Below are 55,239 nucleotides of genomic sequence, written 5' to 3'. Positions count from 1 at the left end.
GCAATGTTACGGCTGCAAATGTAAGAGCTGCCGAACGCAGCATCCAGGCTCGGTGACGCGGGAATTGCCGCCTCAAGGCAAAGGCGAACGCGATGCCGGTCGTCGCCAGCCACAAGACTGCGAGAATCGCAAAGCCTGTTGCAGCGAAGGTCCCTGCAGTCGTGTGAAAGGCCAGCTGAAGTCCCGCAATCCCCGAGATCAGGATCGACACGACATACCCTCGCCCCAGCCAGCGATGCAGTTTCGGCCTGCTGGCTCTCAGCCTTGTCATGAATTGAAACGGCATCAAGGCAAGTGCGATCGGTGCAACACCGATATGGGCGTAAAGCATCAGCGCATTTCCGTCGAGGTTATGCGCCACGAATTCCATTGAAGCAGATACCCCCAGCGCCAAAAACCTCAATGAAGCCACGGCGACCAGAGCGGCGCTCACGGCTGCCGTCCAAAAAGCAACGTTTGCTGCAAACCTAGAAACCATCGACATACCGATCCTCCAATATAACTTGACAGTGTCAAGATAGAGTGAAACTTGACACTGTCAAGCGAATGACCGATGAAGACCGCATGACAGTTACTCCTCCTCGTCGCAAAAGAGACGGCAGTCTTCGAAAAGCCCTGGTTGATGCAGGTGTGGCGCTTTTGCGAGAACGTGGTCCGGACAAGCTCTCGTTGCGTGAATGCGCCGCCAAGGCGGGTGTGTCACACGCTGCGCCCGGTTATCACTTCAAGAACATCACAGGTTTGTCGACGGCGATTGCAGGGCGCGGCTTCGCCCTGTTTTGCCAGGCGATGGAACAACGCCTCGATGCATCTCCTCCTGCGGCAACAGAAAGACTGAGCGCGATCTGTCAGGGGTACCTGGATTTCGCCACCGGCCACCCGGAGCTGTTCCTGTTCATTTTTTCGGGACAGAAGTTCAATGAGGATGACGAGGAATTCGCGGTGCACGCCTCAAGGGCCTACGCCATCCTGCGCGAAACATGCGCCCCGCTGATCCCTGAAGGGACTGACCCGGAAGAAATCGAGATACTCGTGTGGTCGCTGGTGCATGGCTATGCCCACCTTGCCATGACACGAAAGAAGGAGAACCCGGGCCTCGGGCGCGGCTGGCCGGAACTCGGCACGCTGGTCACGCATCTTCAGAAGGCCCTGCCGGATCCAGGCTGATATCAGCGGATCAAAGCAGGCAGAGTTCCGTAAGATCCCGCCGCATGTCCTCCGGCATGGCGTGTGCCGCGCCACCAGCCTTCAGGTCCGCCGGCGCGTCCTGCACCTTCAGATATCGCCAGCCCTGAAACGGCCGCTTGGGCTGGTACTGCGTCAGGATCAGTCTCGGCTCCATCACCAGATCGCAGCGTTTGACGCCCGCCTGATCCGTAAACGGCCTGATGTCGATCAGGTGCTGACGCACCTGGATCTTGCCCTTGATCACCCAATAGAGAGACCCACCGTCCAGAAGCTCGTCCTTGCGGGTTGGCACCATGCGCGTCGTATGGATCGTTTCCGCCGGAAGTCCCGATTTGCGGGCGTTCTCCATACGAAAATCGATCCAGGCCTGAAGAGACTCGACGCTGTCTGCGCCGACGCACAGTTTTACCAGATGCAAGGTCATGCTTCTGACGTATCAGGCTTCCCGCCAAGGTCAAGATTGTGGCGAGAAACGGCGGTGGATTGTCCAATTTCACAGGCAGCTTCAGCTTGCGCCGATGGCAAGAACGGGGTTCTCTTTGCCTATGGAAGTATTTGTAACGGGTGGAACCGGCGAGATCGGTTCTGCCGTGGTAAAGCGGCTGGTTCAGGATGGTGCCAGGGTAATCGGTCTGGCCCGCTCTGACGCGTCCTCGGCAAAGCTGCGTGCGTCCGGTGCAAGCGCCTACCCGGGCGACCTGCGAGCACCGGAAAGCTGGGTATCACGGGCGGCCTCATGCGATGCCGTCATCCATCTTGGTGCAACTTTTTCCGAAGACATGGGCCGTGTTGACCGCCAGAGCATGCTTGCGCTGAAGCAGGCATCAAGGCACCGCAAGCAGCCGCTCAAGATTATCTACACCGGAGGCATTTGGCTCTTTCCCGCAACGGCAGGCAACAGCCTGTTGACCGAGAAAACCCAGTTCGCGCCCCTACCCGCGTTTCGCTTCATGACCGAGACGATCAGGACCCTGTCACACGGAACGGATCTCAATCTGACTGTCATTCATCCGGCCCTCGCCTGCGGCCAGACGACCGGGCCGATTGCCGAGATGACGGCCGCGCTGAAAGAAGGCAGGCCGTTTGAAACCCGCGCGACGTCGCAAACCAAATGGGCGCTTGTTGAAATCAACGACCTTGCCGCGCTTTATGCTCTTGCCCTCAAGAACGCACGGTTCCGGATGTCCCTGATCGCGAGCTGCATTCCCGGCATCTCGGTCGGTCATCTGGCATCTCACATTTCAGCCCGCCACGGACTGCCGCTGGAAATCATGACAGTTCCGGCCCCTGAGGCAACCGAACCACTTACCGACTGGGCCGCCGGTTTTGCCTTGTCGCAGTCCGTCGACATCAGCCATGCCCAAAGGGCAACTGGCTGGCAACCGGAACATTCGACAATAGAGGACCTCGTGGTGTCCTTGTCAAAATAGACGATAACCTTGAGTTTTGAGCAGCTTAGCGCCCCGATTCCGGTATTGGACAAAGACTTTCTAAAGTTTTGAAGGTGTATGATCCGGACAAAAGCTCAATACAGGGTCCGGGCGTGTTACGTACACTCACATCGTTGCTGGTCTTTCTCGTTTCCGTTTTGCCACTTCAGGCGGAAAGCATCCCCGTTGGCATATTCAAGGTGGTAAACACAGAAGGGTTCGTTCAAAGCAACGGGGAGCGCATCGCGCTGGCAACCGACATGAACGAAGGCACGGCCCTAATCGAAAGGGATGCCACCAACCGTCTTGATGTCGAGATCAACGGCGCCAAACTCACCCTGTTTCCGCTGGAACAAGGCCTGGCCGCGCTGACCTGGGACGCCAATGGAACGTCCCTGCTTCATGGCATCGACATTCAGGCATTGTTCGGGAAAGACAATCCGGAAGATGTTCCGGCCTGGGGCGCGGAACTGGACTGGCCAGGATCCGGCACCGTTCAACTTGTACTGCTGCCTCTGGGTGAAAGAGCCTATACCGCATTCCTCATCAGCCATCCCGGCAACAGGACAGTGGTGCGGCAAATGGAATTCAGGCAGTCCTACGGGCCATCGGACAGACCCGAGATTTCGTTCTCAACCAGTTCTGCCGGAAACTGACACGCCCGAAGTTCGAGCGACGCCTTCTCAGCTCGGAGAATACCGAGCTCGCATAAAATGTCCGCTAAAACGACAAAAGGCGCAGCCTCACGCTGCGCCTTTGTTTTCCTTGCGTCCCGCTGGCTTATTTGGCGGCGGCGACGGCTTGTTGTGCACTTTCAACATCGTTGAACAGAAGTACCATCGTCAATGCTAGGCCCACTGCAGCGACAGTCCAGAGAGTGACGCTCCAACAAGATTTCTGCACGTTTTCGTCCATAAAAACCCTACATATTGTTGTGCGGCGCCGGGTCCCACCGACCTCAAATATGGCGCCATTGAGGCGAGGAGGTAAACGATCCATTACCATTTCGCAAGCGCAAAAAAAGAGCAGCTGATCCCGCATTTTTGCATTCCTCGTTTCGCATCAGAAAATTCAGCCACTTAGTCCTCTCGGTGCTGCCTGTTAGGGACCAGGAAAAAGTCTGGTAAGACAGACCATGGCCGGATTCGGCCACCGGAGAATCAAAAGGGATCAGGATGCACGCGCTCTCGAATATGGACCTGGCAGCAGCCGCCTGGTTTCTGTTTGCCTGGCTCGGTTTCAATTTGCTGATCGATGTCAGTCCGCTGCGTAAAAAGACATTGTCCAGCGCTATGGAAACCTACAGACGCGGCTGGATGCGTGCCATGAGCCTGCGGGAAGTCCGCATCATGGACACGTCTATCATGTCCGGTCTGCAACAAGGCACTGCGTTCTTCGCGTCAACGTCCCTACTGGCGATCGGCGGCGGCTTTGCGCTGCTGGATGCAACGGAACGCATCGTTCAGGTCGCCGGTGACCTGTCCATCCCGGTGGCCGACAGCCGCGCGCTCTGGGAAATCAAGGTGCTCGCCCTGATGCTGATCTTTGCCTATGGATTTTTCAAATTCGGCTGGGCATACCGGCTCTTCAATTATGCCAGCATCGTCATGGGCGCAGTCCCGCAACAAGGTCAGGCACCTGACGAAGTGATCGCGAAAATGGCTGCGCAGGCGGGGGAGCTGGGCGTTCTCGCAGGCCGCCATTTCAATCGCGGCCAGCGAGCGCTGTTCTTTTCGATCGGCTTCCTTGGGTGGTTCGCCGGGCCTTATGTATTTGCCGCAACCACCCTCGCCGTTCTCCTGGTCCTGCTACGTCGTCAGTTCGTTTCCAAGGCCAGAGCCGCCGTGCTCTTGGGGCAATATCCGAACTTGGGATCCGCGGACAAATCCGGCGAATACACCGATACGGGTTCATCAAACCCCTTCACCTGATAGCGGCCAAAAAGGCCCGACCGGCACCCCATGATATCGGCCAGGGCATCCGAGACCAGAAGCTGGCGCTGCAGATCCTTTGCTAGCTCTGCAATACGGGCCGCAAGATTGACCACTGGGCCGACGACCGTGAAGTCCAGCCGCGTTTCACTGCCGACATTGCCGTAGAAGACATCGCCCGCGTGAAGGGCAATTCCAACGCTCAGGTCAGGTGTGACCGAACAGGTTCGGGCCGTGTTGATCGCCTCGATCCGCGTCAGCGTTTCACGTGCTGCCATCAGCGCACGCACCGAGGCGTCCCTGGCTTCCTCTTCGGTTTCATACGGAAAGATCGCCATCACTTCATCGCCAATGAACTTCAGCACCTCGCCACCGTGGGCTTCGACAGCTGCTGTCATCGCTCCGAAATACTTGTTCAGAAACAATACGATCTTGTCCGCCGGAAGTGTGTTGGAAAGACGCGTGAACCCACGGATGTCGGCGAAGCTGACAACCGCCTTGATCCACTCGCCTTCTCCACGCCGCGTGGTGCCGTCCAGAACCTTCGATCCTGCCCGCGGGCCGACATAGGTGTCCAGAACGGTTTCTGCGGTGCGACGCAGTGTTTTTAATTCACACACGAGGGCAAGCGGCTGGATCAGCGATTCAAAAACGCCGATATGCGACCCTGAAAACCCGCCAGGTGTCTTGGTGGCGAAACTCGCAACCTTCACCGAGCCGTCGGAGAACCGCATGGGCAAAGCGATATAGTCGGTATAGCCTTCCTGGCGCAGCTCTGCGGTAATCGGAAATTCGTCGGCGACAGCCGGCTTCTTGCCGATTTCCACTCGAACGGCCTTCTGCGTTTCATGCACACGCTTGATCGGACTTTTCTGGTACTCGTCCTGCGATTTGTTCTCCGCAGTGTGAAGACGCAATTCCGGTGCCTGGCCGTTGACCCAGATCGAGCTTTCCGCGCGCACGTTCGGATGCACCACCCAGATCCCTGTGGTGACACGATCGACCGGAACTTTTCCGGCGCGCAGACGTTTCGCCATCTCAGTGACGATTTCCAGCGTCCCCTTCAATTGGGGCGCATCGCTGTAGAGCCATTGTACGACGTCTGCCGCAACGATCGGCGCTTCGAGGACCATCAGCCCACGTCCTTTCAAATCCCTGATTGAGCCCAGTATATGGGAACACGCTCCGCACAGTAAAAGAGGTTCGATTTCAAAAGTCGCTGACAGTCGAAAGGGTTTTGCAAATTCATGGACCAGGGAAGAATTCCGTGCTCCTGCCAAGCATCCAGTAGACAGCCAGACCAACCCATTCCCGGTAGGCGATATCAAAGCGCCGCAGGCCTTTTGAAGCACCGTCGAAGCCGAGCGACTTGTCCTGCGGTCCACGCGTACGATAGTCGACCGGATATGCCGTCACCCCGGTCCAACCGGCCTTTTCAAACACTCCCATGGCGCGCGGCATGTGATAGGCCGAAGTGACAAGAAGCCACTGCTGTCCGGGCTGTGGTTGCACAATATCCTTTGCGTAGACTGCGTTTTGCCAGGTGTTCTGGGACTTGTCTTCCAGAATGACGCGATCGGCAGAGATGCCGAAATCTCGAAACAGTCGCGCAGCCCCTTCGGCTTCTGTTGCCTGGTCCGACACGATCATGCCCTGCCCACCGGTGTGGATGATCTTCGCCTCCGGCAGCGCTTTGGCCAGCCGCGCAGTGATGGTGATGCGCTCGGCGGACATTGTCAGGGCGGTGTCGCCCCGCACGCCGGTCACCACCGTGTCCACGGCACCACCCAGAACGATGATCCCGTCATAATTCTCCAAAGTGCCGGGACGCTGAAAACGGTCCTCGAGGGGCACAATCAACCAGTTGGCTGCCGGTGAGAAAGCGCAAACCACCAATCCAAGAAAACCGGCAAAAGTCAGAAACCGTCCACTGCGCCGCCACTTTGACGTAAGGCTGAGCACCAATCCCAAAGCCATCAGAACAACGAGAAAATTGGATGGCAGGATCAGAAATCCGCCGATCTTGGATAGGTAAACATACATCTGAAAAATCCGAATCGTTGCGGGCCCGATGCGTGACAAAGATACGGTGAAACCGACAATATTGAGACTTGAAGCTGAAGTGAGCACACATCCTGACAGCTTTGAGCCAAAATGGTTTTCACGGTCTTGGTCCGGATTTTCCAGTCGTTCTCCCGATCGACAATTTCGACAATATTCGAGAAACAGACGTCCGCCCACGCATTGTCACAAATCTCCAGGTTGCATCATTATTGTCTCTTTATTTCAACGATTTAATTGATTCGAAAGAAAATTCACCCAACGTTAGATTGCAACCCTAGGAGGATCGATCATGAGCCTGCCGATTGAAGTGGACCAGCAGCAGCCGGAAATCACCAAGGCTCAGATCCCTCTGGAGACAACCGACTTCTTCAATCAGATCATTCGAGAGCTTAGCGGAGCACTGCAGGAAATTGTCGGAGTGAACGAGGCGGAGGGGTTCATCGCACTGGTAGCCAACCGCATCGGTGAAAAGATCAATTCCGATTACAAGTCTGCCCTGCATCTTGAACAGATCCCTAGGCCTTTGCTCGCAGACGTCCTGGCTGACCTGAAACGACGGATCGGCGGCCAGTTCAGTGTCGAATATGAAGACGACAAGGTCTTGATCCTCAAGAACGCCCGCTGCCCGTTCGGAGATCGCGTCAAGGACCGCCCGTCCCTCTGCATGATGACGACAAACGTCTTCGGAAGAATTGCTGCAGATTGCCATGGCTACGCCAGGGTCCAGATCGACAGGTCAATTGCCCGCGGTGATACTGACTGTCGTGTTGTCGTCCATCTGGCTCCGACCGTAGAGAACGACGTCAACGGCAAAGAATTCTACAGGGTTCGATAGCCGTGCCCAGGTCCACTGCCATCATATCGGCCCTTGTGCAGACCATGCCCCAGCCTATTCTGCTGCTGGACGATTATGGCCGTGTGGTTCTCGCAAATAAGGCAGCCAAATCTCTTGCCGGAATTGGCGTGGGTGAACAACTTTCGGACAAGGTCAGGGATACAGCGCAGGTGGATGACTACCTGTCGATGTGCAGGTCTTCAACCACTCCCGTTCCGGTGCGCCTGAAACTTCTGTCCGGATATGAAAGCGTTGCCTTTGGCCACAGATTGTCTGTGCCGGGCACCGGAATTGATGGAGCCGTTCTTGTCCGCTTCGACGAGAACATGAACCTTTCCAGCAAGTTTGCCGCGCTCAATGCCGATATTTCGTCGCTCAACAACAAGATCTTGCATTTCGGCCAGGAGCGGACCGAACTTGAAAACCTGGCACTCACGGATCCGCTTACCGGTATCGCCAACCGCCGCGGGTTCGACCAGGAACTGGACAAGGAATACAACCGATCTGCTCGCTATGACCACGACTTCTGCATCTCCCTGATCGACCTGGACCATTTCAAGTCGATCAACGATGCCCATGGCCACCAGCTTGGAGATGAAATCCTCGTTCATTTTGCGCAAAGGTGTCTGGAACATCTTCGCCAGACGGATGTCGTTTGCCGTGTGGGTGGTGAAGAATTCGCGCTGATCCTGCCGGAAACAAATCTGGAGCAAGCAACGATTGTCGTCAGCCGCATGCTTGATCTGTTGAACGCGACACCAATGTTCGCGCGCGGCAAGAGATACGCCTATACCGCAAGCGCGGGCCTGGCGGAAAAAAGGTCAGAAGACACCCCTTCCTCGCTTTATGAACGGGCTGACAGAAATCTTTATTTGGCAAAGGAAACCGGCAGAGCCCGCCTCATCGCCGGGGAGGCCGTCCCCACGGCAGCGGCCATCGAGACCGGAAAATCCGGCGAATGCCGGAAGTCAGGGCTCATCGATTCGCAGCATTTCTGAAATTGATCCGAACTTTGGTTATTGCTGACAGGCTTCGATTTGGTCAGGCTTTTCGCCGATCCGACCACCGCGCGCATTCCTTAGTTGCCTCACTATTTTTAACAATGTGGACGCCGATGCCTCCGCGGGGCCTGACTGACCGCTGATTACGGGTCCTGTAACGCGCCTGTCACATTTTACCGACATCTTCCTGCTCAAACCGTTGAAAACGGCGACTTTGGGGCTGTTTTCACCGCACCAATTCGCCATTAGCGGGCACTGGTGATTTTGACAAAGGGTTTATCCGTGATCGGAGTCACAGGGCTGGCACGCTTTCTGAGTCATCTTGGCGACATCGAAATGAAGGATCAATGAGGGTTAGCCAGATGACACTCTATATGAAACTAGGCGGTCGCACGGCGATCATGCGGGCAATGCCTCGCCTCAAAGCGAGACTGGAACAGGACCCGTGTTTCGACGTGACCAGCTTTCTGCCGGAATTCGAACACTCGGACGATCTGACCGAGTTCCTGATCTTCCTTGCCGGTGGAGCGCCATTTTACGACGGCAAGCCCGTCTGTGAACTGCTGGCGCCGATCTGCACCTGCAACAACATCTACGAACGCTTCGTGGATCACCTTGTCGCAGTCATCTTCGACGGCGCCCCTGCCCCCGGAGACGAAGAGCACCTGCGTGAGCTCATGTCCCGACTTCGGCCGCATGTGCTCAACCCCAAGCCGGTTGCACCGGTAATGGTCTATTCCGTCGAACCCGAACCGATCTGCCTCTGATCGGTTCGGATAGAAAAAACGCCGGCATTTGCCGGCGTTTCTACGTTTGCAGTCAGGTCAGTCGGGATCAACCCAGTTCGTCCACGCTCGTGACGATCTTGCCGACCAGACCGTAGTCGATACCCTCTTCCGGGCTCATCCAGTAGTCGCGATCGGTGTCTTTTTCGATCCGTTCGATCGGCTGGCCTGTCGCCGCCGCGAAGATCTTGTTCAGTCGATCGCGCATCTTGATGATTTCCTTGGCCTGGATCTCGATATCCGTAGCCATGCCGCCGGCACCACCGGACGGTTGATGAAGCAGGAAGCGAGTGTTCGGCGTGCAGAAACGCTTGTCCTTGGGAACCGACACGTAGATCAGCGCACCGGCGCTGGCCACCCAGCCCATGCCGAGGATACGGACCTCGGGTGCAATGAACTTGATGGTGTCGTGAATCATGTCACCGGATTCGACATGACCGCCCGGAGACGAAACAATGACCGTGATCGGGTCGTTGGAAACCTGCGCCAGCGCCAGAAGCCGGGCGCACACGTCGCGGGCCATGTCCTGTGTCACCGGACCGGTGATCAGAACTGTGCGCGCTTCGAACAGATGCTTGTCGACCTGGATCGACGGCTGGCTCTTGGGCTTATCCTCGTCTTCATCGTCGAGGCGTGCAGGCACCGTGGTCGAATAGTTTTTCATGCGCAGGATTAAGCTCCCTTTGCTGTTGGGCCGGCCTGGCCGGCATTTTCGATGGGCTGACGGAATGTTTCGCCGCCCCGCGTTGGTCCATGTGTAAGCGAAGTCAGTTGCACTCGCAAATCATCAGACCCTGATTAGCGTGAAAAGAGTTATCAGATCGGCAACAGGTGACATTGCCCTCTCTCAATCACCCGGTCCTGTCGTCTCGCCGAAGCGCTTTTCCTGTCGCCCGACAAGCAGATACCAAACCAGCATGGCTGCGAAAGGCAGGGACGGCCAGACGAACCACAATGTGGACAAGCCAGAAGTCAGCAGGTTGATCACGAAAAACAGGCCGATCATGAAAACGCAGCTTCGCACCCGCTTTGGCTGAGCTCTCAACCAACGGCGCGCCTGTTCAAACCCGGAGGCAACCGCCTGGGTGTCTCGTTCCCATTCCGGTCTTGGAATTTCGGTCTGGCGTCGCTCTGCAGTTCCGTTCGTCTCCTGCCCGGAACGTTTTTCCTCCGGCGCATTGCGACCGCCAATACGCACGCAATAGGTTTCAACGGGATCGGTAACGTTCTTGACGTGCTGAGGGCCTAGCGGCTCAAAGCCCAGCGCCATCTTGGTCTTGACCTGGTCATAGACCGATTGGGAGAGCATGATTCCACCCCTCGGCGCGATTTCCTGCAAACGGGCAGCAACATTCACACCGTCGCCGTAGATATCCTCGCCCTCGACCATGATGTCGCCGAGATTGATACCGATGCGAAACTCCATCCTGTTCAGGTCCGGAAGGTCCGCATTGCGAACGGAAAGCTCGTTCTGAATGTCGACGGCGCATTGAACGGCCTCCATCACCGAGGCGAACTCGATGATGACAGCATCACCCCATGTGTTGACGATACGTCCATTGTGACGCTCAGTCAGCGCAGACATCACCAACCGATAGGCCTTGAGCCGGTCCAGCGTTCCGTCTTCATCCCGCTCCATGAGCTTGGAATATTGCGCAACGTCTGCGCACATAACTGCCGCCAGACGCCGCTTGACCCGTTGCATGCTCTTACCCCGCTTGCTCCCGCTTAGGAATGGGAAGGCAAACCGGAAATTGCAAGGGAAAATCCACCGAATTCGCCACCCAGCCCGAAGTTCGGCCAACCCGGAAAAGCACTGTCAGATGTCTCCGGCGAGTTTGCGCAGTGCTGCCAGGGCATCATCGGCGCGCTCTTCAGGCACAAAAACGTGATCGTGAAAATAGGCTGCGACCACATTTGCCGAAATCCCCTCAGCGGCCAATGCAGCCGAGATCGACGCCGTCAGACCTACGGCTTCAAGTGAGGAATGCACCGTCAGGGTTATCCGGCGAAACCATTCGGCCTCGGCCAAACCCAGTTCGCGCGCACGCTCCACCGGCAGGATGGCTGTCAGGCCTTCCGTTTCCGCGAAAAGCCCGATCGGGTCGTATTCCACCAGGTCCGTCATGGATTTCGAAGCGAAGGTGCAGAACACATAAGGCTCCGGATCCAGCATCGGACGCATCTGGGAGATCAATGTGGCAAGTTCGGTTTCACCGGTCATTCGGATAATCCATTCAAAGAAGTTTGCGCATCAGCGGCCGCCGCGGGCTTCTGCGTGCGATTTCGACAAACCCGGCTCTACGGAAGACGTCTGCTATACCCACGAAGCCTTCTCCCCATTGAAGGGGCTTTTCCGATTCCATTGGACAGGCATCCAGTTGCTGCGCTCCTTGCGCTTTGGCGTGGTCGATGCCTGCATTGAGCAACACGGACATCAACCCGGTTTTGCGATGTCCGTTTCTGATAAAGAAACAGGTGACGGCATATGTGGCCGCCAGCGCTTGTTCGCTGTCATCCGGCAGCGGCTGGGTGGTTTTTCCAAGCTGAAAACGCAGATACTGCATGCGCGGACCGAGTGCGATCCATCCCACGGTGAGATCGCCGCGATAGGCCAGAAGCCCTGGCACCGGACCCGCGTCCACTTTCTGCTGGAATGCATCGCGCCGTTCATCACGGGTCATCGCTTTCCAGTCTCTGCCCCGCAAAAACGGCCACATGCACCAGCAACCGCCAGACGCCCCCCTCTCCGGTCCGAACAGATCCACCAGATCTGCCCAGCGCTCCGGGGTTGCAATCTGAATGTGGACGGGATCGTTATGTGTCATATCCACTCCTCCGGATTGCAAAGTTGCACGGAAAGAACGGGGACGGCAATCCCGGTGAAAGTGTCTGTTCCACAAAAGCAAAACGCCGCTCAACAGGCGGCGTTTCGGATTCTCATTCTTCGCTCAAGCCTTGTTGGGCAATCAAGACAACGAGCTGCGTGAATGCTCCAATTCAGGCAGCGGCTTCCAACCCGGCAATGTCGATCTTTCTCATCTTCATCAGGGCAGCACTGACACGGCCGGCACGCTCCGGATTGCCTGCATGCATCAGCCGAGGCAACGCCTTCGGCACGATCTGCCAATGAACACCGTAGCGGTCTTTCAACCAGCCGCACTGCCCTTCTTCCCCGCCATCGGCAAGAAGCGCCTGCCAAAGCCGGTCCGTTTCTGCCTGATCTTCCGTCAGTATGGAAATCGAGGTCAGATAACTCGGCTGCATATCCGGGTTGCCGTTCAGTATCATGAAAGGTGAGCCCACCAGGGTGAACTCGGCAACAAGCACAGGTCCATTCGGATCCGGCCGGAAGACCGAGCCCATCACGCTATCCGGCAACAGGGACGTGTAGTATTTGGCCGCTTCCTCGCCCTTTTCACTGAAGAACAGGCAAGTGCGTACCTTGGCGGAAAACGCAGGAGTTGTTTGCAAGCCCTCAATGGCAATCGACCTAGCAAGCTCATCAAGCTGAGTGGAAGCGGCCTTCCAGCCTTCCTCAAAACCCATTTCCAGGTGCTTGTTCCTATCTGCTTCCGAAGTGTGGCGAGCCCCCCATGTGAAGCGCGTACCAACACCCGGTACATCTGCCAGCTCCACATACCCGGTCATGAACGCGTTTTCTCGCGGCACATATCCTTCCGAATAGGCATCCGTGAACGTTAGCTTCTCACCGTCGACAACTTCCAGAAACATTCCGACGTTCTCGAACAGCTCCCCATCCGGACCGGCCATCACTGTATTGAAACGCCCTCCCGGACGGACGTCCATATCGGCCTTCGGTACGAACCAGGGCTTCGGGCAAAACCACTGCTTCAAAAATTCAGGATTGGTCCAGCATTGCCAGACGGCCTCACGCGGCGCGGCAATGACGCGGCTGAGTTCCAGTGTCAGACCTTCCTTGCGAATTTCGACTTCACTCATAGCGCTCTCCCGTTTCTAGACCGGCCGAACAACAGTTCGACGTAACGTTTCAGATGATCGATGCTGTCAGTTGCTATCGACGGCGCATTGCCTGCCTTTGCCAGCACGAATGCCCCCTGGATCACGACCTGTGTGTGAAGTGCCAGGCTTTCCGCACCACCTGGAATTTCAACGCCCCGGGCTTCAGCTGCTTCTGCGATATCGGAAACCAGCGTTGCGGCGTGCCCCGTTATGCTGCGGTTGCAGGCATCGCGGATGGAGGGGTTCGTGTCATAGACTTCCTGGACCATGGTCCCGACCAGACAGGTGAATTCAGTCACGTCGCCCTGCACCAGCGCCTTGCGGAAATCGAGATAGCCGAGCACCCGGTCCAGCGGATCTTCGGGCTCGTGATACGCCGCCTTCTCGAACAGAGCCCCGGTCGTTTCAGACCAATAGTCAGCAGCGGCTACTGCCAGATCATCCTTCGAACGAAAGTGGTGGAAGAAGGCCCCCTTGGTCACGCCCGCCTCCCGGCACAGATCATCGACGGTGGTGGCCGTGTAGCCCTTCATGCGGATCACACGCAGTGCCGAATCCAGCAGCTTGATCCGCGCGTCCGGCCGTTTGGTCTTTTGAGGTTTCTCTGTCATAAACCACTCATACCAACCAGTTGGTATGTTGTCAATCGACTTGCTCTACGACCGTGCTGCAACTCCCTGTCACCGGCTAGCAAGGATGCGCCAAACGCGTTTGAGCGAGCGAGCGGGGTTTCTGAAATTGAGGCATTGAAAAACGAAAGGGTTCCCTGCCAACACCTGAATTGAGCGGACGAAGAACGCTTGGTGATCGCAACACACCGGGATTTAAGCCCAGGCCATGCCTTACCAGGGGATCGGCCTGCCGTTTTGATCGAAAAATCCACCGGTGTCGGCAGGCTTAAGACTGGTCAGCACATCGACAAGACGCTCTGCTGCAACAGCCGGTTCCTGCACGTCGAGCCCGGTTTTCGCAAAGTTCTCGGTCAAGGGTGTTTTCACCGTGCCGGGATGAAGCGCAACACAGACAGCAGAGGGATTTTTGCGTGCCAGCTCGATAGACGCCGTACGGACCAGTTGATTGAGCCCAGCCTTCGCGGCCCGGTAAGCAAACCATCCGCCAAGACCGTTGTCGCCGATCGAACCGACCCGGGCCGAAAGCGTCGCAAAGACACTTCTTCCCTCTTTCGGGAGCAGCGGCAAAAAGTGTTTCATCAGCAGTGCCGGTCCAATGGCGTTGATCGCATATGAACGGGCAAGGATTTCAGGATCGAGTTCGCGCAGGCTCTTTTCCGGACGGGCACTGCCCAAGGTGAGAGCTCCGGTGGCATCGAACAGCAATCGAACATCCCCCTCTTCCTCCCTTATCCAGTCGGCACAGGCCTGGATCATGCGTTCGTCGAGCAGGTCGAGAGGTGGTGACGACGTTCGATGAAGGGCGATAACCTTGTCGTAGCCGCTGCCCGCTTCAAGGTGGTCTCTCATGGCTGAGCCAATTCCGCCGCTGGCCCCAAAGATTACCGCAATTGACGTCATTCACTGCCTCACTTTTGTCGTGACAGCGATACGCAGAAAAAGCCGGATCGGTTCGCTAGCAGGATTGGTCTCAGGTGCTGCCGACCGTCGCTTCCCAGGGCCCATCAACAAATTCGGCTTCGTCATCCCCTGGCCAGGGAGGCATGGAGATACAGATGAACTGCAGAACGCTTTCACCGGTGTTGCGGTACTGAAAAGCAGTTCCAGCCGGGATATCGATGGAGACACCGGCTTCCAGGTCGACAACGCCCTGGCTGGAATCGTTGGACCTCCAGATCTGTCCATGGCCGGAAAGCACATGCCAGAACTCATGCACGGTCCTGTGCCGTGTTGCGCGGTTGGTCTGGCCGACAGGAACAGTCGAATGGATCATGTTTCCTGTCGGCCCATCCATGATGAAACGGATATCGGCCCCCGCCGGAGATTGCGCGTCGGGCTTTTCGGGAAGCCGGGTCTGTTTCATGCCATTCTCCGAGTTCGGTGATCAGGCCGTCTTGTTAAAGATCTCACGACCGATCAGCATTCGCCGAATTTCGGAAGTTCCCGCACCAATCTCGTACAGCTTGGCGTCACGCAGCAAACGCCCGGTCGGATAGTCGTTGATGTAGCCATTGCCACCAAGCAGCTGGATTGCATCAAGTGCCAGTTTGGTTGCGTTTTCGGCAGCGTAGAGGATTGCACCAGCGGCGTCTTCGCGCGTGGTCTCGCCCCGGTCGCACGCCTTGGCAACCGCATAGACATAGGACTTGGTGGCGTTCATGGTCACATACATGTCGGCAACCTTGCCCTGAACAAGCTGGAACGTGCCGATCGGCTGGCCGAACTGCTCGCGCTCGTGGACATAGGGAATGACCACGTCCATGGCTGCCTGCATGATGCCGACGGCCCCTGCAGCCAGAACGGCGCGCTCGTAGTCCAGACCCGACATCAACACGTTGACGCCCTTGCCAACCTGGCCGAGGACGTTTTCTTCCGGTACTTCGCAATCCTGGAACACCAGTTCACCGGTTTCGGACCCGCGCATGCCGAGCTTGTCGAGTTTCTGCGCGACGGAAAAACCTGCGAAGCTCTTCTCGACCAGAAATGCGGTAATGCCCTTCGGCCCGGCTTCCGGATCGGTCTTGGCATAGATGATCATCGTATCGGCGGAAGGACCGTTGGTGATCCACATCTTGGAGCCGTTGAGGACGTACCGATCGCCCTTCTTTTCCGCCTTCAGTTTCATGGAAACGACGTCTGAGCCAGCGCCCGGCTCCGACATGGCCAGCGCACCCAGATGTTCACCGGTCACAAGCTTGTTCAGATAGCGCTTCTTCTGGTCGTCACTTCCCCAGCGGCGAAGCTGGTTGACACACAGGTTTGAATGGGCGCCATAGCTGAGGCCGATGGAGGCGGACGCCCGGCTGACCTCTTCCATGGCAATGCAGTGCTCCAGGTAGCCCAGACCCGAACCGCCCCATTCTTCCTCCACTGTGATCCCGTGAAGGCCAAGGTCTCCCATTTCCGGCCAGAGCTCCCGCGGGAACCAGTCCTCGCGGTCGATCTTTTCTGCCAGTGGCGCAATCCGGTCCTGACTGTAGGACCGAACGGTGTCGCGCAGCATGTCGGCGGTTTCGCCGAGATCGAAATTGAAACCCGGAAAATCGTTACGGATCATCTTGATTACCTCCCAGAGTTCTTAAGGCCTGTCGTATCGGACAAAATCGCTCAAAACGCCGATCCGGTCGTAAAGCTGCCGGGCGCGCGTATTGTGATCATGTGTGTGCCAGTAGACTTTGCCGCTGGCAGACGGTTCTTCGGTCGCGGCCCTGTAGACCGCCTCGATCAGCTTGCGGCCGGCTCCGCCACCACGAAGCTTCTCGCTGACATACAGATCTTCCAGATAGCAGGTGGACGAACTGGCCCAGGTGCTATCGTGAAAAAGGTAATGGACCAGTCCAACCAGCTCATTCTCCTGAACTGCCACGAACGCGCGGTGGCCTGCATCGGAATGCAGTCGCTCAAAGAGGGTTTCCGTCACTGCCGGCGCCAGATCCTGCTCGTAGAATGCAAGATAGGCCTTCCAGAGTTCGAGCCAGCCCGGCTTGTCGGATCGTTCCAGCGGCCTGATGGTGATATCGGTCATTCTTCAGTCCTTGACGCCGGCAACGCTCATGAGCGTGAACAGCCCCGTTGCGACATGCACCTGTTCGCCGTCATCCAGTCCGTAGACATCTGCCTTGGCTATGGTCAGCGTTCGTCCCGGTTTGACAACCCGTCCACGCGCAAGAAGCACCGACTGTTTCGCCGGATTGAGCAGGTTGATCTTGTATTCGCTGGTCAACACCCCGAAGCCGGCAGAAAACAGCGTCAGAGCTGCATAGCCTGCCGCACTGTCCGCAATGGAAGACGTCGCACCGGCATGAAAAAAGCCGTGTTGCTGTGTCAGTTCCGGAAGCATCGTCAATTCCAGATCGACCGCGCCGGGCGAGACGTGAACCATCTTCGCCCCCAGATAGGTCATGAATTTCTGCGCGGCAAAACTGGCCCGGACACGGGGTTCCCAGTTTTCGTCTCGAGGCGAAAGATCCATCATTTGTCCTCCGAGGTCGTAACGGCGCCAGACAGTTGGTTCGGGCCTGTTTCAAGCTCGACCATGCGGGCTTTTGCACCGGCCTCGACATCGTCGAGTTCAACCAGGGTCAATTCGATATCGCGCTGTTTTTCGAGAAGTTCTGCCCGGCGTGCGGCGATCCTGTCGAGGAGGAGCCGCAGCTGGCCGGTTTCACCGGGCGCACTGCCGTACATCTCGATCATTTCCTTGATTTCGTTCAGGGAAAATCCGAGACGCTTGCCGCGAAGGATCAATTTGATGCGGGTACGATCACCAGGTGTGTAAAGGCGTTGACGACCCCGGCGCGTCGGCGACACCAGCCCCTGCGCTTCGTAGAACCGCAGGGTTCGGGTGGTAATGTCGAACTCCTGCGTCAGCTGGGTGATGGTGTAATAACGCTGCATGCCCGCTCCTTGTTGGAGCGCACAGTTCCGTCTTTTTACGTTAAAGTCAACACGTCTATTTTAAAGCTTATATTTCATGAACTTGAGCAATCAGGATTTCAGATTATCCAAGCTCTTATCTGGATGAAGGACATTCAGATCGACATCGCCGGAAATGCCTTTGATCGTGCCCCGGTCATGGTACTGCCAGAGCGACCAGTCTGACACATAGCCGGGAGAATGCCAGATCGACTGCGTCCAGAGACGGCGGTTCAGCCCCTTGCCCTTCAGATAGTCCAGATAGAAGTCCTCCGGCACATAAAGGATGACCTGCTTGCCGCGCCCCTGCTCGACCAGAGCAACGAAATCACTGATTTCCTGCAGCACTTCCTCGGCCGGCGGACGGCGCGCGCAGTTCCCGGTGAATTCCAGATCCACCACCGGCGCCAGCATGTCGCTGTCCTGAGGCAGAACCGACAGGAAGTTATGCGCCTGCTCGCGGCCGGATTTGCACAAACTGAAGAAATGATAGGCACCACGCGCCAGACCAGCGCCTCCTGCTCCGGCCCAGTTGCGGGCAAAGGCACGGTCCTTGAAGTCTCCGCCTTCAGTTGCCTTCATGTAGACGAAGGCAATATCGTCCGCCGCCACCTGCGCCCAGTCGATATCACCCTGGTGGTGCGAAATATCGATGCCGCGGATCGTGTATTGGTTCCGGTCAGGCTCCCAGTTCATGAAGAAAAACGCCGCTCCGACAATCGAAATCACCCCGCCGACGGCAACGTAGAACAATGTCCGCAGGACCGCTTGCAAGAAATTCATTGCGCCACCCGTTATGACTTTCAAACGCCGTCACCCTGCCGCAAAACTGTTAAGAATCACGATAGGTAATTCGGCCAGAGCGGGGCTGCCGCCAGCTCCAGGACATTGCCGTCCGGGTCGTTGAAATAAAGGCTGGTGCCTCCTGCCGGCCATACGACCTCGCTGACAATTTCCACTCCCATCTCGCCCAGGTGAGCCCGCCAGGGTTCCAGTTGGTCGGACCCAATGCGAAACGCGAAATGACTGTGCCCCGACGTATCGTGCCCGGGAACGATACCTCCCGGCGTCTCAACGTCTTCCCCGGTATGGCCGCGATGAAACACCAGAAGGGCCTGCGCGGGGCCGGCATCATAGGCAAACAGCCTTTCTCCAGCGACCATGCGCTTCAATCCCAGGATTTCGGAGTAAAAGGAGTGAGCCGTCTCCATGTCGTCGACATAAACGGCGGTTTCCAGGATGCCATCAAGCTTCGGCCGCATGTTCTTAATTCTCCGCGTGAGACAGGTCGGCCTTTCTTAACACCCATCCGCCGGGAATTTCAGGTTACCCGGCAAGGTTTTCTTTCAAATCGCCATCGCCAATTGGAATTGTCGTGTGACGGCTGCATTCCGCACAGAGGTGATCGCCCGTTATTGCGTCAAATCGGGAAGTTCCGTGCGTGCATGACCGGCTTGAATTCCGTTACGGTATATTCCGCAACGCCCGACAACTTGAACGGGTCCTTGTTGATCGCCAGATCGACTTCGACACGGTCTGCTGCGCGCGCCAGGATCACACCACCGGTTCGCGGCTGTTTTGGACCGGACGCCAGGAACAGACCGGCCTCATACTGATCCCGCAGGAAGGACCTGTGTTCTTCCGCCAGAGCGTCTATTTCCCGCAGATCAGCAGTGTAGTGAAGATCGATAACAAAGAGGCTCACGAAAGCTCCTTTCCACCAACAGAAAGCCCAAAAAGAGGTCCGGCTCGACCACAAAAGGTCGAACCGGACAATCTGTGTCAGACGACAGTCAGCTTGACGTCAATGTTGTTCCGGGTGGCGTTTGAATAGGGGCAAACCTGGTGTGCCATGGCAACGAGGTCTTCAGCTACAGCCTTGTCCAAACCCGGCAGGGACACTTCCAGCGCGACCGCCAGACCGAACCCGCCTTCAGAACGCGGACCGATGCCAACCGTCGAGGTGATGGACGTATCAGCCGGGACTGCAATCTTTTCCTGCCCGCCGACGAATTTCATCGCGCCAATAAAGCAGGCTGCATATCCGGCTGCGAACAGCTCTTCCGGGTTATTGCCTTCGCCGCCTGCGCCGCCGAGTTCTTTCGGCGTCGCCAGCTTGACCTTGAAGGATCCGCTCAACGTTTCCGCCGCACCATCGCGGCCGCCGGTGGCCTTTGCCTTGGTTTCATATTTCACATCAACAGCCATCTTCAGGCTCCTTCTCTCAAATAGCAAGTCATTCAGCCATATATATCTCATACGTTTTAATCGTACACGATATAAATTACCCACATATACACACGCTTCCAATTCGTCAACAGTTGCGACCATATCGCGCGCGATTTATAAGGGGCGAATGAGCGAGACCACAAACCAGATGTCCCTGCTGGACGCGATTGGATTTTCCGCGCCGGAAGCGACTGAAAAACAAAAAAAAGACAAGCCGGCAAAAGCCGAAAAGTCTGAGAAGAAACAGCGCAAGAAGGCCGCTGCCAAGCCTGAGGCGGAAACGACTTCCGGCGCTGAAAGCGATGACACACGCGAAGCGGAAATTGACGTTGCCGTCGCCGAGACGCCTGCCAGCCAAGAGATAGCTGATACCGGGGAGACGCCTGACGTTTCTGCGGAAACGCAGGCTGGCGAAGATCCCGGCACCGAGCAGGCCGCATCTGCATCCGCTGCCAATGACCTTGCCAGCGACCAGGACGACGACAGTCAGAAAATCCATGATGGCAGCTTGCCGCTCGACCGGCACTTGTGTTTTGCGCTGTATTCCGCCAACCACGCGATGCACGGCGTCTACAAGGCGTTGCTCAAGGAAGTCGGGCTCACCTACCCGCAGTTCCTGGCCATGACGGTGCTCTGGGAAACCAACAACGTTCCGGTTGGTACCATTACGTCCAAGCTGCAGCTCGACACCAACACGCTGACGCCACTGTTAAAGCGGCTTGAAGCCATGGGGCTGGTAACGCGCACGCGCAACATCAAGGACGAGCGCCAGGTTATCCTGAAACTGACCCGCAAGGGCCGCGCCTTGCAGAAGAAAACGGAACATTTCAGCACCTGCATCATGTCTTCGACCGGACTGAAACTGGAAGAAGTCATCGACCTTCAGGCAAAGGTCATGACGCTTCGGGACAATTTGCGTAAAGCTGGCCTGGAGTGATACCTGGCATTGAGCAGCGGGCAAAATGAGTAGCCATCAAACAGGCTCCGGGAAGTTGCTGCACCAGCACAAATCTCGGGGCCTTTTGTTCTGGCAATAACGGGTCTGCGTAACCTTTTGCAGCGTAACTCAAGTCTTTGTCGGCTGGCATTCCCCTCCATGACGTTGTGTTCGTCGAATTCGACAACAAAACATTCGACAGGAAGCGGCCTTAGTCCAGACATGACCTGCCCGCCGAACCTTTGAACCAGGGCTATTCCACTCCTTGTCAGGTGTGTTTGCCTTTAGTGACCCACATTCACGACCTCCGCGGCATCATTTTTCCGTCAGCAATGCCTGCCGCAGCGTCCTCGTCAGGACAGCTTCCGCCTCGCCCTCATCCCAGCCGCAGTCCTGTGTCAACAGACCCCAGGCCTGCACACTGAACGACGCCCAGAGAAATTCTGAAGCCGACTTCGCTGTCCAGACGGATTGCAGCGCACCGTCGCGTTCCAGCGATCCGGTCAACACAAGCAACCATTGCCTCAGTTCCGACATCCGGTCTTCCCACGCCGCCGATGCGTCCGCATCGGTCGTTCGCAGGCGGATAAGATCCGAGGCAACAGGGTAGATTTCCTTCACGAAGCCGATCCAGACGGCAACAGTAGCATCCAGCCGTTCATGCGGCTGTGGCCTGTCAAAGGCTGCAAACAGTTTTGCCCGTATGTCGAGACGTTCATCAGCCCGCCGGACGAGCGCCAGGATCAGCCCCCCACGCGAACCAAAATGATCATAGACGGATTGCCGGCTGATTTTTGCGGCCTTGGCGATTTCCGCCAGCGACACGTCCGCTCCCCGCTGCGAGATGAGCGTCCAGGCACTATCGAGAATTTCCGCGCGCGTGCGCTGCACTCTGGCTTGACTTGACACGTGTAAATTTTCCTGCAATTTGACACGTGTAAAGTTATGGAGAAGCCTCATGGACGTCAAGCAACAGTCAGCCCAATTCGTAACCTGGTACGGCCCGGGAACCGACGGCACCAGCCCGACGGAAAGCCAATGGACGCAGATCCTCAGCCGGGCGAACGACAAACCCGTAACCCTGATCAATTTCTTCAAGCTGAATGCCGCCGCGACATATGCGGACGGAACGACGGGCCAGACGGGCCAGGAAGCCTTTGCCAGTTATGCGGCTGCAAGCATGCCGGCCATGGAGCGGGCTGGTGGACGGTTCCTTTATGTCGGACCGTTTCAGGGCATGTTCCTGGGGCAGGACGAGGATTGGGATCTGGTCGCTATCGGCGCCTATCCCGATTTAACCGCGTTGATCGCACTCTATTCGGACAGCGCCTATCGCGAGGCCTTCCATCACCGCACGGCCGCATGTCTGCGACAGAAGGTTCTGATTTGCGGTGACTGACCTTTAAACGAGGCCTGCCGATTGGAGGCTAGAACGGCAGGCCGAACCAAAGCGCCGCGATGCCGAGAAAGGCGAAGAAACCGACCACATCTGTCACCGTCGTCACGAAGACACTCGAGGCGATCGCCGGATCGACGTTCATCTTGTCGAGTGCGATCGGGATCAGAAGGCCGGAGAGACCCGCGAACAGCAGATTGATCACGATCGCACCGCCAATCACCACGCCGAGCCCCGGACTGCCAAACCACATCCAGGCGGTCACCCCGATTAGGATGGCCAGGGCAACGCCATTGAACACACTCACCAGAATTTCACGGTTGAGAACGCGCAAAAGATTGCGCGCACCCAGTTCCTGGGTGGCAATACCACGCACGGCAACGGTCATCGTCTGGGTGCCGGCGTTGCCCCCCATGGAAGCGACGATCGGCATCAGCACCGCCAGCGCCACCATGGCCTCGATCGTGTCCTCGAACAGCGCAATCACCACCGAGGCAAGCACGGCGGTGCCAAGGTTGACGACCAGCCAGGTCAGCCGCGAGCGCGCAATGGTCATCACATTATCGGAAATCTCTTCATCACCGACACCGGCCAGGGCACGCAGGTCTTCTTCCGCTTCTTCCTGGATGACGTCGACGATGTCATCAACCGTCAAAACACCGACCAGACGGTCATTCTCGTCGACAACGGCGGATGAAACGAGGTTGTAGCGCTCAAACCGGCGGGCGACCTCTTCCTGATCTTCCGTCGCGAGCACCGCCTGGCGGGTCTCCTCCATGATGGAAGTGACCTTCTCGTCCCGCTTGGTGCGCAGGATCTTGTCCAGGTGAACGGACCCGAGCAGTTTGAACGTCGGATCGACCACGTAGATTTCGTAGAAGCTGTCCGGAAGGTCGCGGGCCTCGCGCATGTAGTCGATCGTCTGACCGATGGTCCAGAACGGGGCAACCGCAATGAATTCGGTCTGCATGCGCCGGCCGGCGCTTTCTTCCGGATAATCCAGAGCCTTTTGCAGCTGGGCCCTGTCCGCATAGGGCAGTTCTTCCAGAATAGCAGCCTGGTCGTCCTCATCGAGGTCTTCCAGAATGTAGACCGCATCATCCGAATCGAGCTCGCCCAGACCTTCGGCAATGACTTCCGTCGGCAGGTCTTCCAGAACCTGTAGACGCACCGCCTCATCGATCTCGGTCAGCGCGGTATAGTCGAAGTCCTCGCCCAGAAGCCGGATGAAGGACGCCCGATCCTCCGGATCCAGCGTCTCGAGAAGGTCACCGGTGTCAGCTTCGTGAAGATCAGCGGCAAGGTGCCTCAAGCCATCCTGATCGTTCGCCTCGATTGCCGCTTCAACAGCCGCAATGAACTCGCGATTGAGATGCTCATCCTCGTCGCGCACCGGAATGTCGGGAACGGGAGAGGCGGTGACATCAAGCTCGGATGCTTCACTCATCTGGCGCCTCCCCTCAAAACGCAACGAACTCTTCCGGCGAAAGGCACCGGACACTCCTCTCCAGATCTAGCGTTTGCGGCGGCAAAGCGCCACCGGAAAAGCGAAACCGGTCCACAGACTTAACTCCGAAATGCCGATCTGGTTCAAAAGCCTGCCAACTTTCCTTGAAGTCCTTCAACGCCTCTCGGGGCCGCTGCACCCCTTGTCCGCTGCAACGCTTCGCAAGTGATCAAGATAGTCACGCGTATCCTGTGGCAGAATGGCCTCGTCATCGGATATGCATCGCTCCGCACGGCGGAATGCGCGGCGTGCTCTTTCGCTGGCAAGACACACTCTGCCTGCAGCCAGCACCTCCTGCTCGACATACCAAAGCTGCTGGCACGTCATCGCGCCAAACCTGCCCGGATCAACGGCAGGATAAACGGAAAGTGACTGCGCAAATGCCGCTGGCGACACAAATGCAAGTGCCAGCCACACGAGAACGAACCTGGTCCGGAGGGCTTTCAGTCGCTCCGCAATGCCCTGTCTCACACCTTCACGCATGGGCGGGAAGCTGCCGATTGGTTGGCGCTGTGTCCGACGTGAGCGCGAGCGCATAGAGCAGCGCAAGCGTGACGCCATAGCGGAACGATGAATAGAGGCTGCCGGCCAAGACCATGAGCAGCGTGCTGTTCGGCATTGCGGGAAGGACGTAGGTAAAAAACAGGATTGCCGAGACGGCAGTCAAGGCGACGCAGACCAGATACGCTTTCCAGGCAATCAGCGGACGAAACACCACAAGAAACAGCACGACGATCATCGCAGCCCCTTCCGCGCTCGTCACGAGAAGTTTCCAGAGCCCCGGCTCGCTCAAGAGACGCGACAAGAAGCTGCCCCATAAAGCGCCACTCGGCACAGTGACAAGCCAGAAATCCTTTACGGCGTAAATTTCGGGGAAGAGCTGTATCAGCAACAGGCAGATGACGAGCGTCAGAATCATGCCGCGGATCACCCAGCGCCAATCCGGCCTTGCGATATCGGACATGTCATCCCTCCCGTGTTTTCTCAATGACGGACAACAACACGACAAAGCGTCATCAAGAGCCCTTCAGAACCGCTTCCACAGCCAGTGCGGACACTCGCCGCAAAGTTCGCATCACTCGACCTCGCACTCCGGCGGCCGCGTATCCATGGTCCAATCCTGCACAGGCAGGGCACCGAGTGAAGTCTTGAAGTTCTTCCCGTTCAGGACTCCCTTGCCTGTCAGAAGGTTGACGTCACACTGCCCGTTCGCATCCGGATCCAGCGTATCGTAGTAGGAATAGGTGTATCCGGCGACCCGGAAGACGCCGTTACGATAGGCAATGATCAGGACCTGTTCCCAACGGTTGCGTCCGACAGCCGAATTTTCCGAATAGATTTTCAACGAACCGTGTTCGGTTGCTTCCATCCAGGGCTCCTGGCCGTACGTGCCCCCACGCCACACCATGTCTTTCGCATGGGCAACCTGTTTCCAGCCCTCTCCTGCGTCCGTAAAGACGTAGAGATCGGCGCCTTCTTCCGTTTCAACGAGGATTGCGCGAAAGCGATTGATATCGCCGTCGACGGGAGACGTGACTGCACCGGCAATGGCACCGGCCGGGACCATTGCCTCCTGCACTTTCTCTTGTTCTTGCGCCTGAAGCGGACCTGCGAGCAAGCTCAGGCTCATCATTGCGGCACAGGACGAAGTACTGATGGAACGGAAATTGAACACGTGCGGCTTCCTTCGATTTCGCATGAATGTGCCGGACCGGTTTTTGCCAGTAGCCCGCTGAGGCTGTTCCATGCAGAAAAGCACATCGCAACAAACCCAAAAAGCCGGTATCTGAATTTTCCCAGAGCAATCAGGTATTTTGCGGGCAGTGCGGAAAAGCAAAAAGGCCGCCCGGAGGGGCAGCCTTTTGAGGAAGCATCGGTAGAAATGCTTCGAATATGGTGCGGTCGAGAAACGCCTGACAACGTTCGCCGGACTGTTCAGAGCCTAACACCAGATGATGATAAATACTTGAAACGATTAACTTTCATCCTCACTCGTTTATCAGAGCCTTTCAGGACTCAACATAGCAGCACACCCTCTCCTGTGGGGTTAGCTGTGGGGTCAGGAGAGAACCGGGATGAAAAACAAACTTACGGCTACCGCGATCAAGAACTCCAAAGAGGGAAGGCTCTACGACGGCGGCGGCCTGATGATGATCAATCGGCCGCACGGGTTCCGCACCGCATTTCGCACTTGGGTACAGGACAATGACGTCTGCTCATTCGAAGTGGCTGAAACAATCCTCAACCACAAGGTTGGATCCACGGTTGAGAGATCCTATGCCAGATCCGATCTGCGTGATCGCCGCGCTCCCGTAATGGAAGCCTGAGCGAGCTATGTTACGAAACGAGTTGGGAATGTCATTTCACCTCGGAGGGCGTGACCCAGACCAAACGTATACTACAGAGCGGCTTCTCCAAAGACACAAAGCGCTGCGATGATTGTGTGCGTCAATGGAATTTCACGTGCGGCCCAATTTAGTGATGGTTTACCAGCATTTGGAAGGATGAGACGCCCTGTGTACTTTAGCGCAGCGCTACTTGCGAACTAACCCCTGATTGATTGAGTGCCTTGAAAGCAAGGAATAATTGCGTCATTTTTTTTTAAAATGATTCACCAGCCGCGAGATTAAGGGCCCAAATGGCATATTTAGAAGATGTTTTCGTAACCGAAGGCGTACCTGAATTCACCTTTGTGAGGCCACCAAATTACACCGCACTGCTCGTCGATCTGCGACGCCAAGGCAAACCGGTCGTCGTCGAAGGGCAATCTGGCACAGGGAAGACGACAACGGTCAAGAAGGCGTTGGCGGAAATCTTTCCCGAGGACACTCCGAAACTCTTAACTCCGCGCGAGCCCAAGGATCTCCCGATCATCGAGGCTATCAACTTGGAGGCAGGTGAAGAAACATACGTCGTCGACGATTTTCACAGACTCGACAAGGAAACGAAAGAACGACTTGCAAATCTCGCTAAGGTAATCGCCGAACGGGACAACCGTGATGGATTGCCAAAGCTCGTCATAATAGGAATAAACAACGTAGGATCAGATCTTATTCAGCTAGTCCCTGACATTGCGAAACGCATGGGAATTCACCGCATCGCCCCAGGTACTCCTGCCGTGATCAACGAGATGATCGAACTTGGCAGTAATCTTCTAAATGTTGAGATAGTAGAGAAAGAAACCATAGTTGAAGACAGTAGGGGCGACTACTGGCTCACCCAGCAGATCTGCAAAACCATCTGTATCTCGGCGGGTATCGATCAAACTCAAGAACAACAACGACAAATCGACTGGGAGCCGGTTGAGATCAAGACGCAAGTCGTGGAGACGCTTCACCACAACTATGATCCAGCGGTCCGCGAATTCTGCCGCGGACGACGTTTCCGTCCCACAAACGATCCTTACTACAAGCTGCTGCGCGCAGTATCGGAACAAGACCGATCGAATGTCGACCTTACGGAACTTGCGAATGCACGCCAGGACATCAAGGGTAGCATCAACAATGTTAAAGACCATCGGCTGAAAGTTCTCCTTGAACAAAAAGAAGCCTGCGCACGCTTGTTTTACTATGACGCAGACACCAAGAACTTCGCCATCGAAGACCCTGCTCTTTTTTATTACGTAAAGAATCTAAACTGGGAAGATCTACGCCAACGATGCGGTTTCCGTGACGATCCGCGAGACTTTGAATGGGATATTGCAATTTCCTTCGCGGGTGAAAACAGATCCCTTGCAGACTTCATCGGCCAGCAACTCCGAGATCTCGATATATCAGTCTTTTACGACCGTAATTACGAAGACAATTATCTGGGAGGACTTTGGTCACAACAGTTCTCGGACATTTTTGCCGAGAAGTCACGTCTAGTTGTTGCAATCCTCGATCTGCACCACAAGGAAAAGGTTTGGCCAACGTTCGAGCGAGATTGTTTTACCCGAAGAGTCCCGGCGGCTGAGGTAATCCCAATCTTTCTCGACAAGACGGTATTCCCAGGAATCCCTACTGATCTAGTTTCGATCCATTTCATATTCGAGGGCGATTGTACTACGCAGGAAGATGAGATCATTGATGATATAGTTTTGCGCATCGCGAGCAAGCTCGACAGTCTGTGACGCTAAAACTGGTCTATCAGATGGTATGGGTCGTGTGCGCGACCAAAGCAAGGAATGGACTTAAGTTTCGCGCCTTCGCACGGATGAATTGAAGCATTCCTCTAACACAGCCTTCACAGAGTGCGTCAATTAGCCGATTTTGACACGTCCTACAGTGCAGTCTGATGGACGCGTCTTATTCCAGAATTCAATCAGTTTGACTCTAATCTCGGGGTAGTGCTTTTCAACACACCGCACTATGGGTCGCCAATTACCCGACCCGTCAATAAAACCACCGGTCTCTAAGTTGAATATTGCGGAGTCGCCGCCCCTTGTTACGTGAAAGTGCGGTGGAGGATGCTCGTTTGAAAAAACCTCGTACCTTAAACCCGATTGTGTCTCAACAAGATGCTTCTCAAGTATCAGCTGTAATTCGCACACAAGACTATAGTGAAGCTGCTTTATTTCATCGGCAGGAATTTTTACGATAGCGTCCATAAACAACCAAGCAAACAGGATCCATGACTACAGAAATTCATAGATCAAATGAAGACACTTCGCCACCCGTGTAGGAACACATACCCGTCCGCTCCGAGGTCTTTGAAGGTGATAAGGAGCCCCCTTCGGTTGCCGATACTCAATGCTGGGTATATGAAAAAAGTTTAATCGCTAAAATTAACATGATCCCCGTCAGCCACCGGTAGTTTCTAGCACCGCCCTCCGTTGATACGTACGGGCGCACTATGGACAGCGAAGATATCCGTCGGGCGTTACGCACCTTCACATCCCAACGATTACTATTGCGGACCGGTCCCGTCGGGCACGAATCAGCCTGCGCGCTTTCTATACCTTCCTGAACTGCGAGACTGAAGAAATCGGGTCTCGTCGACTTATCGCCCTGGCAGATGCGTAAGACGTATCTCTCGAAGACATGCTGGACTGCTCTACGTTCGACTTCGCTATGGCAAAGAGAGCGATGATAGAACTGGCAGAAGAGCACGGCGGGCGTCTTAGGAGGTCGAACTTCCCAGCCGCGACCAATATTTCTGTCCGGTCCCTTTTTCACACGATGGTCTCTGGTCAAACGATATTTTGGCACTGACACCACTGACGAGCGAAGAACAGCTACTGCTCTGCAACTCCCGTCTAGCCATAGCAGCGAACAGCTGACAGTCCTTCACCTACACCAATTATCGCGGCGAGATATCTCAGCGCCAGGTGAAACCGGACAAGATCTGGTGCGGCACAACCACGTACCACCCGAAGCCGACACTCCTGCTTTGCGGCCTGGACCTCGACAAGAACGCCGAGCGCGACTTCAAGCTTACCGACATCGACATGTCAACGATGCGCCGAACTGATGAAAAGGAGCAAAACGAGAGAAGAGCGCTGCAGAAAATATTTCGGCTGTGTCTGTCGTTCAGCCAAGCTTTTGCCGCACAACCGGAGCCCAAAAAGTGTTCGATATTTTGATAACGACGTTCTATCGGTTGCCAGCGAAGGGCCACATCAAGATCCATAAGCGCTCAGGCAGGAGCTTTGTACGAATCAAGAAAGTGGAAGACTATATAGCAAACGCCATGGAGTGATTGTGCGGTCAGTTGTGGGGCTGGCCACTGAACAAAAAAGAAAAAGCCCTGAAAAATCAGGGCTTTATCTTAAAATCTTGGTGCGGTCGAGAAGACTCGAACTTCCACGGGTTTTACCCCACAGCGACCTCAACGCTGCGCGTCTACCAATTCCGCCACGACCGCATATTCGATTATTCCCGGCGCCTCTCAGCGTCGAGGCGCTCCATGTAGCAAAAGGATTTTGGGGGCGCAAGAGGCCTTTTTGCATTAATTCACAGGCACGCGATTTTTCTTATGCAGAAATGCTTTAGTCCCTCACAGAGGGCCATCGGTGCGCATGGGCCGGATGTCCGGCGGACGCATCAGAACTTCCGTGATCGAGATGCCTATCCGCTCACCGAGCAAAACCACCTGCCCCTTGGCGACCAGCGTATTGTTGGCATAGATCTTCACATCGTCGTCTTCGGCCACATCAAGGTCGATAACGGCGCCACGCCCCATACGTAGCAACTGGTGGACAGGCATCTCGTTCTCCCCGAGAACGACGGAAATATCGACTTTGATTTCATCGAAGGTAGTCATCGGACGCCTTGATCCTTAAATAGGGCTACTGACCCGCCAGCGCTTAACCATACCACGGCATGGCAAGCCAGCTCAAAAAACAATGAAGTGTCATCCACATGTCACCCGCCGATAGAGACGCTCTTTCCCTTAGTTTTCTGCCAGTTTCCGGCTCGCGGCCGGTCGAATGGCGGATTTCCGACGAACTGGTCGATTATGAGACCGCTCTTCGGGAAATGGATGAAAGGGTCCAGAGAATCATTGCCGGCGAAGCCGACGAACAGGTTTGGCTGCTGGAGCATCCCCCGCTCTACACCGCCGGCACCAGCGCCAAGGACAGCGATCTTGTCGCTCCCGACCGCTTTCCGGTCTACCGGACAGGGCGCGGTGGACAGCACACCTACCATGGGCCCGGGCAACGCGTAGCCTATGTCATGCTCGATCTGAAGCGGCGTCAGCAGGATGTACGGGCTTTTGTTTCCGCACTTGAAGCCTGGCTCATCAGCACGCTCTGGCACTATCACATTCGCGGCGAACGCCGGGAAGACCGCGTCGGCGTCTGGGTGCGCCGGCCAGACCGCGGGGCGACGGTCGAGGACAAGATCGCCGCAATCGGCATCCGCCTGCGCAAATGGGTCACGTTCCACGGCATCAGCTTCAACGTGGAGCCTGAACTGGAGCATTTTGACGGCATCGTGCCCTGCGGCATTACCGAACATGGCGTGACCAGTCTCGTGGATCTCGGCCTGCCCGTTACCATGGCCGAAAACGACAGCGTCCTTCGGGCCGAATTTGAAAAGATATTTGGCCCCACGGTTTCCGTGTGAAGCCACTCGCGCGGTGGAGGCTGCAAACGGGTGCATTGAACTCTAGGTAATATCGAGTTCAAACTCGAGTTGTGTCAAAAACCAAAAAGCAACCTCAAGAAATTCCATTGTTATTTTTGCGAGTAACATTCAAAATCGCATGAAGTTTTCATTTTTTTAGTTCAAAGACGGCTTAGAAGCCGGTCGGATTTAGTATTCCTTCATTCAGATGAGCGAATACAGACACAAACCTTCTCAACTATGGGAATGAAGTTTGTGACCCAGGCTCTCTCAGTTCGCTCCCGCCGGAGCGTGATCACCAAAATCCTGCTGGCAGCCGCCGGCGTCATTGTTCTGATCTTCGCCGGCTTCGGCCTCTTCAACGACACCCTTCAGCGCAACGCAAAGAGGGACGAAGTTCGCGACTACATGACCGGTGTCGGCCAGTCGGAAGTCAATATCGTCACAAACTGGTTCGAAGCGCGCATGCTGCTCATCGAAGCGTTGTCCGAACGCATTGCCAAGCAGCCCGAGGTAACGCCCGAGTTCTTCGACCTCAAGACCCTGACCAGCAATTTCAGCGCGACCTATTTTGGTGTGGAAGCAGACGGCGCCTTCAACATGTGGCCGCCGGCAGATCTGCCCGAAGGCTACGATCCGCGCGTACGCCCGTGGTACAAGGATGCCGTCACAAAAGGCGGACCCGTGATCACCGCCCCCTATCAGGACGCCTCAACCGGCAATCTCATCGTGACGGCTGCAACACCGGTAAAAACCGGCGGCACCCTTTCCGGTGTGGTCGGTGGTGACTTTGACATCACCACCTTGGCGAACATGCTCGCCTCGTCGAACATGAGCGGCCTCGGATACGTCTTTGTGGCCGACTCCCAGGGCACCATCCTGGTGCACCCGGACAGCAACATGATTTCCAAGCCGCTCAGTGAGCTGTTTCCCAACGAGCCAGTCAAGGTCAGTGCAGAACCGCAATACGCGTCCAGTGTGAATGGCGACCGTATCGTCCAGTTCGTTCCGGTCACCGGTTTGCCGGTTGACTGGCAGATTGGCCTCTCCGTTGATCGGAACGCCGCCTTTGCGAGCCTGACGAGCTTTCGCTATTCGGCACTCTTTGCGACCGTGATTGCAACCGTGCTGATGCTTGCCATCCTCGGTACCCTGTTCCAGACACTGCTGGCCCGTCCGCTCGCGTCCGTGACCAGTTCAATGGCCCAGATTGCGGAAGGCGATCTGGAAACCCCGGTCCTGGGCCTGGAGCGGAACGACGAGATCGGCTCTATCGCCAATGCCGTGGAGGTGTTCAAGACCAACGGCAAGGAACAGCGTCGCCTGGAAGCCGAACGCGCCACCGAGCAGGAAGCAAAGCATCGCAGGGCAGCAACCGTCGACCAGTTGCTTGGTGGTTTCAACCAGGAAATCCGCAGCGTTCTGGAAACCGTTTCCAACGCCACAGAAGAACTGGAACGCACCGCCCGCGAGTTGGCTCAAACTTCCGAACAAAGCTCGACCGATGCGGAATCGGCTGCCCGGACCACCGGCGATACTGCCGCCAATGTCCGTTCGGTTGCCGCAGCCTCCGAGGAACTGACGTCCTCCATCGCCGAAATCGCCCGGCGTGTTGAAGAGCAGGCCGGCATTTCCGAACGGGCCTCCAACGCGGCTTCACAGACGGATCAGACCGTACAGAGCCTCGTGGCGACCACCGACCGGATTAGCCAGATCGTCAGCCTGATCAACGACATTGCTGCCCAGACCAACCTTCTGGCGCTGAACGCCACCATTGAGGCGGCCCGCGCCGGTGAAGCCGGCAAAGGCTTTGCGGTTGTTGCATCGGAGGTGAAATCCCTGGCCAACCAGACTGCCCAAGCGACAGAGGAAATCGCAACGCAGATCCAGGCGATGCAGACAGTTTCGAACCGCGCTGCTGAAGCCATACGCGATATCAGCAACGTCATTGCGGATATGTCCGAGATCTCCAAGGACATCTCTGTGTCGGTCGAACAGCAGAGCCTGGCGACCAATGAGATTTCGCGAAACGTCAACGAAGTCTCCACGGGTACGGACGCCATCTCCGAGACGATTATCCAGGTCTCCAGTGGCGCTCAGTCAACCGGCCGAAACGCTGCGGATGTTCTGTCAACAGCAGAGGCACTGACCAGCGAATCCGCCAACCTCAGCTCGAAGGTCGACCGCTTCTTCGACGACATCCGCGCTGCCTGATCTGGCACTAAGGCAAATGGAAAAGGCGGGCCGCTGAGCCCGCCTTTTTTGTTGCCATACCGGCAAACAAAGCTCGCTCAAGAGCTGAGCGTCAGGTGCCGGCCGCACCGCGCCCGGCTATTGAACGCAGAAACACTTTCAGCCTTTCAGTTCCACCCGGCGACCACCCAAGTGCCCGCAGCCGGTCTGTCGTCATTTCGCCTGGCGCCTGGTCCGATGCTGCCGGCACCTCAAGGTTCAAACCTGCTTCGGCCGCATAAAGTGCCAGAAGGTCCTGGCGGTCGAGCAGAAGATCCGAGACATTGTAGATTTGAAATGGTTCTTCATTTACCCGTCGCTCTTCCAGAACCAGGGCAACGGCAGCAGCAAGGTCGTCCCCGTGAACTTCCGTTCCCCTGCGCGGGGCAATCAGAATACCGGATGCAAAATCCTTGAAAAGCCCCGACCATTTGTGGTCTGCCGAGCCTGACCCTGGACCGTAAACACCGGTCGCTCGCAAAACGATGCCGCTCATACTCTGGCAGCATAACGCCTTGAGTGCCGCTTCCCCTGCAAGTTTCACCTCGCCATAAAGCGTATCGGGTGCTGGTGCATCCGTTTCCGTGAGCTTTTCGCCTTGTCGGTGATCACCGTAAACAGCCCTGCTGGAGAGGAAAACGACTGTCCGGCATCCCATCTTCGCGGCCGCTTCAAAAAGACGTCGGGTACCGTCGACATTCAGCTTCCTGAACCGCTCTGGATCGTCCCCCTCACCGCCCCGGAACTTGCCGGGCTCATGGACCAGCGCACAATGAACGAGTGCATCGGCTTGCGGCAGTTGAGGATCCGGATCAGCAAGGTCATAGGCCTGAAAGGCTGCCGCGACGCCGTCAACCGGACGCCTGCCAAGAAGCGTAACCGTGCAGCCATCGTCAAGCAGCCGCTTCAGGATAAACCGGCCAACTGTTCCGCTCGCCCCCGTCAGAAGTACATGCATCAGGACGCCTGCTTTGCCGCCCACTCCAGAGGTCCTGGCAGGCCGGCCATATCGTCCGGAATGTCGACCCCGGTCGCAAAAGCCTGCCAGAGATCGATCAGAGGACGCAACTTGGCGGTCTTTTCATGCCCCTCCTGCCAGGGCTTTTCATACTGGTAATGCAGCACATGGATCTGCTTCCAGTTCCAGAGTTCAGGTAAGTTGAACCAGACATACTGGAGCGTGTTGAAGAACACCGGCAACCCGTGCCAGTCGGGAAAATAGTTTTCCAGAAACGTCTGGTCCGTGCGCCGCCAGAAGGCCTCCGGCCTGTCCAGACGCGCCAGCATGGCCTCGAACGTGGCCATATTCGGCCGGGCGGTAAAGACACCGCTGTTCAACCGATGAAAATCCTGCAGGCTTTCGTAGACATTGGGCGCTGCGCAGAACTCGGGATAGTCAAATAGCTTGTCGCAGTTCTGCAGCACGATGGCATCGGCATCGATGAAGATGACCCGGTCATATTCCTCTAGTTGCCACAGCCGCAGCTTGACGAAGTTGTCCAGAGGCGTGTGAAAGACCGGCTTTCCGCCCTTTGTGAACGGGGCCGCCTTGTGGATGCGGCCGCGTTCATGGCGCGCGTTGAAGCTTTCGCTCGTTGGCAGGCGCTCACAACGGCCAAGCCGCGGACCGAATTCCGCAAGGGCGGCAAGATCCTCCTCACCGACCCCGGGCGTGTAGAGGACCACGAGGTCGGCTTCGGTTCCCGAATGCCGGAGCGAGCGCAGAAGCGCTTTCGCCCCGAGCACATAGTCCCGGTTCGTCACCAGTGTCACATAGGCACATGTGCTTCCAGGTGCCCGGTCGAACTGAGGAGCGTCTTTCATTCCCTGCCTCAGGAGACGGATTTCAGACGCGGATGTTCCGGATCCCGTTCGATCTCATCGGCAATTTCCTTGGTCCAGGCGGACACTGCCGGTACGCGGCTGCGGTCGACGCGGTAGGCGAAGTTCTTCGCGACGTCCACTACCTCGCTCAACAGGCCTTCTTCCAGCGTGATCGGATTAAGGCCCAGTTCCAGGAACTGCTTGTTCTCGACGACCAGATCGTTTTCTGCCGCTTCCTTGCGCGGGTTTGGCAGATAGGCAACCTTCGAGCCGGTAAGGCGGGAAATCAGCTCTGCCAGATCCCGCACCCGGTGGGTCTCGGTCATCTGGTTGAACACCTTGACCCGGTCGCCTTTTTTCGGCGGGTTCTTCAACGCCAGTTCAATGCAGCGAACCGAATCCTGGATATGGATGAAAGCCCGTGTCTGGCCACCTGTACCGTGAACCGTCAGCGGATAGCCGATGGCTGCCTGGATCAGGAACCGGTTCAGAACCGTGCCATAGTCGCCGTCATAGTCGAACCGGTTGATCAGCTGTTTGTGACGAAGGGTCTGTTCCGTATGCGTACCCCAGACGATCCCCTGGTGCAGGTCGGTGACCTTTAGCCCGTCGTTCTTGGCGTAGAACTGGAACAACAGCTGATCCAGGCACTTGGTCATGTGATAGATCGAGCCGGGGTTGGCCGGATAAAGAATTTCCTGAGCCGCTTTGGAGCCGTTCAGGGTCTCGACGTCAACCGACAGATAGCCTTCCGGAATTGCCGCGCCGACACTGGAATAGCCGTAGACGCCCATGGTGCCGAGGTGGACAAGGTGCGCATCGAGATCCAGCTCCACCATCGCGTTGAGCAGATGGTGCGTGGCATTGACGTTGTTGTTGACCGTGTAGTTCTTGTGCTGATCCGATTTCATCGAATAGGGCGCAGCGCGCTGTTCGGCGAAGTGGATGATGGCATCCGGCCGGTTCTCTGCAAGCCAGGCCTTGAACACTTCGTAGTCGCGGGCAATATCGATCAGGTGGAACCGGATTGTATTGCCGGTTTCCTGCTTCCAGATCCGCGTGCGTTCCTGGATCGAATCCATGGGCGTCAGCGATTGCACGCCTAGCTCGGCATCGATCCAGCGACGGCTCAGATTGTCGATGATATGAACTTCATGGCCCTGATCCGACAAATGCAAGGATGTGGGCCAGCCGACAAAACCATCACCGCCAAGTATCGCAATCTTCACTGAAAATCTCCCGGTTTCACGTTTCGGCACCGACCGCGCGGCACCGATTGCTTCATCTGAAAGATCAGATCATTGCGATATTTCCGTGACAACTCAACTTCGAATGTCGCGATTGATATAGAAAAGACGATTGGCCACAGCCGGTTAAGCCGTATCACGCACCTCGAAGGCACCCGAGCAGGGCTCTACCGGCTCAAGATCCTTGACCAGGTTTACCCTTGCAAGAGACGGCCCATGCCAGAGCACATCCAGCATGTCGACAACGGTATCGGACGGGCCTGAAAACACGGCTTCGACCCCACCGGAGCTGAGATTGCGCACCCATCCGGCCAGTGCCCTGTCTTCAGCTTCACCCGCACACCAGGCGCGGTACCCAACACCCTGGACCCTGCCCTCAATCAGCACGTGAACGGTCAATGGATCGGCGGTCATTCAGGTCTCCGAAGTTCGCGATGCTGCAAAAGCTTAGTGCAAACCTGCCTGTTCGCAAACGTCTGCGTGCGCTTCAGGCTGTGGACACTTGCGTATCGCGCTTCTGCTCGTCCAGCATGACCAGCAGCGACGCACCGACAATCACCAGCGCTCCCGGCCAGAATGCGCCGCTCGGCGCAAAACCGAAAGCGAAGAAGCCAACCGCGATATTCAGCGGAAGCTTCAGGTGGTCGAAAGGCTGCACGAAGGCCGCATCGGCCTTCTGGTAGGCAAGGGTCAGCAAGTAGTTTGCCAGCACCGTCAGGGCGCCGGCCCCCACGAGCAGCCACAGCGCCGGACCGGTTGGCACGATACCGCCCTCTCCCAGCGCAAGCAGTGCATTGACCGGTGTCAGGAGCAGCAGCAGGTAGATGGTGATGGAATCGGCATCTTCAGTTGCAGTCAACTTTTTGGTGACGAGAGAAGTTCCTGCCCAGAATGCAGCTGCCCCGACCGGCAAAAGTGCTGCCAGGCTGAAGCCTTCCGTCCAGGGCTCCAGAATCACCATGCCGCCGGAGAAGCCTGCCAACGTCGCGAGCCATCGGATCAGGCCAACCCGTTCCCTGAAGAACAGCTTGGCGCCGATGATCACGAAAAACGGCGAAGTCATCACCAGGGCGATTGCCTGCCAGATCTCGACCCGCGCGAGACCGGCGACCCACAACTGGATTCCGATCACCGCAAGAACACCCCGCGCCAGATGCCATCCGATCTGATGTGTCTTCAAGGCGGAAAAGCCGCGCCGCAGGACGAATGGCAGGCCAACGAGAAGGCCCAGCGCATATTGCCAGAAGGCCGCGGACGTTGATGGCACGCCCAGTTGCATGGTCGAGGCCTGCAGGGCGCCGTTCACGATGGCAAACGAAGCCCCTGCCCCGATCATGGCAAGCGCGGCAAATATGGGCTTCTTCGAATTGTTTGACATGGGCGTCCTATCTGCGATCCGTTCCGTCATCGTTCAGAACAGTCTCAAAAGACACACGCCCACCGGCCATCAACGAATGGCGGCGGTCAAGTTCTCTCTCATCCGGACTTTCGGGCGGCTTCGTTTGACGCCACCTCAACCGTCGGCTCCGGCATCTCACCGGATCTGCTGACCTTCGAACATTTTATCCGAAGCGCTCGCGGGCTCCGGGTTTCCCCGATACCGCCGGTGGGGAATTTCACCCCGCCCCGAGAACTGCTCTCCAAGAGCTTTCAGTATCCCTGAAATAGACAGGATGCAATAGTGGAAGCATGCCGAAAGGCACCTCAACGGAACATCAGGCCACGCAAACCCGGTTTCTGCCAGCCTGCTTGGCGCTGTATAGCGCTTCATCAGCCCTGGCGATGGTCTGGCTGATTTTCTCGCCGTCACGAACGGTGGCAGCCCCTATGCTGACCCGCATCGAGATGAGCTGCTGATCATGCAAGTGGGGCACGGTTTCGACGGCCTTTCGAATGCGCTCGGCGATTTCGAACGCTTCATTGAGGTCGCACCCTTCCAGCAGGCAATAGAACTCCTCACCGCCCGCCCTTGCAAAGATATGCGGCTCTTGAAGTTCACGTTTCAGCAGGCCGACAAGATGATTGAGCGCTGCATCGCCGCAGGCATGGCCGTATCGATCGTTGATCAGTTTGAAATGGTCAACGTCCAGCACAAGGATGGACAGGCTGGCTGACGTCTTTTGTGCCCGTTCCTTTGCTGCAGCTGCCAGCTCGAAAAACCTGCGACGGTTATAAGCCTCTGTAAGAGCATCGCGCTCTGCTGCCCACTTGAGCTGCTCTTCCAGACGTTTGCGTTCAGTGATGTCGAGCATGGAACCAGCAAGGCCGTTCACCTCGCCGGAGACCCGGTCACGTGTAACAGCCTTATGGAAGGTCACCGTTCGGCGCTCGCCATCAGCATAGCAAACGTCCGCCTCATAGATCTGAACACCCCCCTGCTGCATCAGCTCTTCGTCGGCCGCTTCATAGACCTTTGCCAATTCAGCTGGTGCTACGTCATAAACACTGGCACCGTTCACCTTGCTGGCCGGCAAACCGATAAACGCTTCAAAAGCCTTGTTGCAGCCGCTGTAAATGCCGGCCCGGTTCTTGAAGAAGATCGGTGAAGGCAGGTTGTCGATTGCTGACTGAAGGTTATCCCTCTCAATGGCGAGATCGCGGCATTTGCGGAACAGCCCACCCTGCCGCGCGATCACGAGTTCCGCGCGTTTAAGGGCAAGCAGCAGAAGGTCCGCGTCGTCGGCGTCGACAACATCATCCACACCGCCTTCCAGCAATGTCAGCTGAGTTTTTGCTGCCAGTTCTCCCGACGAACAAGCGATGATGAGGGTCGTATCCCGTATTCTGTGAAAATCGCAGGTCGGCAATTCCCCCGTCGCCCCGACATCCAGAAGACAGACCTGAAACGGGCAAGAGGAGAGCGGCTGGACAGTGACCTGGTGCAGGACGTAACCGGCTGGAAGCGACGGCGGCGGTCTTTTGGCAGGCGAATAATACCCAACGTCAACCGCCTTTTCAGACGGTACCGACGTATTTTGGGTATCCGTTGCATGCATCCGTTCTGCCAAGGCGCACTCCTTTGAGCTTAACCTACGGGAAAATCGATAAATTCGGAGTTAAGAAAGTTTGCCGGCAGCAAGAAGCCACTCTCATTGCCACCGTGTCGGAGTGGACGCCATTAGCGGGTCGCGAAATACGCGGCTATGTCTTGAGGTCTATCTGCTATCAATACCGGATTTTCAGCGGCCAATTCTTCACGGCTACCGTAGCCCCACAAAACGCCAATGCCTGCCACTGCGTTGGCGTTTGCTCCGACAAGGTCATGCTTGCGATCACCAACCATGACCGTCTCCGACGCCTGGATGTTTTCCTCGCTCAGGATATGCGCGATCAGCTCGGCTTTCGCGGACCGCGTACCGTCCAACTCCGCACCGTAGACCTTTCCGAAAAAGTCCATCAGGCCGAAATGCTCAACGATCCGACCTGCGTAACTGTGGGGTTTTGAGGTACAGACGTGAAGAAGAAACCCGTCTTTCCTGAGTGTTGTCAGCAGTTCGGGAATACCCTCGATCAGCGAATTCTCGAACAGTCCCGTTACCGTGTAGCGCTCGCGATAAAAGGCTACGGCCTGATCCAGAACAGCCTTGTCTTCCGATCCCAGAAGAACCTTGAAGCTGTCCCAGAGCGGCGGCCCGATGCACCAGCGCAGTTCTTCCACATCAGGTGCCTGCCCACCCATCTTTTCAACCGCATACCCGATTGAACGGGTGATGCCTTCAAAGGGGTCAGTCAGGGTTCCGTCCAGATCGAACAGAATGGTCGAAGTCGTCATGATGCCCCGCAACGTATTGAAAAAGAAAGCGGCCTGGACCGGATGGTCGCAGGCCGCTGAATATCGGCAGTATCCGACGCCTGTCAATCAGGCTGCGTTAGGCGCATCACCCCGGATCAGGAAAACTCCATGATCACGGCGTCAACGGCAAGGCTGTCGCCGGGCGTTGCCTTGATGGCGCTCACGACACAGTCGCGCTCCGCTCTCAGCACGTTTTCCATCTTCATGGCCTCAACGACGGCAAGCTGCTCACCTGCCTTGACTTCCTGTCCTTCGGCCACCGCGATGGACACCACCAGACCAGGCATCGGGCACAGCAGCATCTTCGACGTGTCCGGCGGCAGCTTCTCCGGCATCAGGGCATCCAGCTCGGCAATCCGCGGTGTCATCACTTTCGCGACGACGGAATAGCCCTGCCAGTCAAGGCGATAGCCACCGCGCAGGGTCCGGACCTGTACCGTCACATCCTTGGCGCCGACCTTGCCCGACCAGAGCGGATCACCTGGCGCCCAGTCAGCCTCTACATTGACAACAGGGCCATCGCCGATCGCGACATCAATTTCGACAGGCGTCCCCGGATACCCGGCAGCAAGCCGGATCGGAACATAGGTCTTGTCGAGCTTGATCACCCAATCCTCGCGGATGGCACCGGAATGGGCCCGCAACCGCCCGGGAAGGTGGTCCAGACGCTCGCGTTGCAACGCTCCCATGGACAGGGCAACGGCTGCAAGAACCGCATAGGCCTCGTCATCGGGAACCGCCGGCTCGAAGCCGTCCGGATATTCGTCTGCGATGAAACTGGTAGCCAATTCGCCCGACCGCCAGCGCGGATGGTTCATCAGCGCTGTCAGGAACGGTACATTGTGCTGAATACCGTCGACGTAAAACGCATCCAGAGCTGAACTCATCGCATCGATCGCCTCCGCCCGTGTCGGCGCATGGGTGATCAGCTTTGCGATCATCGGGTCGTAGAACATCGAAATTTCCGAACCCTCGACAACGCCGGTATCGTTGCGGACGGTAACACCGTTGCTGGCTTCTTCCGCCGGCGGCCGGTAACGCACAAGCCGGCCAATGGACGGCAGGAAATTGCGGTAGGGATCTTCCGCATAAATTCGGCTTTCGACCGCCCAGCCGTTCAGCTTGACGTCTTCCTGGGCAAGGTCCAGTTTCTCGCCGGCGGCAACGCGGATCATCTGCTCAACCAGATCGATGCCGGTGATCAGTTCGGTCACCGGGTGCTCCACCTGCAGGCGCGTGTTCATTTCCAGGAAGAAGAAGCTCTTGTCCTGCCCGGCGACGAACTCGACCGTGCCGGCGCTGTCGTAGTCGACGGCCTTTGCAAGCGCGACGGCCTGCTCACCCATCTTGCGGCGCGTTTCCTCATCGAGCAGAGGCGACGGCGCCTCTTCGATGACCTTCTGGTTGCGCCGCTGGATCGAGCATTCACGCTCGCCCAGGTAAATCGCATTGCCGTGCTTGTCGCCCAGGACCTGGATTTCAATATGGCGCGGGTTTTCGATGAATTTCTCGATGAAAACTCGATCGTCGCCGAAGGAAGATGCCGCCTCGGATTTCGAGCGGGTGTAGCCATCCCGCACCTCGTCCGCATTCCAGGCGATGCGCATGCCCTTCCCGCCACCACCCGCGGACGCCTTGATCATGACCGGGTAGCCAATGTCCGCTGCAATTTCGACGGCCTGCTCCGGGCTTTCTATGACGCCAAGATAACCCGGCACCGTGCTGACCTTCGCCTCGTTGGCGAATTTCTTGGATTCGATCTTGTCGCCCATCGCCATGATGGCGCGCGGGTTCGGGCCGATCCAGACAATGCCTTCCTTCGCCAGCGCTTCGGGAAAGCTGGCGCGTTCGGACAGGAAGCCATAGCCCGGATGCACGGCTTCAGCCCCGGTCTCCTTGCAGGCCGCGATGATCTTGTCGGCGATCAGATAGGATTCCGACGCCGCCGCGGGACCGATGTGAACCGCTTCGTCTGCCATTTCCACGTGAAGGGCATCGCGATCGGCATCGGAATAGACTGCAACTGTCTTTATGCCCATGCGGCGGGCCGTCTTGATGACGCGACAGGCAATCTCACCACGGTTGGCGACTAGTATTTTGGAGAACATGAATTTCCACCCAGCTGGACGATTTTCCATTTTGTAGGCTGCGCCACTTTGGCACGCAACTTATCCAAAGGGCGAGACGTGATTTTGCGGATAGTTGCCCAAACACTCAAAAACGGCATGCCGCGACAAGGACTGGCCAAAGGTAGTTCCGTGGAAAAGCGTCTATTTATCCGAATTTTAATAAAATTATTGCAGGAATTACCAAGGCAATGGGGAACAAATAAATGAAACGCATCCTTTCAGCGGCAATTATTGCGAGTGCTTTACTACCAACTTCCGCACTGGCGGAAACCGCCGGCAAGTGGAAGAGCGGCGAAATCAATGGCTTTACACGTTACTGGACCACCAACAACCTTGGCGCGAACTTCGTAGTCTGGTGTCATCCGAAACGCCGGATCAACGGCACCCTGCTTCATATTGATATCGACGGAAAAATGCCGCCACCACGTAGCAGGATCAAATTGATCATGGACCGCGAGATCCTGGAGCTGCCTATCAACGAGCAGGGCTACGTGGAAACGGCTTGCGCCGCGTGTTCCGACAGCTTCGGCTATGTCTGGCACCGTTTGCGGTCATCCCATTCCCTTGCGGTGAAATTCCAGGACGACAGCTATGCTGGATTTTCCCTGCGCGGCGCCCAGAAAATCATTCCCGGTAACGTTTGCCCGACCGACTGGCAGAAACAACACCCCAGGTCCTGACGTATGGCGGCCTGGCCAAGGTCTTGTGGCACGCCAGGTCGCTAGATTGCTTTCTTGATTGAAGGGCTTTTAACAGGACACCTGTAATTTTCGTCGGTGACAGATTACGGAAACGGCTCGATGCGCACCGCCCTCTTTTCTTTTTTCTACCTGACACTTGCCACGAGCTTGCCGGCAATCGCAGCCGATTACGGCAAGTGGCATACCGACACGGCGTATGGCTACGAGCGCTACTGGACAGAAAGCTCTTCCGGAGCAAGGTTCACGATCTGGTGCCCGCCCAATCATGCCGTCAGGAACACCCTCATCGGCGTGCGCATCAAGGGTCGCAGGCCGGACCCCGGGTCCACTGTCCTGGTCGAGCTGGATCACAAGCTGATCAAGTTCAGGGCCGGAAACGACGGTTACATTTACAACGATTGCCCGGCCTGCTCTGACAACATGACCTATTTCTGGCACCGGCTGCGCTCTTCGGTAAAATTCGCCGTGCAACTGGAAGACAGACGCTATTCGGGCTTTTCCCTGAACGGCGTTCGAGAAGCCATGGCGTGGTCTGTCTGCTCCAGCCAGATGGCCCAGAATACGCGGTAAATTCCCGGTAGAGGTCTGACCGATGCGATTTATGTGCTCGCAATCACATTTGCGCGCCACAAGTTGGTGCACACTTCTCCTGTCACCACCTTTCCGGACCGTTCTGTTAGACTAAACCTTCAGAGCGTTCTTTCCGGTGGCAACGGCACGTCAGGAGACTTTCATGCGGAAAATGCTTCTTTGCGCAGCAGCGCTTGCCCTTCCCGGCCTTGTCATGTCGACGGCGGCCGAGGCACGTCCAGACCTTCGCAAGATGACCTGTGCCCAGGCGCAGAACATGGTGCGCCAGCACGGTGCCGTGGTATTCACCACGGGGCAGTACACTTATTCGATGTTTGTTTCGAACCGTAGCTACTGCGACCGTAACCAGGTCCTGTTCACGCAGTTCGGCCAGACGCGGGATACACCACGTTGCCCTGTCGCGTTCGAATGCAAGGAACCGCTGTTCCCGCGCGGTCTTTCGCGTTGGGACTGACCTGACAGACAGCAAACAGGCCGGAAAATCCGGCCTGATACAATCTCGTGTGTCACTGCCGCGGACCAGCTATCGTCTTCCGGAACCGAGCGAATGAATGCAAATCGGCTCTTCTTGCTAGAGCGGAATATTGTCGTGCTTTTTCCACGGCATATCCGCCTGCTTGGACCTGAGCAGGGCCAGAGCCTTGGACACACGCCGGCGAGTGGAATGCGGACGAATGACATCATCTATGTAGCCGCGTTCCGCAGCGACGAACGGGTTGGCGAAACGGTCTTCGTAATCCTTCGTCCGCTTGGCGATCTTCTCCTTGTCGCCGAGTTCGGACCTGTAGAGGATTTCGACCGCCCCTTTTGCACCCATCACCGCGATTTCAGCAGACGGCCAGGCGTAGTTGATGTCGCCGCGGATGTGCTTGGAGCTCATCACGTCATAAGCACCGCCGTAGGCCTTGCGGGTGATGACGGTAATCTTCGGCACGGTAGCTTCCGCGTAGGCAAACAGCAGCTTGGCGCCGTGTTTGATCAGGCCGCCATATTCCTGCGACGTGCCGGGCAGGAAGCCTGGAACATCGACGAAGGTCACGATCGGAATGCTGAAACAGTCACAGAAGCGGACAAACCTTGCAGCCTTGCGGCTGGCGTCGGAATCCAGCACGCCGGCCAGAACCATCGGCTGGTTGGCAACGATGCCGACAGTGCGGCCCTCGATCCGTCCGAAACCGGTAATGATGTTGCCCGCGAAACTGCCCTGAATTTCGAAGAAGTCGCCCTCGTCGACTGTCTTCAGAACAAGTTCCTTCATGTCGTAGGGCTTGTTCGGGTTGTCCGGAATGAGCGTGTCGAGGCTGGTGTCGATCCGCTCCGGGTCGTCGTAGTTCGTCAGCTCCGGCAGGTCCGCACGATTGTTCATCGGCAGATAGTCGATCAGCCGGCGCATTTCCTGCAGGGCTTCGACGTCGTTGTCGAAGGCACCGTCCGCAATCGAAGACTTGGTGGTGTGGATCGACGCGCCGCCCAGTTCCTCGGCCGTCACCGTCTCGTTCGTCACGGTCTTCACCACGTCCGGTCCGGTGACGAACATGTACGACGTGTCACGCACCATGAAGATGAAGTCCGTCATGGCCGGGGAATAGACGTCGCCGCCGGCACAAGGACCCATGATGAGCGAAATCTGCGGAATGACACCGGAAGCCAGAACGTTGCGCTGGAACACTTCGCCGTAACCGCCAAGAGCCGCGACGCCTTCCTGAATACGGGCGCCACCTGCGTCGAACAGGCCGATGATCGGTGCCCGGTTCTGCAGGGCCATGTCCTGAAGCTTGGTGATCTTTTCCGCATGCGTTTCGGAAAGAGACCCGCCGAAGACCGTGAAATCCTTGGAGAACACGTAAACGGTCCGACCGTTGACTGTTCCCCAGCCGGTGATCACGCCGTCGCCGGGGATATGCTGCTCTTCCATGCCGAAATCGGTACAGCGGTGCTGTTTGAACATGTCGAATTCTTCGAAGGACCCCTCGTCCAGAAGAATTTCAATACGTTCACGCGCAGTCAGTTTGCCCTTGGCATGCTGCGCATCGATGCGGCGTTGCCCGCCGCCAAGCCGCGCGGTTTCGCGGCGTTGTTCCAATTCGGCCAGAACTTCTTTCATCCGGTCCTCCCAAAACTTGAGCTTGGATCACGCCGTAGCATGATCCCCCGACAGAGCCTAGTCAGCACATGGGCTTATGGGGAAACTACGCCCCGTGAACCTTCCCAGCCAAACGCCCACAGAAGCCGGACGACGCGCTTGACGAATGTCCGGCAAAAGCCTTTATGTCCGCGCTTTGCCCGATCCCAAACCTGCCCTAACGTTTCCGCGCGCCGGGACAGACCAGGATCACTTCAATACGTGCCCTTTTTTGAAGCACGATTTTCAAACTCGAGAAATCTCATTTCAGGTCCAGGACCCATTCTTAACGGAGTATATTAATGTCAGGAAATTATGTTGTTGATCATCGTGACGGCGTCATCACGCTCGCGCGCCTGCAATATTTCGACGTCAGCCAGGCGAACCTCAAGGAAGATCACAAGAACTGGCTTCGCAGAAACGTCGTACCGCTGCTGAAGGGCAACGGCAGCATCAGTATCGTCGGACTTTCCAGCCGCAGCGGCAAGGCAGCCTTCAACAAGGCCCTGTCGATGAAGCGGGCAAATGCCGTTAAATCATTTCTGGAAGAATGCCTTCTGTCCAGCTTCCCATTCGATCTGGTCGACGGACTTGGCGAATCCCTGGCTGAAGAAATGGGTCAGGAAGACGGCGTTGAAGACGGACAGTTCCGTGCCGTGATGATTTACGTGCATTCCCTGCCAACGCCGCCCAATCCGAAGGTCATCAAAACGCCCAAGAAGATGAAGCCCAAACCAAAGGCGGCTTCCACCTTGTGGGTCGGCATCGGTGAAAGCCATTCAGGCGATCTTGTTGCTGTCGGGCGGTACAACTGGAATGGACGCCTTTACCGGGCCAGCGCCGATGACAACGGCTATGTCGATTACGTTGACCTCATGGCAGACGGCTGGAAAATCGGCGGCGGCCTGGGGGGCAGTGTCGGCGGCATTGTCATCGTGGCGCATGGTGTCAAGACGCCCAGCGAGTTCAACAAGAAGGGCGAATGGTCTGATTGGGACCTCGATCTGGCGATTGCCGGAAAGCTGGGGGACGTGCTCAAAGGCATCAAGGGCATCGGCAAGATCGTCAATACGATGGAGAAATACGAGGAACTGAGCCATGCCGCGATCGAACTCACCAAGAACAAGGGGTTCGTCAAGAAAGGTCTCTACACAATTCCGATGCTTGGCGTCGGTGCAGGCCTCCACGTTTGGACCGGGCGCAAATACGGCGACGTCTCGGTGATCTCGGTCGGCAGGACACTCATGCGCTAGCACCCTGTCTCCGGCCACCGATCCGCACACGCACCGGGCAGCAAATCAGATTTCGATCATGCTGCCCGACCTGCCCATCGACTGTGCATATTGGATTGAACACAACTTCTGCCTGACCGAACAAGCAGATGTTACCACTCCGGTCTGGCAGGTTTTGACGGGCAGCAGACGCCCCCGATCCGGCCCCTCGTCTTTCCCGGCCAAGCCTGGCAGCAAGGATGCCGTAACGTTCATTTGAGCCCGTCATTTTGGCGAAGTTTGCACGCGCAAGCGGCGAAAAACACCGCCTTCAAATCCTTTTTCAGTGGTCGAAAAAATATATTCAACCTGAGGGAACCTCAGGATTTTTCGATGAATTTCAGCTCGTTGCCTAATTTGCAGGCACTGTCGCCGCGACATTGAACTTTGACACCTTTCAGAATTTTGCCATGATTGCCCAAGAACGAAGCATCGGCAAAGGGGAGGCAATGGCGGACGAACGCACTTTCTTCAATGAAATGCTCGACGAGGCCAACAAGCCGCGCCAGCCATACGCCCGGCTCGCCAAATGGCTGGAAGACAAACCAGCCAACTTTCTGACCAAGAAGGGCCGCGACGCTGAAACCATTTTCCGCAGACTTGGCATCACCTTCGCGGTTTATGGAGCGGAAGAAGCTACCGAACGGCTGATCCCGTTTGATCCCATCCCGCGCATCATCTCGGCTCCGGAGTGGCGGCGCCTGTCTGCCGGCATCGACCAGCGTGTGCGGGCTCTGAACGCCTTCCTGCACGACATCTACCATCGCCAGGAAATTTTGCGCGCAGGCAGGATCCCGGCGGAGCTCGTGCTGCAGAACGAGGCATTCCTGCCTGAAATGGCCGGGTTCACACCTGCCCGCAAGGTCTATGCCCACATCATCGGAACCGATCTGGTCCGCGTGTCGGAAAACGAATTCTACGTGCTGGAGGACAACACGCGCACGCCTTCCGGTGTCTCCTACATGATGGAGAACCGGGAGACGATGATGCGTCTCTTCCCCGAGCTCTTTCAGAGTCACCGGGTCGCCGCCGTGGAGCAATATCCCGAGAACCTCCTGCAGACGCTGGAAAGCGTTGCACCGGATCCCTCGAAGTCTTCGCAGACGATCGTTGTCCTGACCCCAGGCATCTATAACTCCGCCTATTTCGAACACGCTTTCCTGGCTGATTCCATGGGCGTGGAACTGGTGGAAGGCCGGGATCTGTTCGTTGATGCCGGACATGTCTACATGCGCACAACGCGCGAACCGAAGCAGGTCGACGTCATCTACCGGCGTATCGACGATGCCTTCCTCGATCCACTGACCTTCAATCCGGGCAGCATGCTCGGAGTGCCGGGCCTCTTCGATGCCTATCGCGCCGGCAACGTCACCATCTGCAATGCGCCGGGAACGGGTATTGCCGACGATAAGGCGATCTATGCCTATGTCCCGGACATCATCGAGTTCTACACGGGCCAGAAACCGATCCTGAACAACGTTCCGACGTGGAACTGCTCACGGCCGGATGACCTCGCCTATGTTCTGGATAATCTTGAGGACATTGTCGTCAAGGAGGTCCACGGTTCGGGCGGCTACGGCATGCTGATCGGTCCGACCGCATCGAAGCGGGAAATCGCGGAATTCCGGAAAGTCCTGGAAACCAACCCTTCCAACTATATTGCCCAGCCGACCCTGGCGCTGTCGGCCTGCCCGACGCACGTCGCTTCGGGTGTCGCCCCGCGCCACGTCGATCTGCGCCCCTACGTGCTGATCGGTGATCAGGTCCGCATCACACCAGGTGGCCTGACACGGGTTGCCCTCAAGAAAGGCTCGCTCGTCGTCAACTCCAGCCAGGGTGGCGGCACAAAAGACACCTGGGTACTTGAGGACTGAGAGAACCAGATGCTCGGAAGAACCGCCTCTTCGCTGTTTTGGATGTCGCGCTACCACGAGCGTGCCCAGAATGTTTCCCGTCTCCTTGAGGTCGCCTGTCGTGGCGCCATCATCTCCCACTCGGGTCAGGAGGACGGAACCCACTGGACCTTCGCCCTCGCCTGCTCGGGGTGCGAGACCGGATACAAGCAGAAATACGAGGAACTGAACGGCCGCAACGTGGCGGCCCATATGATCTTTTCCAAGGAAAACACCTCAAGCGTCCGCAGCTGCCTGGAACTTGCCAGGAATAACGCTCGTGCCGTTCGCACCGGCATCACGGCTGAACTCTGGGAAGCCATCAACACCACATGGATCGAGTTCACTGACGTAAACCCGCAATCCATCACCCAGGAAAAACTGCCGGACTTTCTTGCCTGGGTTAATCAGCGGGCGCACCTGTTCCGGGGCGCGCTGCTGAACACGATCCTGCGCGACGACGGTTATTTCTTCAGCCAGATGGGCAATTTCGTGGAACGGTCGGACAACACGGCCCGCATCCTCGACACCTACTACTGGACCCTGCTGCCGGACAGCGACATCATCGATGACGGCTCTCTGGAGCACTATCAGTGGTCCGCGATCCTGCGTGCCCTGTCCGGGCGGAGAAGCTACCGGTTTGCGTATCCGAATGCCCGACTGAAAGCGTTCAACATTGCCGAGTTTCTGATCCTCAGAACGGAAATGCCCCGGTCCCTTGCCCATTGCTACGACTGGATGGCCGATACCGCGGAAGACCTGGCCCAGTTCTATGGTTCGCGCGAACCAAGCCTGGACATGGCAGCGGACATGGCAAAAGACTTGGCTGAAAAGCAGATGCACGAAATCTATCAGCAGGGACTGCATGATTTCCTCTCGGATTTCATCAACAAAAACAATCTTTTCGCCCATCAGCTTTGCGAAGACTACAATTTCGCCTGACCCTGGAACCCCGCAGAACCGGTGCAGCATGCGACTGACTGTCAGACACACGACCCGATACCGTTACGAGACGCCACTCGCCAACGCCATGCAGCAGTTGCGCCTGACGCCCGAGGATGGCCCGAGCCAGAGAGTTGTCGAATGGTCAATCGAAGCACCCGGCATTGAACGGGCGACGACCTACAAGGACGCCTTCGGCAACCAGGTTCACATGGTTTCGCGCAGCGAGCCGATCGAGGACGTCGAGATCACCGCCAGCGGTATTGTCGAGACGACGGATACCAACGGAATTCTCGGCCACGAACCGGATGCCGGCATCCCACCGCGGATCTACACAAGGGTTACTCCGCTTACGCAATCCAACCAGGCGATCCGCAGATTGGCGGCCAACGCGGAGGGACATGACAAGATTGCCGGTTTCCATGCTCTGATGCATGCCATCCGCGACAAGGTCGACTACAAGGTGGGCGTCACCGAGACGCATGCTCCGGCCACTGCCGTGCTGGCCGCAGGAGAAGGCGTCTGCCAGGATCACGCGCATATTTTCATCGCCGCCGCACGTTCCATCGGCGTTCCGGCAAGGTACGTTTCCGGCTATCTGCTGCTGGAAGACGAACAGGCTTCGGAAGCCCATCATGCCTGGGCCGAAGTGATGATAAACGGTCTTGGCTGGACCGGATTCGACATATCCAACGCAATGTGTCCGACCGATCGCTATATCCGCTTGACGGTGGGCCTGGATTCCCGTTCAGCTGCCCCTATCAGGGGGATCCGTTTTGGCGGGCTTGAGGAAAACCTGCATGTTGAGGTCGATGTGGCCCAGGCCGCGTTCCAGCAACAGCAGTAAGTGTCCTTTCAAACCGACCGAACAGGCTCACTCCAGCAAAAGATATTAAAGGGCAACCTGCGCCCTGCCTGATGGATGCTTGCCCTTTGGGGGCTCCAGCAACGGGTCTTGGCGCAGTCTGAGGGCTTGGGAATGACCTATTGCGTTGGCTTGAAACTGGATCGCGGGCTGGTGTTCGCCGCGGACACACGCACCAACGCCGGTGTCGACAACATTGCCACCTTCAAGAAACTCCATGTATGGGAAGAGCCAGGCGAGCGGGTGATCACCCTGCTCTCTGCCGGGAACCTTGCCGTCACCCAGGCCGTCGTCTCGCTTTTGAGTGAGCACATCACGTCCGCGGAAAGCGACCGGGCGACGCTGATGACCGCAAAAACCATGTTCCAGGTTGCCCGCCTCGTCGGCAGTGCGGTTCGTGAGGTCAAGGCGATCGACGGCGAAGCCCTTGCAACAAGTGCGGAAAACTTCTTCGTCACCTTCATTCTGGGCGGCCAGATCAAGGGTGAGGAACCGCGCATGTTCCAGATCTATGCGGCCGGCAACTTCATCGAGGTCTGTGAAGACACGCCCTATCTGCAGATCGGCGAGCACAAATACGGCAAGCCGATCCTGGACCGGGTCACGCGTGCGGACATGCGCCTCGGTGAAGCGGCCAAGCTGGTGCTGCTGTCCTTTGACAGCACGCTGAGGTCGAACCTGTCTGTCGGCATGCCCATCGACATGTTGCTCTACAACACCGACAGCTTTTCCACCGACCGCCAGGTGCGCATCCAGCAGGACGACCCGTATTTCCAGAAACTGTCCCGGGGCTGGTCCGACAAGCTGCGGCAGGCCTTTGCCGATATTGAGGAATTTGAGGTCTGATCCGGCAGGAAACTGTCAGGCGGACGTCACAATCGATCAGTAGAAGCGGACCGGACCCTTCCGGAAAGTGAGTATCCATGAGCAATTCCAGCGACGTCGCCGAGCTTGATCCAACCGCATGGACCAGGGAGCCGGCTAACGAACCGCTGGAAATCAATGATGCTGCGCTCAGGGCCGTGCGCGAGATGATCAAGTTGGGCCAGCGCACGCAGCTGGTCGAACTGCTCAAGCGCTGGGACCCCGTCGACGTCATGCAATTGTTGACGCGGCTGCGCCTGAAACATGCCCGCAAATTGTTCCAGTGGTTGCCAGCCAACCCGTCGATCAAGGTCATTGCCGAGCTTCGACCGGAATACCGTTCGATTCTGATGGAAGAATCCACCCTTGAGCAGTTTCGGGATATTCTCGCCGGTCTCGATCCGGAAGATGCCATCGAAATTCTCAATGAGTTTCCGGACGATGTCGCGGACGAATTGATCGCGCGCTTGCCGGATGTGGAAGACATCGCAACGCGCGGTTCCTATGCCGACGACACCGCGGGCCGCGTGATGGCCCGCAAGTTCGTTGCCCTTCCCGAAACCTGCACCGCCGGCGAAGCCGTCGCGCAGATGCGCGCGGAAGCCAGCCGCATTCGCAAGGTCTTTACCGTTTATGTGACCGATGCCGACGGCAAGCTGACCGGAACAGTGGAAGTCGGCAAGCTTCTACTCGCTCCGGCGGACGCACCCTTGTCCAGCTTCATGAACCGCGACGTGATTGCCGTTTCCACGGACACTGACCAGGAAGAAGTGCTGCGGCTCGCCCGAAAACGCGACATGCGCACTGTGCCGGTCGTCAGCGGAGAAGGACACCTGATCGGCCGGATTACGCCCAAGCAACTGACACGCATCGCGTCGGACGAAGCCAATGAGGACATGCTGCTGATGAGCGGCGTTTCCTCAGAAGCCCGGTCGGATGACACGGTGCTGCGCATAGTACGCGGCCGCCTGCCCTGGCTGCTCGCCGGCCTGGTGGGGGCCAGCGTTGCTGCAACGGTGGTCGGTTCCTATGAAGACCAGTTGGCGGAAGCCGCCATCCTGGCCGCTTTCATTCCCGTCACCATGTCGATGGCCGGAAACGCGGGCCTGCAGGCTTCCGCTGTGGCGGTGCAAGGCATTGCGACCGGCGCCTTGTGGTCCGGCGATATCTTCTACCGCCTGCTGAAGGAACTGGTGGCGGCGCTCTTCAATGGCGCTATCGCCGGCACGATCCTGGGCTGTCTCGTACTCGTGGCTTCACTGATCGTGCCGCTGGAAGACCCGCTGCACCTTGCCCTGGCCACATCGCTGTCACTGCTGTGCGTCACAACGCTCGCAGCCATGGTCGGCGCCACCATACCAATCATTCTGGACAAGATCGGCATTGACCCGGCCATGGCCATCGGTGTCTTCATCACCTCGTCCAACGACGTCCTCGGCGTGCTCATTTTCTTTCTGATGGCAACGACGTTCTACTTGGGGTGAAGCCAATACGCTCCACACCATATCGCAGGGAAATTGTCACGCTTCTCGCAGGATCAAAACCGCCGCGTCGAATTCCTTGCGCTTGTAGGCCCGGACGAGAGCAGCTTCCGCGTCTTCGCCCCAGCGCTCGATGTTGAAGTCCTCTTCCACATGAGCGGCCGTCCAGGCGGCATCGGCGTCGAGGTAGTCTTCCAGCAGACCAAGCCCCAGGAGCGCGGAGCCTGTCAGGCTGGTGATCGTATGGAGCGCTGCGAGGCGCATCGGGGTCAGGTCGGAAAGTCGGGCCCGATAGGCGGCAAGCAGCGGTTCCGGCTGGGCAGCGTGAATGACACCTTCGATCAGCACGAAACGGCCGCCGAGCAACCCGCCTGCCCAGTCCACGACCGGATCCCACAAGCGCCTTTGGGTGTCGATAAGGCTTTGCGGATCGTCCGCGCGGTAGCACAGCGCATCATTGCCGGCAAACCGGGTGATATCGTCAGCCACTTCGCCAAACCGGATGCTGACTGCATCAAGCGCTGAATTGGAAATCCGGGTCAGCGGCATGGTGGCCGGATTGATTTCCTTCTGCTGGGCCTGCCATTCGGCGGCAACCGCTGCAGCAAGCGCCTCACTCGGCAGCAACAAGGCCGCCTTGCCCGGTGTCTTGACGGGCCTTCCGTCCAGATGGATCGCGAAACCGCCGTCCACGGCAACATGGGTTGCTTCCTTGTAGAAACGCTTAGGCAATTCGCGCCGGGAGAGTTCGCGCGCCCGCTGCTCCGGATCCTTGGCCGCATCTTCCTGCAAGGTTTCAAGAAAGTCGCGCATCACATTGTTTCCTTGTCGAAATCCAGAAGTTCACCAAGTGCCAAATCCAGCTCGCCATAGGTCTGGATGATCTTGTCTGCACCATCAGCACTCAGCCGGTCATGATCATGATAACCCCAGGCAACGCCCAAGGCATGTGTGCCGGCGGCCTTGGCCATCGCCATGTCAAATCCGGTATCACCGATCATGAGGGTTCGTGTCCTGTCCGCTCCGGTCTCCGCCATTGCACGAAGCACCATGTCCGGATGAGGCTTGGAGGGTGAGGTATCGGCGGTCTGGACAGTCACGAAGCGTCCATGCAGATCATGGGTATCCAGCATGTGCTTGACCCCACGCATCGCTTTGCCGGTGGCAATTCCAAGAAGGACATCGTCACGCGCATTCAACCGGATGATAGCCTCGCGAGCACCCGGATAAAGCGGGTCGAGATCCAACCCTTCCCTCCTGCGGGACCACTTCGCCTGCTTATACGCGTTGGACATCACCGGGATTTTGTCCTGGTGTTCAGGTCCAACGAGATCCAGAAAAGCCTCGTCCAGCGACCGTCCGACGATTGAGAGCGCCGTTTCCCGGTCAGGCATGGGCAGGCCCGCAGCCTCGAAACCGACCTGCAGGCCCTGCAAAATGGTTTTCTGACTGTCCACCAGCGTGCCGTCGACGTCGAAGATGATCAGATACATGGGCATCCTGTGCCAAGCGAACGGAAAGTAGCCCGCATGTGCCGGGTTTTCCCCCGGGGGTCAAGAGCACATTTGACACTGCCCCGGACTGGAAGTTTTACCGACATCTACGTCATTGATTGGTAAATTCAACAATAGGCAAAGACTTCCACAGTCTGCGGCAAATTGACGTTCAATCTTTGGATATCGCCATTTTTGAAAAACCGCCCGAAAATTGCCTCTTTAGAGTGATTACCGGTCTCTTGGCCGCTTGCATATTTATCGTAAAGAACTTGGTTACCATGATCGACGATACTGCTGCAGGCGGGTGGGCATGAACGTTTGGGGCAAGATTGTCACCAAAGGATACGAATTTGGAGCGCGGTCGAACAAGACCGGCGTAACAGAGTGGTTTTGTCTGAATGATTCAGAAGAAACAAAAGGTCGGCCTGAAGGGGCAAACAAAATCCCGGAAGACCAGCCGGACTTTTTATACGATCCTCGCGGGGGCAACTTTGGTGATATCCGGTTTGGCCGGAACCGCCACTTATCTTGGAACCTCGATCGCCCCGTCTCATTTTGTCGCCGCCGGCACTGAGCCGCAGGAGAAATTGACGCTTGCGCAGACACCCCCTGCCACAGCTTCTCTTGGTCTGGCCCCGATTGCGCTGACAATGAAAAAACGGCAAAGCGCCGAAGCGGAAGCCGCTCTTGCAGCGAAAAAAGCCGCCGAACAGGCCGCAGCAATAGCTGCAAAAGCAGAAGCAGCGCTCAAGGCGGAAGCGGCGGCACTCGAGGCCGAGGCTAAAAAGGCTGCGAAGGTGGCCCTTGCCGCCAAGCTCGCAAGGCTGAAACTCGCCCAGACACTTCTGGCCCATCAAGCTGCTTCAGAAAACACAAGTGTTGCCGCGCTCGATGAACCGGCAGCCG

The 55,239-nt window shown here is 57.1% G+C and carries 62 protein-coding genes, 1 tRNA gene and 1 riboswitch (2 of these 64 running past the window's edge); of the genes, 24 read left to right on the top strand and 39 right to left on the bottom strand.

What is annotated here, in order from left to right; translation table 11 throughout:
* Positions 1-433: the 5' portion of a DUF2306 domain-containing protein gene (locus HEP89_RS20480; protein WP_209014786.1), read on the bottom strand. 158 nt of this gene lie to the left of the window's left edge; the window shows 433 of its 591 coding nt (coding positions 1-433); it begins with the start codon at positions 431-433; the stop codon falls past the left edge of the window.
* 131 nt (positions 434-564) lie between these two features.
* Here HEP89_RS20480 and HEP89_RS20475 point away from each other — a divergent pair, with 131 nt between their 5' ends.
* Complete coding sequence (locus HEP89_RS20475; RefSeq protein WP_168692934.1) at positions 565-1,167, top strand: TetR/AcrR family transcriptional regulator; 603 nt, start codon at positions 565-567, stop codon at positions 1,165-1,167.
* 10 nt (positions 1,168-1,177) lie between these two features.
* Here HEP89_RS20475 and HEP89_RS20470 read toward each other — a convergent pair whose 3' ends face one another.
* Complete coding sequence (locus HEP89_RS20470) at positions 1,178-1,612, bottom strand: DUF1489 family protein (RefSeq protein ID WP_022998320.1); 435 nt, start codon at positions 1,610-1,612, stop codon at positions 1,178-1,180.
* Between the two features lie 121 nt (positions 1,613-1,733).
* Between HEP89_RS20470 and HEP89_RS20465 the strand changes: the two genes are divergently transcribed.
* The 3 genes from HEP89_RS20465 to HEP89_RS20455 all read left to right on the top strand — a co-directional run bounded on the left by HEP89_RS20465 (position 1,734) and on the right by HEP89_RS20455 (position 4,549).
* Entirely contained in the window at positions 1,734-2,618 is an 885-nt protein-coding gene (locus HEP89_RS20465; RefSeq protein WP_209014785.1) for an SDR family oxidoreductase, read from the top strand.
* 113 nt (positions 2,619-2,731) lie between these two features.
* Positions 2,732-3,274 (top strand): hypothetical protein, encoded by a 543-nt coding sequence (locus HEP89_RS20460; protein ID WP_145915768.1) that lies wholly within the window; start codon positions 2,732-2,734, stop codon positions 3,272-3,274.
* 519 nt (positions 3,275-3,793) lie between these two features.
* Positions 3,794-4,549: a DUF599 family protein gene (locus HEP89_RS20455; RefSeq protein ID WP_075282964.1), complete on the top strand. Its 756-nt coding sequence runs from the start codon at positions 3,794-3,796 to the stop codon at positions 4,547-4,549.
* Here HEP89_RS20455 and HEP89_RS20450 read toward each other — a convergent pair.
* Both HEP89_RS20450 and HEP89_RS20445 read right to left on the bottom strand, forming a co-directional pair.
* Entirely contained in the window at positions 4,435-5,682 is a 1,248-nt protein-coding gene (locus HEP89_RS20450) for an adenylate/guanylate cyclase domain-containing protein (RefSeq protein WP_062488605.1), read from the bottom strand. The two genes, HEP89_RS20455 and HEP89_RS20450, sit on opposite strands and share 115 nt — an antisense overlap.
* Before the next feature lie 112 nt (positions 5,683-5,794).
* Complete coding sequence (locus tag HEP89_RS20445) at positions 5,795-6,592, bottom strand: YdcF family protein (protein WP_062488604.1); 798 nt, start codon at positions 6,590-6,592, stop codon at positions 5,795-5,797.
* 310 nt (positions 6,593-6,902) lie between these two features.
* Between HEP89_RS20445 and HEP89_RS20440 the strand changes: the two genes are divergently transcribed.
* From HEP89_RS20440 to HEP89_RS20430, 3 genes are all read left to right on the top strand, one after another.
* A complete protein-coding gene (locus tag HEP89_RS20440; RefSeq protein ID WP_062488603.1) occupies positions 6,903-7,448 on the top strand; it encodes a methanogen output domain 1-containing protein in 546 nt (181 codons plus the stop codon).
* Positions 7,449-7,450: 2 nt separating this feature from the next.
* Positions 7,451-8,446, top strand: a complete 996-nt coding sequence (locus HEP89_RS20435) for a sensor domain-containing diguanylate cyclase (RefSeq protein ID WP_353622314.1) — start codon at positions 7,451-7,453, stop codon at positions 8,444-8,446.
* Between the two features lie 365 nt (positions 8,447-8,811).
* On the top strand, positions 8,812-9,216 hold the full coding sequence (locus HEP89_RS20430) for a Clp protease ClpP (RefSeq protein WP_062491596.1): 405 nt from the start codon (positions 8,812-8,814) through the stop codon (positions 9,214-9,216).
* A gap of 67 nt (positions 9,217-9,283) precedes the next feature.
* On the opposite strand, the gene HEP89_RS20425 is transcribed toward HEP89_RS20430, so the two are convergent.
* The 16 genes from HEP89_RS20425 to HEP89_RS20350 form a co-directional block, all read right to left on the bottom strand.
* A complete protein-coding gene (locus HEP89_RS20425) occupies positions 9,284-9,898 on the bottom strand; it encodes an ATP-dependent Clp protease proteolytic subunit (RefSeq protein WP_022998310.1) in 615 nt (204 codons plus the stop codon).
* A 183-nt stretch (positions 9,899-10,081) separates the two neighbouring features.
* Positions 10,082-10,939 (bottom strand): adenylate/guanylate cyclase domain-containing protein, encoded by an 858-nt coding sequence (locus tag HEP89_RS20420; protein ID WP_075282967.1) that lies wholly within the window; start codon positions 10,937-10,939, stop codon positions 10,082-10,084.
* 114 nt (positions 10,940-11,053) lie between these two features.
* Positions 11,054-11,458: an ACT domain-containing protein gene (locus HEP89_RS20415; protein ID WP_168692931.1), complete on the bottom strand. Its 405-nt coding sequence runs from the start codon at positions 11,456-11,458 to the stop codon at positions 11,054-11,056.
* 13 nt (positions 11,459-11,471) lie between these two features.
* The gene (locus HEP89_RS20410; RefSeq protein WP_168692930.1) at positions 11,472-12,062 is read right to left on the bottom strand and encodes a GNAT family N-acetyltransferase; all 591 of its coding nucleotides are present in this window, start codon (positions 12,060-12,062) and stop codon (positions 11,472-11,474) included.
* 172 nt (positions 12,063-12,234) lie between these two features.
* Positions 12,235-13,197, bottom strand: a complete 963-nt coding sequence (locus HEP89_RS29920) for a VOC family protein (RefSeq protein ID WP_286201063.1) — start codon at positions 13,195-13,197, stop codon at positions 12,235-12,237.
* Positions 13,194-13,829 carry a TetR/AcrR family transcriptional regulator gene (locus HEP89_RS20400; RefSeq protein ID WP_168692929.1) on the bottom strand — a complete coding sequence of 212 codons (636 nt, stop codon included), beginning with the start codon at positions 13,827-13,829 and terminating at the stop codon, positions 13,194-13,196. The genes HEP89_RS29920 and HEP89_RS20400 overlap by 4 nt, the downstream gene beginning before the upstream one ends.
* A 231-nt stretch (positions 13,830-14,060) precedes the next feature.
* Complete coding sequence (locus HEP89_RS20395) at positions 14,061-14,750, bottom strand: SDR family oxidoreductase (protein WP_168692928.1); 690 nt, start codon at positions 14,748-14,750, stop codon at positions 14,061-14,063.
* A 70-nt stretch (positions 14,751-14,820) separates the two neighbouring features.
* Positions 14,821-15,213, bottom strand: a complete 393-nt coding sequence (locus tag HEP89_RS20390; RefSeq protein ID WP_168692927.1) for a cupin domain-containing protein — start codon at positions 15,211-15,213, stop codon at positions 14,821-14,823.
* A gap of 21 nt (positions 15,214-15,234) precedes the next feature.
* A complete protein-coding gene (locus tag HEP89_RS20385; protein ID WP_168692926.1) occupies positions 15,235-16,407 on the bottom strand; it encodes an isovaleryl-CoA dehydrogenase in 1,173 nt (390 codons plus the stop codon).
* A 21-nt stretch (positions 16,408-16,428) separates the two neighbouring features.
* Complete coding sequence (locus HEP89_RS20380; RefSeq protein ID WP_077292711.1) at positions 16,429-16,875, bottom strand: GNAT family N-acetyltransferase; 447 nt, start codon at positions 16,873-16,875, stop codon at positions 16,429-16,431.
* 3 nt (positions 16,876-16,878) lie between these two features.
* The gene (locus HEP89_RS20375) at positions 16,879-17,322 is read right to left on the bottom strand and encodes a PaaI family thioesterase (RefSeq protein ID WP_168692950.1); all 444 of its coding nucleotides are present in this window, start codon (positions 17,320-17,322) and stop codon (positions 16,879-16,881) included.
* The gene (locus tag HEP89_RS20370) at positions 17,322-17,747 is read right to left on the bottom strand and encodes a MerR family DNA-binding transcriptional regulator (RefSeq protein WP_077292709.1); all 426 of its coding nucleotides are present in this window, start codon (positions 17,745-17,747) and stop codon (positions 17,322-17,324) included. The genes HEP89_RS20375 and HEP89_RS20370 overlap by 1 nt, the downstream gene beginning before the upstream one ends.
* Before the next feature lie 90 nt (positions 17,748-17,837).
* Positions 17,838-18,548 carry a GH25 family lysozyme gene (locus HEP89_RS20365; RefSeq protein ID WP_077292708.1) on the bottom strand — a complete coding sequence of 237 codons (711 nt, stop codon included), beginning with the start codon at positions 18,546-18,548 and terminating at the stop codon, positions 17,838-17,840.
* A gap of 56 nt (positions 18,549-18,604) precedes the next feature.
* The gene (locus HEP89_RS20360; protein ID WP_077292707.1) at positions 18,605-19,027 is read right to left on the bottom strand and encodes a VOC family protein; all 423 of its coding nucleotides are present in this window, start codon (positions 19,025-19,027) and stop codon (positions 18,605-18,607) included.
* Positions 19,028-19,185: 158 nt separating this feature from the next.
* Entirely contained in the window at positions 19,186-19,470 is a 285-nt protein-coding gene (locus HEP89_RS20355; RefSeq protein WP_077292706.1) for a YciI family protein, read from the bottom strand.
* A 77-nt stretch (positions 19,471-19,547) separates the two neighbouring features.
* Complete coding sequence (locus tag HEP89_RS20350) at positions 19,548-19,973, bottom strand: organic hydroperoxide resistance protein (RefSeq protein WP_077292705.1); 426 nt, start codon at positions 19,971-19,973, stop codon at positions 19,548-19,550.
* Positions 19,974-20,121: 148 nt separating this feature from the next.
* Here HEP89_RS20350 and HEP89_RS29915 point away from each other — a divergent pair, with 148 nt between their 5' ends.
* The gene (locus HEP89_RS29915; RefSeq protein WP_168692925.1) at positions 20,122-20,931 is read left to right on the top strand and encodes a MarR family transcriptional regulator; all 810 of its coding nucleotides are present in this window, start codon (positions 20,122-20,124) and stop codon (positions 20,929-20,931) included.
* A gap of 315 nt (positions 20,932-21,246) precedes the next feature.
* Here the strand turns inward: HEP89_RS29915 and HEP89_RS20340 are convergent, their stop codons facing one another.
* Positions 21,247-21,840, bottom strand: a complete 594-nt coding sequence (locus HEP89_RS20340; protein WP_167579596.1) for a TetR/AcrR family transcriptional regulator — start codon at positions 21,838-21,840, stop codon at positions 21,247-21,249.
* A 49-nt stretch (positions 21,841-21,889) separates the two neighbouring features.
* On the opposite strand from HEP89_RS20340, the gene HEP89_RS20335 reads away from it, so the two are divergent.
* Positions 21,890-22,330 carry a DUF1330 domain-containing protein gene (locus tag HEP89_RS20335; RefSeq protein WP_077292702.1) on the top strand — a complete coding sequence of 147 codons (441 nt, stop codon included), beginning with the start codon at positions 21,890-21,892 and terminating at the stop codon, positions 22,328-22,330.
* A 28-nt stretch (positions 22,331-22,358) separates the two neighbouring features.
* On the opposite strand, the gene mgtE (HEP89_RS20330) is transcribed toward HEP89_RS20335, so the two are convergent.
* From mgtE (HEP89_RS20330) to HEP89_RS20315, 4 genes are all read right to left on the bottom strand, one after another.
* Complete coding sequence (gene mgtE, locus HEP89_RS20330) at positions 22,359-23,774, bottom strand: magnesium transporter (RefSeq protein ID WP_055654668.1); 1,416 nt, start codon at positions 23,772-23,774, stop codon at positions 22,359-22,361.
* 174 nt (positions 23,775-23,948) lie between these two features.
* Positions 23,949-24,317 (bottom strand): hypothetical protein, encoded by a 369-nt coding sequence (locus HEP89_RS20325; protein ID WP_075282978.1) that lies wholly within the window; start codon positions 24,315-24,317, stop codon positions 23,949-23,951.
* Positions 24,310-24,798 (bottom strand): hypothetical protein, encoded by a 489-nt coding sequence (locus HEP89_RS20320; RefSeq protein WP_062488588.1) that lies wholly within the window; start codon positions 24,796-24,798, stop codon positions 24,310-24,312. The genes HEP89_RS20325 and HEP89_RS20320 overlap by 8 nt, the downstream gene beginning before the upstream one ends.
* A 111-nt stretch (positions 24,799-24,909) precedes the next feature.
* Positions 24,910-25,509: a hypothetical protein gene (locus HEP89_RS20315; protein ID WP_168692924.1), complete on the bottom strand. Its 600-nt coding sequence runs from the start codon at positions 25,507-25,509 to the stop codon at positions 24,910-24,912.
* A gap of 400 nt (positions 25,510-25,909) precedes the next feature.
* Here HEP89_RS20315 and HEP89_RS20310 point away from each other — a divergent pair, with 400 nt between their 5' ends.
* Positions 25,910-26,161 carry a hypothetical protein gene (locus HEP89_RS20310; RefSeq protein ID WP_209014783.1) on the top strand — a complete coding sequence of 84 codons (252 nt, stop codon included), beginning with the start codon at positions 25,910-25,912 and terminating at the stop codon, positions 26,159-26,161.
* Positions 26,162-26,472: 311 nt separating this feature from the next.
* The gene (locus HEP89_RS20305; RefSeq protein ID WP_168692923.1) at positions 26,473-27,945 is read left to right on the top strand and encodes a hypothetical protein; all 1,473 of its coding nucleotides are present in this window, start codon (positions 26,473-26,475) and stop codon (positions 27,943-27,945) included.
* 129 nt (positions 27,946-28,074) lie between these two features.
* Here the strand turns inward: HEP89_RS20305 and HEP89_RS29990 are convergent, their stop codons facing one another.
* Complete coding sequence (locus tag HEP89_RS29990; protein WP_168692922.1) at positions 28,075-28,422, bottom strand: DUF4160 domain-containing protein; 348 nt, start codon at positions 28,420-28,422, stop codon at positions 28,075-28,077.
* Between the two features lie 720 nt (positions 28,423-29,142).
* On the opposite strand from HEP89_RS29990, the gene HEP89_RS20295 reads away from it, so the two are divergent.
* Positions 29,143-29,397 carry a hypothetical protein gene (locus HEP89_RS20295; protein WP_168692921.1) on the top strand — a complete coding sequence of 85 codons (255 nt, stop codon included), beginning with the start codon at positions 29,143-29,145 and terminating at the stop codon, positions 29,395-29,397.
* Between the two features lie 194 nt (positions 29,398-29,591).
* Here the strand turns inward: HEP89_RS20295 and HEP89_RS20290 are convergent.
* Both HEP89_RS20290 and HEP89_RS20285 read right to left on the bottom strand, forming a co-directional pair.
* Positions 29,592-29,678: transfer RNA gene (locus HEP89_RS20290), tRNA-Leu, on the bottom strand.
* Between the two features lie 132 nt (positions 29,679-29,810).
* Entirely contained in the window at positions 29,811-30,077 is a 267-nt protein-coding gene (locus HEP89_RS20285) for a FliM/FliN family flagellar motor switch protein (RefSeq protein ID WP_022998287.1), read from the bottom strand.
* A 98-nt stretch (positions 30,078-30,175) separates the two neighbouring features.
* Between HEP89_RS20285 and lipB the strand changes: the two genes are divergently transcribed.
* Positions 30,176-30,883 carry a lipoyl(octanoyl) transferase LipB gene (lipB, locus tag HEP89_RS20280; RefSeq protein WP_168692920.1) on the top strand — a complete coding sequence of 236 codons (708 nt, stop codon included), beginning with the start codon at positions 30,176-30,178 and terminating at the stop codon, positions 30,881-30,883.
* 255 nt (positions 30,884-31,138) lie between these two features.
* Positions 31,139-33,097, top strand: a complete 1,959-nt coding sequence (locus HEP89_RS20275) for a methyl-accepting chemotaxis protein (protein ID WP_168692919.1) — start codon at positions 31,139-31,141, stop codon at positions 33,095-33,097.
* Positions 33,098-33,188: 91 nt separating this feature from the next.
* On the opposite strand, the gene HEP89_RS20270 is transcribed toward HEP89_RS20275, so the two are convergent.
* The 8 genes from HEP89_RS20270 to HEP89_RS20235 form a co-directional block, all read right to left on the bottom strand.
* Positions 33,189-34,097: an NAD-dependent epimerase/dehydratase family protein gene (locus tag HEP89_RS20270; protein ID WP_197923260.1), complete on the bottom strand. Its 909-nt coding sequence runs from the start codon at positions 34,095-34,097 to the stop codon at positions 33,189-33,191.
* Positions 34,073-34,939 (bottom strand): glycosyltransferase, encoded by an 867-nt coding sequence (locus tag HEP89_RS20265; RefSeq protein ID WP_168692918.1) that lies wholly within the window; start codon positions 34,937-34,939, stop codon positions 34,073-34,075. Before HEP89_RS20265 ends, HEP89_RS20270 begins: the two co-directional genes overlap by 25 nt.
* An 8-nt stretch (positions 34,940-34,947) precedes the next feature.
* Positions 34,948-36,168, bottom strand: a complete 1,221-nt coding sequence (locus HEP89_RS20260; protein WP_168692917.1) for an NAD-dependent epimerase/dehydratase family protein — start codon at positions 36,166-36,168, stop codon at positions 34,948-34,950.
* A 144-nt stretch (positions 36,169-36,312) separates the two neighbouring features.
* Complete coding sequence (locus tag HEP89_RS20255) at positions 36,313-36,600, bottom strand: acylphosphatase (protein ID WP_022998281.1); 288 nt, start codon at positions 36,598-36,600, stop codon at positions 36,313-36,315.
* 73 nt (positions 36,601-36,673) lie between these two features.
* Entirely contained in the window at positions 36,674-37,564 is an 891-nt protein-coding gene (locus tag HEP89_RS20250; protein ID WP_055656600.1) for a DMT family transporter, read from the bottom strand.
* An 86-nt stretch (positions 37,565-37,650) separates the two neighbouring features.
* A riboswitch (FMN riboswitch) is annotated at positions 37,651-37,824 on the bottom strand.
* Positions 37,825-37,901: 77 nt separating this feature from the next.
* Positions 37,902-39,194: a diguanylate cyclase gene (locus HEP89_RS20245; protein WP_209014782.1), complete on the bottom strand. Its 1,293-nt coding sequence runs from the start codon at positions 39,192-39,194 to the stop codon at positions 37,902-37,904.
* A gap of 110 nt (positions 39,195-39,304) precedes the next feature.
* Positions 39,305-39,958, bottom strand: a complete 654-nt coding sequence (locus tag HEP89_RS20240) for an HAD family hydrolase (RefSeq protein ID WP_031268327.1) — start codon at positions 39,956-39,958, stop codon at positions 39,305-39,307.
* Between the two features lie 116 nt (positions 39,959-40,074).
* Positions 40,075-42,087, bottom strand: a complete 2,013-nt coding sequence (locus HEP89_RS20235) for an acetyl/propionyl/methylcrotonyl-CoA carboxylase subunit alpha (RefSeq protein WP_152510583.1) — start codon at positions 42,085-42,087, stop codon at positions 40,075-40,077.
* 224 nt (positions 42,088-42,311) lie between these two features.
* On the opposite strand from HEP89_RS20235, the gene HEP89_RS20230 reads away from it, so the two are divergent.
* The 3 genes from HEP89_RS20230 to HEP89_RS20220 all read left to right on the top strand — a co-directional run bounded on the left by HEP89_RS20230 (position 42,312) and on the right by HEP89_RS20220 (position 43,854).
* The gene (locus HEP89_RS20230) at positions 42,312-42,788 is read left to right on the top strand and encodes a hypothetical protein (protein WP_075282985.1); all 477 of its coding nucleotides are present in this window, start codon (positions 42,312-42,314) and stop codon (positions 42,786-42,788) included.
* A 120-nt stretch (positions 42,789-42,908) separates the two neighbouring features.
* Complete coding sequence (locus HEP89_RS20225) at positions 42,909-43,379, top strand: hypothetical protein (protein WP_168692916.1); 471 nt, start codon at positions 42,909-42,911, stop codon at positions 43,377-43,379.
* Between the two features lie 163 nt (positions 43,380-43,542).
* The gene (locus tag HEP89_RS20220; protein WP_022998274.1) at positions 43,543-43,854 is read left to right on the top strand and encodes a hypothetical protein; all 312 of its coding nucleotides are present in this window, start codon (positions 43,543-43,545) and stop codon (positions 43,852-43,854) included.
* 117 nt (positions 43,855-43,971) lie between these two features.
* Here HEP89_RS20220 and HEP89_RS20215 read toward each other — a convergent pair whose 3' ends face one another.
* Positions 43,972-45,504, bottom strand: coding sequence for an acyl-CoA carboxylase subunit beta (locus HEP89_RS20215; RefSeq protein ID WP_055654686.1), 1,533 nt, complete (start codon positions 45,502-45,504; stop codon positions 43,972-43,974).
* A gap of 320 nt (positions 45,505-45,824) precedes the next feature.
* On the opposite strand from HEP89_RS20215, the gene HEP89_RS20210 reads away from it, so the two are divergent.
* The 6 genes from HEP89_RS20210 to mgtE (HEP89_RS20185) all read left to right on the top strand — a co-directional run bounded on the left by HEP89_RS20210 (position 45,825) and on the right by mgtE (HEP89_RS20185) (position 52,840).
* Positions 45,825-46,775: an OmpA family protein gene (locus HEP89_RS20210; protein ID WP_062488563.1), complete on the top strand. Its 951-nt coding sequence runs from the start codon at positions 45,825-45,827 to the stop codon at positions 46,773-46,775.
* Positions 46,776-47,242: 467 nt separating this feature from the next.
* Complete coding sequence (locus tag HEP89_RS20205) at positions 47,243-48,667, top strand: circularly permuted type 2 ATP-grasp protein (RefSeq protein ID WP_031268326.1); 1,425 nt, start codon at positions 47,243-47,245, stop codon at positions 48,665-48,667.
* Positions 48,668-48,676: 9 nt separating this feature from the next.
* Positions 48,677-49,627 carry an alpha-E domain-containing protein gene (locus tag HEP89_RS20200; protein WP_022998270.1) on the top strand — a complete coding sequence of 317 codons (951 nt, stop codon included), beginning with the start codon at positions 48,677-48,679 and terminating at the stop codon, positions 49,625-49,627.
* A 28-nt stretch (positions 49,628-49,655) separates the two neighbouring features.
* Positions 49,656-50,474: a transglutaminase family protein gene (locus HEP89_RS20195; protein WP_022998269.1), complete on the top strand. Its 819-nt coding sequence runs from the start codon at positions 49,656-49,658 to the stop codon at positions 50,472-50,474.
* A 132-nt stretch (positions 50,475-50,606) separates the two neighbouring features.
* On the top strand, positions 50,607-51,338 hold the full coding sequence (locus HEP89_RS20190) for a proteasome-type protease (protein WP_022998268.1): 732 nt from the start codon (positions 50,607-50,609) through the stop codon (positions 51,336-51,338).
* Positions 51,339-51,415: 77 nt separating this feature from the next.
* The gene (mgtE, locus tag HEP89_RS20185; protein WP_168692915.1) at positions 51,416-52,840 is read left to right on the top strand and encodes a magnesium transporter; all 1,425 of its coding nucleotides are present in this window, start codon (positions 51,416-51,418) and stop codon (positions 52,838-52,840) included.
* 36 nt (positions 52,841-52,876) lie between these two features.
* On the opposite strand, the gene HEP89_RS20180 is transcribed toward mgtE (HEP89_RS20185), so the two are convergent.
* Together HEP89_RS20180 and HEP89_RS20175 are read right to left on the bottom strand one after the other, a co-directional pair.
* Complete coding sequence (locus HEP89_RS20180; protein WP_168692914.1) at positions 52,877-53,650, bottom strand: ATP12 family protein; 774 nt, start codon at positions 53,648-53,650, stop codon at positions 52,877-52,879.
* Positions 53,650-54,330 carry an HAD-IA family hydrolase gene (locus HEP89_RS20175; protein ID WP_168692913.1) on the bottom strand — a complete coding sequence of 227 codons (681 nt, stop codon included), beginning with the start codon at positions 54,328-54,330 and terminating at the stop codon, positions 53,650-53,652. The genes HEP89_RS20180 and HEP89_RS20175 overlap by 1 nt, the downstream gene beginning before the upstream one ends.
* Positions 54,331-54,731: 401 nt before the next feature.
* On the opposite strand from HEP89_RS20175, the gene HEP89_RS20170 reads away from it, so the two are divergent.
* Positions 54,732-55,239, top strand: partial view of a DUF2778 domain-containing protein gene (locus tag HEP89_RS20170; RefSeq protein ID WP_168692912.1) — the 5' end (the start) only. 782 nt of this gene lie beyond the right edge of the window; the window shows 508 of its 1,290 coding nt (coding positions 1-508); the start codon lies at positions 54,732-54,734; its stop codon lies beyond the right edge, outside the window.

This window comes from Labrenzia sp. 5N (assembly GCF_012395805.1).
GTDB lineage: Bacteria > Pseudomonadota > Alphaproteobacteria > Rhizobiales > Stappiaceae > Roseibium > Roseibium algicola.
This window is presented reverse-complemented; position numbering and strand designations above follow the sequence as displayed.

Excerpts from the sequence above, each read along its gene's own strand:
- HEP89_RS20475 (WP_168692934.1), top strand. The coding sequence starts at position 565 with ATGACAGTTACTCCTCCTCGTCGCAAAAGAGACGGCAGTCTTCGAAAA.
- HEP89_RS20470 (WP_022998320.1), bottom strand. The coding sequence starts at position 1,612 with ATGACCTTGCATCTGGTAAAACTGTGCGTCGGCGCAGACAGCGTCGAG.
- HEP89_RS20465 (WP_209014785.1), top strand. The coding sequence starts at position 1,734 with ATGGAAGTATTTGTAACGGGTGGAACCGGCGAGATCGGTTCTGCCGTG.
- HEP89_RS20455 (WP_075282964.1), top strand. The coding sequence starts at position 3,794 with ATGCACGCGCTCTCGAATATGGACCTGGCAGCAGCCGCCTGGTTTCTG.
- HEP89_RS20450 (WP_062488605.1), bottom strand. The coding sequence starts at position 5,682 with ATGGTCCTCGAAGCGCCGATCGTTGCGGCAGACGTCGTACAATGGCTC.
- HEP89_RS20445 (WP_062488604.1), bottom strand. The coding sequence starts at position 6,592 with ATGTATGTTTACCTATCCAAGATCGGCGGATTTCTGATCCTGCCATCC.
- HEP89_RS20440 (WP_062488603.1), top strand. The coding sequence starts at position 6,903 with ATGAGCCTGCCGATTGAAGTGGACCAGCAGCAGCCGGAAATCACCAAG.
- HEP89_RS20430 (WP_062491596.1), top strand. The coding sequence starts at position 8,812 with ATGACACTCTATATGAAACTAGGCGGTCGCACGGCGATCATGCGGGCA.
- HEP89_RS20425 (WP_022998310.1), bottom strand. The coding sequence starts at position 9,898 with ATGAAAAACTATTCGACCACGGTGCCTGCACGCCTCGACGATGAAGAC.
- HEP89_RS20420 (WP_075282967.1), bottom strand. The coding sequence starts at position 10,939 with ATGCAACGGGTCAAGCGGCGTCTGGCGGCAGTTATGTGCGCAGACGTT.
- HEP89_RS20415 (WP_168692931.1), bottom strand. The coding sequence starts at position 11,458 with ATGACCGGTGAAACCGAACTTGCCACATTGATCTCCCAGATGCGTCCG.
- HEP89_RS20410 (WP_168692930.1), bottom strand. The coding sequence starts at position 12,062 with ATGACACATAACGATCCCGTCCACATTCAGATTGCAACCCCGGAGCGC.
- HEP89_RS29920 (WP_286201063.1), bottom strand. The coding sequence starts at position 13,197 with ATGAGTGAAGTCGAAATTCGCAAGGAAGGTCTGACACTGGAACTCAGC.
- HEP89_RS20400 (WP_168692929.1), bottom strand. The coding sequence starts at position 13,829 with ATGACAGAGAAACCTCAAAAGACCAAACGGCCGGACGCGCGGATCAAG.
- HEP89_RS20395 (WP_168692928.1), bottom strand. The coding sequence starts at position 14,750 with ATGACGTCAATTGCGGTAATCTTTGGGGCCAGCGGCGGAATTGGCTCA.
- HEP89_RS20390 (WP_168692927.1), bottom strand. The coding sequence starts at position 15,213 with ATGAAACAGACCCGGCTTCCCGAAAAGCCCGACGCGCAATCTCCGGCG.
- HEP89_RS20385 (WP_168692926.1), bottom strand. The coding sequence starts at position 16,407 with ATGATCCGTAACGATTTTCCGGGTTTCAATTTCGATCTCGGCGAAACC.
- HEP89_RS20380 (WP_077292711.1), bottom strand. The coding sequence starts at position 16,875 with ATGACCGATATCACCATCAGGCCGCTGGAACGATCCGACAAGCCGGGC.
- HEP89_RS20375 (WP_168692950.1), bottom strand. The coding sequence starts at position 17,322 with ATGGATCTTTCGCCTCGAGACGAAAACTGGGAACCCCGTGTCCGGGCC.
- HEP89_RS20370 (WP_077292709.1), bottom strand. The coding sequence starts at position 17,747 with ATGCAGCGTTATTACACCATCACCCAGCTGACGCAGGAGTTCGACATT.
- HEP89_RS20365 (WP_077292708.1), bottom strand. The coding sequence starts at position 18,548 with ATGAATTTCTTGCAAGCGGTCCTGCGGACATTGTTCTACGTTGCCGTC.
- HEP89_RS20360 (WP_077292707.1), bottom strand. The coding sequence starts at position 19,027 with ATGCGGCCGAAGCTTGATGGCATCCTGGAAACCGCCGTTTATGTCGAC.
- HEP89_RS20350 (WP_077292705.1), bottom strand. The coding sequence starts at position 19,973 with ATGGCTGTTGATGTGAAATATGAAACCAAGGCAAAGGCCACCGGCGGC.
- HEP89_RS29915 (WP_168692925.1), top strand. The coding sequence starts at position 20,122 with ATGAGCGAGACCACAAACCAGATGTCCCTGCTGGACGCGATTGGATTT.
- HEP89_RS20335 (WP_077292702.1), top strand. The coding sequence starts at position 21,890 with ATGGACGTCAAGCAACAGTCAGCCCAATTCGTAACCTGGTACGGCCCG.
- mgtE (WP_055654668.1), bottom strand. The coding sequence starts at position 23,774 with ATGAGTGAAGCATCCGAGCTTGATGTCACCGCCTCTCCCGTTCCCGAC.
- HEP89_RS20325 (WP_075282978.1), bottom strand. The coding sequence starts at position 24,317 with ATGCGTGAAGGTGTGAGACAGGGCATTGCGGAGCGACTGAAAGCCCTC.
- HEP89_RS20320 (WP_062488588.1), bottom strand. The coding sequence starts at position 24,798 with ATGTCCGATATCGCAAGGCCGGATTGGCGCTGGGTGATCCGCGGCATG.
- HEP89_RS20310 (WP_209014783.1), top strand. The coding sequence starts at position 25,910 with ATGAAAAACAAACTTACGGCTACCGCGATCAAGAACTCCAAAGAGGGA.
- HEP89_RS20305 (WP_168692923.1), top strand. The coding sequence starts at position 26,473 with ATGGCATATTTAGAAGATGTTTTCGTAACCGAAGGCGTACCTGAATTC.
- HEP89_RS29990 (WP_168692922.1), bottom strand. The coding sequence starts at position 28,422 with ATGGACGCTATCGTAAAAATTCCTGCCGATGAAATAAAGCAGCTTCAC.
- HEP89_RS20285 (WP_022998287.1), bottom strand. The coding sequence starts at position 30,077 with ATGACTACCTTCGATGAAATCAAAGTCGATATTTCCGTCGTTCTCGGG.
- lipB (WP_168692920.1), top strand. The coding sequence starts at position 30,176 with ATGTCACCCGCCGATAGAGACGCTCTTTCCCTTAGTTTTCTGCCAGTT.
- HEP89_RS20265 (WP_168692918.1), bottom strand. The coding sequence starts at position 34,939 with ATGAAAGACGCTCCTCAGTTCGACCGGGCACCTGGAAGCACATGTGCC.
- HEP89_RS20255 (WP_022998281.1), bottom strand. The coding sequence starts at position 36,600 with ATGACCGCCGATCCATTGACCGTTCACGTGCTGATTGAGGGCAGGGTC.
- HEP89_RS20250 (WP_055656600.1), bottom strand. The coding sequence starts at position 37,564 with ATGTCAAACAATTCGAAGAAGCCCATATTTGCCGCGCTTGCCATGATC.
- HEP89_RS20240 (WP_031268327.1), bottom strand. The coding sequence starts at position 39,958 with ATGACGACTTCGACCATTCTGTTCGATCTGGACGGAACCCTGACTGAC.
- HEP89_RS20235 (WP_152510583.1), bottom strand. The coding sequence starts at position 42,087 with ATGTTCTCCAAAATACTAGTCGCCAACCGTGGTGAGATTGCCTGTCGC.
- HEP89_RS20230 (WP_075282985.1), top strand. The coding sequence starts at position 42,312 with ATGAAACGCATCCTTTCAGCGGCAATTATTGCGAGTGCTTTACTACCA.
- HEP89_RS20225 (WP_168692916.1), top strand. The coding sequence starts at position 42,909 with ATGCGCACCGCCCTCTTTTCTTTTTTCTACCTGACACTTGCCACGAGC.
- HEP89_RS20220 (WP_022998274.1), top strand. The coding sequence starts at position 43,543 with ATGCGGAAAATGCTTCTTTGCGCAGCAGCGCTTGCCCTTCCCGGCCTT.
- HEP89_RS20215 (WP_055654686.1), bottom strand. The coding sequence starts at position 45,504 with ATGAAAGAAGTTCTGGCCGAATTGGAACAACGCCGCGAAACCGCGCGG.
- HEP89_RS20210 (WP_062488563.1), top strand. The coding sequence starts at position 45,825 with ATGTCAGGAAATTATGTTGTTGATCATCGTGACGGCGTCATCACGCTC.
- HEP89_RS20205 (WP_031268326.1), top strand. The coding sequence starts at position 47,243 with ATGGCGGACGAACGCACTTTCTTCAATGAAATGCTCGACGAGGCCAAC.
- HEP89_RS20200 (WP_022998270.1), top strand. The coding sequence starts at position 48,677 with ATGCTCGGAAGAACCGCCTCTTCGCTGTTTTGGATGTCGCGCTACCAC.
- HEP89_RS20195 (WP_022998269.1), top strand. The coding sequence starts at position 49,656 with ATGCGACTGACTGTCAGACACACGACCCGATACCGTTACGAGACGCCA.
- HEP89_RS20190 (WP_022998268.1), top strand. The coding sequence starts at position 50,607 with ATGACCTATTGCGTTGGCTTGAAACTGGATCGCGGGCTGGTGTTCGCC.
- mgtE (WP_168692915.1), top strand. The coding sequence starts at position 51,416 with ATGAGCAATTCCAGCGACGTCGCCGAGCTTGATCCAACCGCATGGACC.
- HEP89_RS20180 (WP_168692914.1), bottom strand. The coding sequence starts at position 53,650 with ATGCGCGACTTTCTTGAAACCTTGCAGGAAGATGCGGCCAAGGATCCG.
- HEP89_RS20175 (WP_168692913.1), bottom strand. The coding sequence starts at position 54,330 with ATGTATCTGATCATCTTCGACGTCGACGGCACGCTGGTGGACAGTCAG.